At 40.6% G+C, this 57671-nt stretch carries 49 protein-coding genes and 2 pseudogenes (1 of these 51 cut by a window edge); 12 read left to right on the top strand and 39 right to left on the bottom strand.

Annotated elements, in window-relative coordinates:
• Positions 1-45: 45 nt before the first annotated feature.
• Positions 46-1521 (bottom strand): amidase, encoded by a 1476-nt coding sequence (locus tag JOC94_RS11545; protein ID WP_253191860.1) that lies wholly within the window; start codon positions 1519-1521, stop codon positions 46-48.
• 207 nt (positions 1522-1728) lie between these two features.
• On the opposite strand from JOC94_RS11545, the pseudogene JOC94_RS11540 reads away from it, so the two are divergent.
• Together JOC94_RS11540 and JOC94_RS11535 are read left to right on the top strand one after the other, a co-directional pair.
• A pseudogene (locus JOC94_RS11540) lies at positions 1729-2940 on the top strand (amidohydrolase).
• A 38-nt stretch (positions 2941-2978) separates the two neighbouring features.
• Positions 2979-3677 carry a DUF5058 family protein gene (locus tag JOC94_RS11535; RefSeq protein ID WP_083717367.1) on the top strand — a complete coding sequence of 233 codons (699 nt, stop codon included), beginning with the start codon at positions 2979-2981 and terminating at the stop codon, positions 3675-3677.
• A 261-nt stretch (positions 3678-3938) separates the two neighbouring features.
• On the opposite strand, the gene JOC94_RS11530 is transcribed toward JOC94_RS11535, so the two are convergent.
• The 4 genes from JOC94_RS11530 to JOC94_RS11515 form a co-directional block, all read right to left on the bottom strand.
• Positions 3939-5114: a S1C family serine protease gene (locus JOC94_RS11530; RefSeq protein ID WP_077110372.1), complete on the bottom strand. Its 1176-nt coding sequence runs from the start codon at positions 5112-5114 to the stop codon at positions 3939-3941.
• Positions 5115-5549: 435 nt separating this feature from the next.
• Entirely contained in the window at positions 5550-6983 is a 1434-nt protein-coding gene (locus JOC94_RS11525; RefSeq protein WP_077110370.1) for a HAMP domain-containing sensor histidine kinase, read from the bottom strand.
• Entirely contained in the window at positions 6967-7647 is a 681-nt protein-coding gene (locus JOC94_RS11520; protein ID WP_077110368.1) for a response regulator transcription factor, read from the bottom strand. The genes JOC94_RS11525 and JOC94_RS11520 overlap by 17 nt, the downstream gene beginning before the upstream one ends.
• A gap of 355 nt (positions 7648-8002) precedes the next feature.
• Positions 8003-9253 (bottom strand): DUF5068 domain-containing protein, encoded by a 1251-nt coding sequence (locus JOC94_RS11515; RefSeq protein WP_077110366.1) that lies wholly within the window; start codon positions 9251-9253, stop codon positions 8003-8005.
• Between the two features lie 1014 nt (positions 9254-10267).
• On the opposite strand from JOC94_RS11515, the gene JOC94_RS11510 reads away from it, so the two are divergent.
• The gene (locus tag JOC94_RS11510; protein ID WP_077110364.1) at positions 10268-10705 is read left to right on the top strand and encodes a DUF5392 family protein; all 438 of its coding nucleotides are present in this window, start codon (positions 10268-10270) and stop codon (positions 10703-10705) included.
• A gap of 445 nt (positions 10706-11150) precedes the next feature.
• Here the strand turns inward: JOC94_RS11510 and JOC94_RS11505 are convergent, their stop codons facing one another.
• Both JOC94_RS11505 and JOC94_RS11500 read right to left on the bottom strand, forming a co-directional pair.
• Positions 11151-12320, bottom strand: coding sequence for an MFS transporter (locus JOC94_RS11505; RefSeq protein ID WP_077110363.1), 1170 nt, complete (start codon positions 12318-12320; stop codon positions 11151-11153).
• A 710-nt stretch (positions 12321-13030) separates the two neighbouring features.
• Positions 13031-13802: pseudogene (locus tag JOC94_RS11500) on the bottom strand (class I SAM-dependent methyltransferase).
• A 119-nt stretch (positions 13803-13921) separates the two neighbouring features.
• Here JOC94_RS11500 and JOC94_RS11495 point away from each other — a divergent pair.
• Positions 13922-14812, top strand: coding sequence for a LysR family transcriptional regulator (locus tag JOC94_RS11495; protein ID WP_077110357.1), 891 nt, complete (start codon positions 13922-13924; stop codon positions 14810-14812).
• A 231-nt stretch (positions 14813-15043) separates the two neighbouring features.
• Here the strand turns inward: JOC94_RS11495 and JOC94_RS11490 are convergent, their stop codons facing one another.
• The 6 genes from JOC94_RS11490 to JOC94_RS11470 all read right to left on the bottom strand — a co-directional run bounded on the left by JOC94_RS11490 (position 15044) and on the right by JOC94_RS11470 (position 20011).
• On the bottom strand, positions 15044-15772 hold the full coding sequence (locus tag JOC94_RS11490) for a hypothetical protein (RefSeq protein WP_077110355.1): 729 nt from the start codon (positions 15770-15772) through the stop codon (positions 15044-15046).
• Positions 15769-16476, bottom strand: coding sequence for a fluoroquinolone export ABC transporter permease subunit (locus tag JOC94_RS11485; RefSeq protein ID WP_077110354.1), 708 nt, complete (start codon positions 16474-16476; stop codon positions 15769-15771). Before JOC94_RS11485 ends, JOC94_RS11490 begins: the two co-directional genes overlap by 4 nt.
• Entirely contained in the window at positions 16473-16808 is a 336-nt protein-coding gene (locus tag JOC94_RS23385; RefSeq protein ID WP_328799793.1) for an ATP-binding cassette domain-containing protein, read from the bottom strand. The genes JOC94_RS11485 and JOC94_RS23385 overlap by 4 nt, the downstream gene beginning before the upstream one ends.
• Positions 16809-16830: 22 nt before the next feature.
• Positions 16831-17328 carry an ABC transporter ATP-binding protein gene (locus JOC94_RS23380; RefSeq protein ID WP_321189658.1) on the bottom strand — a complete coding sequence of 166 codons (498 nt, stop codon included), beginning with the start codon at positions 17326-17328 and terminating at the stop codon, positions 16831-16833.
• Positions 17325-17936 (bottom strand): TetR/AcrR family transcriptional regulator, encoded by a 612-nt coding sequence (locus JOC94_RS11475; RefSeq protein ID WP_077110352.1) that lies wholly within the window; start codon positions 17934-17936, stop codon positions 17325-17327. The genes JOC94_RS23380 and JOC94_RS11475 overlap by 4 nt, the downstream gene beginning before the upstream one ends.
• Before the next feature lie 818 nt (positions 17937-18754).
• On the bottom strand, positions 18755-20011 hold the full coding sequence (locus tag JOC94_RS11470) for a C40 family peptidase (RefSeq protein WP_077110348.1): 1257 nt from the start codon (positions 20009-20011) through the stop codon (positions 18755-18757).
• A 391-nt stretch (positions 20012-20402) separates the two neighbouring features.
• Here JOC94_RS11470 and JOC94_RS11465 point away from each other — a divergent pair, with 391 nt between their 5' ends.
• Both JOC94_RS11465 and JOC94_RS11460 read left to right on the top strand, forming a co-directional pair.
• Positions 20403-20984: a TetR/AcrR family transcriptional regulator gene (locus JOC94_RS11465; RefSeq protein WP_083717363.1), complete on the top strand. Its 582-nt coding sequence runs from the start codon at positions 20403-20405 to the stop codon at positions 20982-20984.
• 54 nt (positions 20985-21038) lie between these two features.
• On the top strand, positions 21039-22247 hold the full coding sequence (locus JOC94_RS11460; protein ID WP_077110344.1) for a YhgE/Pip domain-containing protein: 1209 nt from the start codon (positions 21039-21041) through the stop codon (positions 22245-22247).
• Between the two features lie 71 nt (positions 22248-22318).
• Here JOC94_RS11460 and ltaE read toward each other — a convergent pair whose 3' ends face one another.
• The 20 genes from ltaE to JOC94_RS11360 all read right to left on the bottom strand — a co-directional run bounded on the left by ltaE (position 22319) and on the right by JOC94_RS11360 (position 42122).
• A complete protein-coding gene (gene ltaE, locus JOC94_RS11455; protein WP_077110343.1) occupies positions 22319-23362 on the bottom strand; it encodes a low-specificity L-threonine aldolase in 1044 nt (347 codons plus the stop codon).
• Positions 23363-23450: 88 nt separating this feature from the next.
• A complete protein-coding gene (locus tag JOC94_RS11450) occupies positions 23451-24200 on the bottom strand; it encodes an alpha/beta fold hydrolase (RefSeq protein WP_077110342.1) in 750 nt (249 codons plus the stop codon).
• A 58-nt stretch (positions 24201-24258) separates the two neighbouring features.
• On the bottom strand, positions 24259-24873 hold the full coding sequence (locus JOC94_RS11445) for an HAD family hydrolase (protein ID WP_077110341.1): 615 nt from the start codon (positions 24871-24873) through the stop codon (positions 24259-24261).
• 388 nt (positions 24874-25261) lie between these two features.
• Positions 25262-25663, bottom strand: a complete 402-nt coding sequence (locus JOC94_RS11440; protein WP_077110340.1) for a GyrI-like domain-containing protein — start codon at positions 25661-25663, stop codon at positions 25262-25264.
• 955 nt (positions 25664-26618) lie between these two features.
• Positions 26619-27197, bottom strand: a complete 579-nt coding sequence (locus JOC94_RS11435; RefSeq protein ID WP_077109748.1) for a bifunctional transcriptional activator/DNA repair enzyme AdaA — start codon at positions 27195-27197, stop codon at positions 26619-26621.
• A gap of 154 nt (positions 27198-27351) precedes the next feature.
• The gene (locus JOC94_RS11430) at positions 27352-28626 is read right to left on the bottom strand and encodes an APC family permease (RefSeq protein WP_077109754.1); all 1275 of its coding nucleotides are present in this window, start codon (positions 28624-28626) and stop codon (positions 27352-27354) included.
• A gap of 942 nt (positions 28627-29568) precedes the next feature.
• Positions 29569-30183, bottom strand: a complete 615-nt coding sequence (locus JOC94_RS11425; protein ID WP_077109750.1) for an ABC-2 transporter permease — start codon at positions 30181-30183, stop codon at positions 29569-29571.
• Positions 30184-31044, bottom strand: coding sequence for an ABC transporter ATP-binding protein (locus JOC94_RS11420; RefSeq protein ID WP_077109751.1), 861 nt, complete (start codon positions 31042-31044; stop codon positions 30184-30186). It lies immediately after the preceding gene.
• 2 nt (positions 31045-31046) lie between these two features.
• The gene (locus JOC94_RS11415) at positions 31047-31421 is read right to left on the bottom strand and encodes a GntR family transcriptional regulator (protein ID WP_077109752.1); all 375 of its coding nucleotides are present in this window, start codon (positions 31419-31421) and stop codon (positions 31047-31049) included.
• Between the two features lie 301 nt (positions 31422-31722).
• Positions 31723-33030 (bottom strand): serine hydrolase, encoded by a 1308-nt coding sequence (locus JOC94_RS11410; protein WP_139345545.1) that lies wholly within the window; start codon positions 33028-33030, stop codon positions 31723-31725.
• A gap of 583 nt (positions 33031-33613) precedes the next feature.
• Positions 33614-33916 carry a hypothetical protein gene (locus tag JOC94_RS11405; protein WP_077112808.1) on the bottom strand — a complete coding sequence of 101 codons (303 nt, stop codon included), beginning with the start codon at positions 33914-33916 and terminating at the stop codon, positions 33614-33616.
• Positions 33916-34143, bottom strand: coding sequence for a helix-turn-helix transcriptional regulator (locus tag JOC94_RS11400; protein ID WP_408021916.1), 228 nt, complete (start codon positions 34141-34143; stop codon positions 33916-33918). The genes JOC94_RS11405 and JOC94_RS11400 overlap by 1 nt, the downstream gene beginning before the upstream one ends.
• A 628-nt stretch (positions 34144-34771) precedes the next feature.
• A complete protein-coding gene (locus JOC94_RS11395) occupies positions 34772-35800 on the bottom strand; it encodes a phage baseplate protein (protein WP_077112807.1) in 1029 nt (342 codons plus the stop codon).
• Positions 35801-35860: 60 nt separating this feature from the next.
• Positions 35861-36001 carry a hypothetical protein gene (locus tag JOC94_RS11390; protein WP_171973947.1) on the bottom strand — a complete coding sequence of 47 codons (141 nt, stop codon included), beginning with the start codon at positions 35999-36001 and terminating at the stop codon, positions 35861-35863.
• A gap of 103 nt (positions 36002-36104) precedes the next feature.
• Positions 36105-36836 (bottom strand): glycerophosphodiester phosphodiesterase family protein, encoded by a 732-nt coding sequence (locus JOC94_RS11385; protein WP_077112805.1) that lies wholly within the window; start codon positions 36834-36836, stop codon positions 36105-36107.
• Positions 36837-36853: 17 nt separating this feature from the next.
• Positions 36854-38152, bottom strand: a complete 1299-nt coding sequence (locus tag JOC94_RS11380) for an ABC transporter substrate-binding protein (protein WP_077112803.1) — start codon at positions 38150-38152, stop codon at positions 36854-36856.
• Positions 38153-38185: 33 nt separating this feature from the next.
• The gene (locus JOC94_RS11375; protein WP_139345674.1) at positions 38186-38926 is read right to left on the bottom strand and encodes a carbohydrate ABC transporter permease; all 741 of its coding nucleotides are present in this window, start codon (positions 38924-38926) and stop codon (positions 38186-38188) included.
• Positions 38927-39050: 124 nt separating this feature from the next.
• Positions 39051-39929: a carbohydrate ABC transporter permease gene (locus JOC94_RS11370; RefSeq protein WP_077112799.1), complete on the bottom strand. Its 879-nt coding sequence runs from the start codon at positions 39927-39929 to the stop codon at positions 39051-39053.
• A 3-nt stretch (positions 39930-39932) separates the two neighbouring features.
• Positions 39933-40976 (bottom strand): ABC transporter ATP-binding protein, encoded by a 1044-nt coding sequence (locus tag JOC94_RS11365; RefSeq protein ID WP_077112797.1) that lies wholly within the window; start codon positions 40974-40976, stop codon positions 39933-39935.
• 54 nt (positions 40977-41030) lie between these two features.
• Positions 41031-42122: an alcohol dehydrogenase catalytic domain-containing protein gene (locus JOC94_RS11360; RefSeq protein WP_236017066.1), complete on the bottom strand. Its 1092-nt coding sequence runs from the start codon at positions 42120-42122 to the stop codon at positions 41031-41033.
• 398 nt (positions 42123-42520) lie between these two features.
• Here JOC94_RS11360 and JOC94_RS11355 point away from each other — a divergent pair, with 398 nt between their 5' ends.
• From JOC94_RS11355 to JOC94_RS11340, 4 genes are all read left to right on the top strand, one after another.
• Positions 42521-43282, top strand: coding sequence for a DeoR/GlpR family DNA-binding transcription regulator (locus JOC94_RS11355; RefSeq protein ID WP_077112793.1), 762 nt, complete (start codon positions 42521-42523; stop codon positions 43280-43282).
• Positions 43283-45056: 1774 nt separating this feature from the next.
• Positions 45057-46760: a molecular chaperone HscC gene (locus JOC94_RS11350; RefSeq protein WP_077112791.1), complete on the top strand. Its 1704-nt coding sequence runs from the start codon at positions 45057-45059 to the stop codon at positions 46758-46760.
• Positions 46757-48088: a tetratricopeptide repeat protein gene (locus tag JOC94_RS23375; RefSeq protein WP_077112790.1), complete on the top strand. Its 1332-nt coding sequence runs from the start codon at positions 46757-46759 to the stop codon at positions 48086-48088. The genes JOC94_RS11350 and JOC94_RS23375 overlap by 4 nt, the downstream gene beginning before the upstream one ends.
• Positions 48089-48101: 13 nt before the next feature.
• Positions 48102-48812: a DUF1266 domain-containing protein gene (locus tag JOC94_RS11340; RefSeq protein WP_077112788.1), complete on the top strand. Its 711-nt coding sequence runs from the start codon at positions 48102-48104 to the stop codon at positions 48810-48812.
• Positions 48813-48966: 154 nt separating this feature from the next.
• Here the strand turns inward: JOC94_RS11340 and JOC94_RS11335 are convergent, their stop codons facing one another.
• From JOC94_RS11335 to JOC94_RS11320, 4 genes are all read right to left on the bottom strand, one after another.
• Positions 48967-49731, bottom strand: coding sequence for a hypothetical protein (locus tag JOC94_RS11335; RefSeq protein WP_077112786.1), 765 nt, complete (start codon positions 49729-49731; stop codon positions 48967-48969).
• Between the two features lie 695 nt (positions 49732-50426).
• Positions 50427-50996, bottom strand: a complete 570-nt coding sequence (locus tag JOC94_RS11330) for a DUF6434 domain-containing protein (RefSeq protein WP_077112814.1) — start codon at positions 50994-50996, stop codon at positions 50427-50429.
• 442 nt (positions 50997-51438) lie between these two features.
• Positions 51439-52197, bottom strand: coding sequence for a class I SAM-dependent methyltransferase (locus tag JOC94_RS11325; protein ID WP_077112812.1), 759 nt, complete (start codon positions 52195-52197; stop codon positions 51439-51441).
• A gap of 420 nt (positions 52198-52617) precedes the next feature.
• Positions 52618-53232, bottom strand: a complete 615-nt coding sequence (locus JOC94_RS11320; RefSeq protein WP_077112784.1) for a PH domain-containing protein — start codon at positions 53230-53232, stop codon at positions 52618-52620.
• Positions 53233-53818: 586 nt separating this feature from the next.
• Between JOC94_RS11320 and JOC94_RS11315 the strand changes: the two genes are divergently transcribed.
• Complete coding sequence (locus JOC94_RS11315) at positions 53819-54358, top strand: PadR family transcriptional regulator (RefSeq protein ID WP_077112782.1); 540 nt, start codon at positions 53819-53821, stop codon at positions 54356-54358.
• A 1-nt stretch (position 54359) separates the two neighbouring features.
• The gene (locus JOC94_RS11310) at positions 54360-55514 is read left to right on the top strand and encodes an MFS transporter (protein WP_139345672.1); all 1155 of its coding nucleotides are present in this window, start codon (positions 54360-54362) and stop codon (positions 55512-55514) included.
• Positions 55515-56388: 874 nt separating this feature from the next.
• Here JOC94_RS11310 and JOC94_RS11305 read toward each other — a convergent pair.
• Both JOC94_RS11305 and JOC94_RS11300 read right to left on the bottom strand, forming a co-directional pair.
• The gene (locus JOC94_RS11305; RefSeq protein ID WP_077112778.1) at positions 56389-56613 is read right to left on the bottom strand and encodes a hypothetical protein; all 225 of its coding nucleotides are present in this window, start codon (positions 56611-56613) and stop codon (positions 56389-56391) included.
• A 201-nt stretch (positions 56614-56814) separates the two neighbouring features.
• Positions 56815-57671, bottom strand: the 3' portion of a protein-coding gene (locus JOC94_RS11300) for an LPXTG cell wall anchor domain-containing protein (protein ID WP_171973946.1). Its footprint extends 1795 nt past the window's final position; only the last 857 of its 2652 coding nucleotides appear in the window; its start codon lies off the right edge, out of view; the stop codon is at positions 56815-56817.

The following is a 57671-nucleotide window of genomic DNA, read 5'->3' as shown; positions in this document are numbered from 1 at the left end:
GTTGTTAGCAATGGATGATCAACACAATGTAGGGATTCATGCTTCTTATGAATGGGAACGTGCTTCCACCGCTATGTCGGGACGTTTATCTCCGTAGCGAGTAGCCTGTTCAAAGGCATAACCAATATGCAATACTTCGTAGTCTCCATGATATGGGCCGACGATTTGGAGCCCGATCGGAAGACCGTCGGAAGTAAACCCCGCAGGCACGGACAAAGCCGGATTGCCCAGCACGGAAATGTAACAGCAAGACCGCATCCAGTCTATGTAATGTTCCATCCGAACTCCGTTTATTTCCGTTGGATATTCGATCGTTACATCAAAAGGCGGAACTTGGCTGACTGGCAAAATCAACGCATCATAATTTTCAAAAAAGACTCTCATTCGGTGGTACAACTCATTGCGAAGCCTCTCGGCTCTCCCAATATCAATCCCGCGGAGTTTGCGGCCTTTGTTGAAATTCCAGACATAACTCGGCTTCATTAATTCGCTAAACCGTTCAAACAATTCATGATTGGACATTTCAAATTCCCAGGCTCGTAAAGTATGAAATACTTCATCCGCTTCTGCCAGGTCCGGATTCACTTCTTCTACATGGCATCCCAAATCAGTAAAGACCTTTATTTGCTCCTGAAGGTTGTTTCTGATCTCTGGATCAACAGGAATTTCCCCGCCAAAGTCGCAAGTCCATGCCACCCTTAGGCCGCTTACCTCTTCTTTAAACGGCTCTGAAAATTTCTCTCCTGATTCATGTATCGCAATTGGTGACCGGTTATCATAACCCGATATAACCGACATCATAAAAGCCGCATCTTCCACATTTCGGGCAATCGGCCCTTGTACGCCCAACGTCGAGTAAGGCGCCGCTTTTGGGTATGAAGGCACTCGTCCAGGCGATGGTCGCATTCCCACCACATTATTAAATGCAGCCGGAAAGCGGCATGACCCTCCCATATCACTGCCATCCGCAAAGGGAATCATTCCGGTCGCAACCGCTACAGCAGCCCCTCCACTGCTTCCTCCTGCAGTGCGCTGAAGGTGATACGGATTTCTTGTGGCACCGTATACCTCGTTAAATGTATGGGCACCCGCACCAAACTCAGGAACATTCGTTTTTCCTATGACGATGGCGCCGCTGTTTTTTAACCGCTCAACAATGAGATCATCCTCTCTCGAAACGTTGTCACGCAAAGTCCGCGAACCACATGTCATGGGAAAACCTTTGGCGTTATGAGTATCTTTAATCGCGATCGGGAGTCCATGAAAAGGGCCTGTTCTTTCTCCTGAAACAAGCATACAATCTGCTTTGTCCGCCTCTTTTAGTGCTCTCTCTTCATCCAGAGAAACGATTGCATTTACACTTGGATTCACCTTCTCAATTTGTTCCAAGTGCGCCTGCATTACTTCACGGGCAGACAACTCCCGATTTTGAATCGCTTTTGACAGCTTGCGCAAAGAATAAAAACAAATCTGATCCATACCGCCCTCACCCCATGCTTGATTGATAGTCCGTAACACCACTACAATCTCTCCAGTTTTTTTATATTGTATAAAAAGTCAGAGTTTACCGCAATATTCCTTCGTTAATATCCCTAACATCAAAGTAATCTATTTTATTTAATTTAATTTTTCGATTATTTACATATAAAATTCAATCAAGAAGGTTGAAAGGAGGCGGTTTTTTTAAGCACAAGGACACCAAACCAATATTGATAAGGGGGATGCCACTTGTTACAGGAACAGTATTTTACAAAACTGGAAGAGATATATCCTGAATTGATCAAGTTTAGAAGAGATTTACATATGTATCCGGAACTTTCCCATAAGGAAATACACACACCCGCAAAAATTGCAGACTATCTATCTTCTATCGGCTTAAAGGCAAAACAGGTGTGGGCGGCCGTGGGGTGGTTGGATTGCTGAAAGGAGGCAAACCCGGGAAGACAGTGGCACTGCGGGCTGATTTCGATGTATTGCCCATTCAAGATGAAAAAGATGTTGAATATAAATCACGCATCCCTGGTGTCATGCATGCCTGCGGACATGATCTGCACACAGCCGCTCTTTTGGGTGTCGCAAAAGTATAAAGTGAAAACCGGGAATCCCTAGAAGGAAATGTTGTTTTTATTCATCAATTCGCGGAAGAAGTGATTCCGGGTGGAGCCAAATCCATGATTGAGTATGGCTGTTTACAAAACGTTGATGTTGTATATGGAGTTCATGTCAGCTCGCTGGATTCGCTTGGGACGGTTGGCATAAGAGAAGGATATACGATAGCCAATGGAGATATATTTGAAATTGAAATTTGTGGAAAAGGCGGTCATGCGGCTACTCCCCACCTGACAGTCGATCCCCTTGTCGCAGGCAGCCAATTGCTTTTAAACTTGTAACAAATTGTCAGTAGGCAAGTTGATCCAATAGATTCTGCCGTGGTCACCGTAGCTTCATTCCACGGGGGCAAAGGCTATAACGTGATTCCTGGCAAGGCAATATTGACCGGTACGGTAAGAACGTTTAAGGAAAGTGTCCGCAACCATATTGAAAAAGCGATCGAACAGATTTCAATTTCAACTTGCGGCGGGCTTGGCGCAACGGTCAATTACAAATATGTGCGCGGCTATCCTGCTGTTGTAAACCATCCCGAAGAAACGGGTGGAAAAAGTGGCGATTTCATTATTTGGAGAGGAAAGAGTTCAACACAAACCGGCCCAAATGGGAATGGAAGACTTCGCCTATTATGTAAAAGAGGTGCCAGGTTCCTTTTTCTGGGTAGGCGGAGCTTTGGATGATCAAGAGAAAGTCCACCCCCATCATCACCCAAGATTTGATGTGGATGAAAAAGCAATCCTGTATATCGGCAAACTTTTTATCGGCTTAGTATTAAACTACCTATCCACAAAAGAACATGCTTCATCTACGGATAAAGAAACGATCCAATAACCGTTTTCCGATAAAACAGTTGACAGGAGAACAGGTTCATGACAAAAGAAGTAATGACAGCTTTCAGTACAGTTCCTCTATGGATGATTGCGTTTACTGTTATATGCATCGTGATCTTCCAAGCATTGATGTTTATAAGGTTGGCTAAAAAAGCGGCGATCGAAGTTGGGATGACATCCAAAGAAGTGAAAATCGCGATCAAAACCGGATTGATCGGTTCTATTGGTCCATCTTTTGGCATCGGGATTGTGATCATTTCTCTGATTGCATTAATCGGGTCGCCCTTAACCATGATGAGAATTGGCATTATAGGATCGGCATCAACTGAAGCTGCCGCAGCCGAAATAGGCGCAAACGCTTTTGGCAGCAGTCTGAGAACCGAATCTTTTACAGTTGAAGCTTTTTCAACCGTTGTTTGGACCATGTGTCTTGGTGGAATGGGCTGGCTCCTATTTACCTTTCTTTTTACAAAATCTCTCGGAAATGTTCAAAACAAACTGAAAGCCAAAAACCCAAAGTTAATGGGGATCGTTTCCGCGGCTGCCATGATGGGTGCTTTTGGTTACCTGGCTGTTGAAAAAATGGTCATAGACATCAGTTCGGCGGTTGCAGGATTTATGGCCATTTTTACATTATTCATTGCTAAAAAGACCGGTAAAACTTGGTTAAAAGAATGGTCATTGGCCATAGCAATGATGGTTGGCATGTATAGCGGCTACCTTATGTCTCTCATTTAACCGGGAAGCAATGTTTTTAGAAGTTCTTTTATGAGGAGGCCCTTGATCCACAAAACGTATTACAAACAAAATAGACCTTTTGTATTCACTCAAGATTTTGAAGTGGGAGGCTTTTTTACGGCACCTTACATGCGGGATAAAGTGAAACTTTATTCAGTAGGGCTCCTACTGAATGTTAGTTGAACCAATCGGGCATTTAGGTGCCGTTTCTCCCAGCCGCAAAATCACATACCGCCATAAATGCGAGCCTATTAAGCTTTTCTAAGAGTTGCTATCATTTTTCATTTCCAGTTGCTGATTGCTAGCAAGCTTCGCGTTGAACGTTTGTTTTTTCCCCAATCGGTAGACGTCCAATGATACTTCATCACCAATGTTCATCTCTGTATATAAAACTTTACGAAGGTCACTCTCGCTCTTAATCGCTTTTCCATTAACAGAAACAATGACATCTTGGGCTTTCAATCCCGCTTTCGCTATTTCACTGCCCTCATCTACTGAAACAACCAAGACTCCCTCTTTAACATTTTCGGGAAGATTCTCCAAATAGACGGATGGAACCTTGTCCAGGCTCATGACACTTACACCTAAATAAGGGCGGACAATCTGCCCGTTTTTAATCAATTCTTCCGTAATCCGGGAAACTTGGTTGCTCGGGATGGCAAACCCCAATCCTTCCACACCCTTTTCGGCAATTTTCAAGCTGTTAATGCCTACAAGTTCCCCTTTTGTATTAATAAGGGCGCCCCCGCTGTTTCCGGGGTTGATCGCGGCATCAGTTTGGATGACGTCAAAGTTCCAAGCACCCGCAGAGGTCGTCATTTCGATAGTACGATTCACCCCACTGACAATCCCCTGAGTAACCGTTCTAGACAAATCAAGCCCCAGCGGATTTCCGATCGCAACGACTTGATCGCCCGCCCGGAGCAAGCTGGAATCCCCGAAGCGTATTGGTGTGATGCCGTCACTTTTTTTCATTTTTAATACGGCAATATCTGTTAACGGATCGGTGCCAACGAGTTCCGCCGCGACTTCCTTGCCGTCTTGTAAAGAGATATTTATTTGATTTGCTCCTTCGATCACATGATTATTGGTCACTATATAGACGGCATCATCTGTCTTTTTAAAAATGACTCCGGAGCCGCTTCCAGACGTTTCACCAGCCGCTCGTTGAAACGGGTCGTTGCTGCGCCTCTCACTTACTACTCCCACAACAGCTTTGGAAGCTTGCTCAACGATATCAGCAAATGAAACAGATTGGGCCGAGACATTTTGCGTATTGACGTTGGATGGAGCCGTTTCATTCACTTTTTGAGAACTTGATTGAAAACCACCTATATACTGTAAAGAAGCCAGTGTAATGACTGCACCGATCATTCCCGCGGCGGCCGTTGATAAAAACCGTTTAACGACTGATCTTTTATTTACTTGCTTGTCCATCTTTTAACACCCTCCAATAAGTGCTTTTATATAAACTACTATAAAGAGACAGTGTGTCAAACAGATGTCCGGCTTGCGTTGTTTTAAAAGAAAAGCGCAAGGCGGGATAAAAGGCGTTTTTAGCCACTTCAGCATGTCTGCTGTCTTCTCCATATCATGATGAATATGCCTTAGTGCCGCAGCAGCACAGTTAATCTGACTGTTGGCGATCTCCAGTTAATGGCCACACCCACAATCTTCAGAGTTGGTGCTTTTCCTTCCGTGCGATGAGACGCTGGCAGGCCTTTCCTTCTCGTGACACTTGAACGTCCTGTTGGCGACACCCTGGCAAGATCGCCTGCACTTGGTCGTTCCTTTCCGCCCAACCAAACGATTCGGTCTTATTTTATGCATTTTTTATAAAAAAATAAAACTGCTGGATGTAAAAATAGCAGTTTATATAAATGATGAAGCGATCTTTGGTAAGCATATCCTGAAAATCGTGCCTGTTGGAGTGCTTTTAATCAGCTCCAAATCGCCATCCATGGCCTGGGCCACCATTTTGCTGAACGGGAGTCCTAGCCCCAATCCTCCCACTTTATATTTTTTCTCATGGCCGCGGTAAAATCGTTCAAAGATGAAAGGCTGTTCTTCTTGTGGAATTCCGCTTCCTGTATCTTTTATATCAACGTGCAGAGTATTGATCGATTTTTTGACGGTCACTTCTATTTTTCCTGGCGGGTCCATCGCCTGCTTGGCATTGTTTAGAAGGTTCGTCATAATTTGCTGAAATCTTACAGGATCTACTCGGACATTCTCTTCTTCCTGAAGCAACTCAACATCCACAACCAAATCTCCCAGTTCTTGTCCCACTTTCCATTGGTGGACAGCATCTTTGACAAGTTTATTAAGTGATTGAGTCTTTAAAGAAACAGGAACAGCGCTTGCCGCAAAAGAGTTGAAAGCCAGTAAGTCCTCCACCATTGTTCTCATTTTCGCCGTTTCTTTTAAGGAAATTTCCAGAAACTCTTTCGCTTCTTCTCCACTGACGACACCGTCATTCACAGCTTGCAATAGGCCGCTGATGGATGTTACCGGTGTTTTCAATTCATGTGTCACTCCCGCCAATAGCTCGGTGCGAAGAGCTTCCAGCTTTTGAAGCTGCTGCGACATTTCTTTAAAGGAATGGATTAGTTCATGTACTTCTTCCGCCTTGGCATCGTTTGGAAGACTGATTTGATAGTCCCCATTTCGAACTTGTCGGGCCGCTTTAGAAACCTCTTGAATGGGGTGGGATAACTTCCTGGATACAATATAAATAGCAGCCCAACCGAGCAAAGCAAGGCCGATAATCATAATGAAAAGCTGACGGTATTCCTGTTTCACTTTCGTCAAATTACTTTCCGTTTCAGCGATTACAACCCATCCGAATAAAACAGATTCCGATTCTATCGGCTTTTTCACGACATACAAGGGCTCGACTCCCCCATCTTCCGAAAGCTTTTGCACATCACTTTCCTCGTTGAGAATTGCAGCATCCAGCCGTCCTTGCCAAGGATGTTCCGGACGGTTGCTCGCCAGAATAATTCCTTGCGGGTCAGCAATGTAAATCAATGGATTTTTTTCCATATCCATCAAGTGCCCACGTTCAGGAAACAGACCGGACGAATTTTCACCAGGAAGCATTTCGCGATCCTGCTGATTGACCATTCGGCTCACCATTTCCTCAGCCATAAATTCCATCATATGTAATCTGTTTTTCAATGTCGTATGTCTGATCCACAAGGCTGATACCACTGCGATAATTGTTAAGCCAACCAAAATGGTAAGCAAATATCGCGTCGTCCAATAACGTTGCAGCGGCACCCTTTTTTTAGTCGTTTTTGACACTAAGCTGATACCCCAATCCCCTGAGTGTTCTGATTTCTCCTTCTTCTTTGGGCCAATCCTTAAGAGACTTCCTTAAACGTTTAATCGATAAGTCAACCGCGCGGTCACTGCCTTCATATTCCCAGCCCCATACGTGCTCGATCAACTGATCTCTTGTGAATGTTTGATTAGGATGTTCAGCCAGAAAAAGCAACAACGATAAATCCCGCGGTATTAAACTGATTTCTGTTCCATTTACTGTCACCCGATGAGCCTGAAGGTCTATTGCCAAATGTCCATATTGCTTCACTTGATGGTGATCCCGTTTCACTCTTCGCAAAACCGCCTTTACTCTTGCCACCACTTCATCTCCAATAAACGGTTTGGAAATGTAATCATCTGCCCCCTTGTTCAAACCATCCACCCGGTGATTTGCTTCCCCGAGCGCCGTCAACATAATAACTGGACAATCGCTTTTTCTTCTGATTTCTTTTAATATTTCCCAGCCATCGATTCCCGGAAGCATCACGTCCAGCAATACCAAAGCCGGTTTTACTTCATCAAACTTGATTAACGCTTCTTTTCCGTTTGAAACCAGCTCTGTTTGAAAATGGGCCTTTCTTAAGTACACCTTTAACACTTGGCTAATAGGATATTCATCTTCTACAATCAGTATGGTTTCCATCTTTCCATCTCCAATGTCTCTGACCGGTTGTACCAATCGGCCACTCTTTTGGTTTATTGACTATATCATGAAAAGATGTCAGCGACATGTCAAGTTTGATAAACATGAAACTTCGAAGAAGCATTCTCCACCAATACCCATTTTATATGGGATGTGCCCAGCAATTTTCTCCTTATACTGTGAAACCGCCTCTTCTGATGATGGTTCTTATTTTTTGTAAAAAAAATGAGTCCAGGCAAATTGGGCTTACGATGTCAAAAGTGATGAACTCATACCATCAATGATCATGTAAAACCCGCCAACGAAAAAAATCCGTTTCAAAATGAATCCATCATTTTGAAACGGATCGAACCCTCTATTGTTTCATAGGTATGTCAAATGTAACGGATTTTTCCTTGAACAGCTTTTTCGCATTTTCATCAGCAAGCGGTCCAACTTGAAGTTGGAACTTTTTAAAGATGTCAAATTCATCTTTTCTAAACAAGAAGACGGTCAAAATTTCTTCTTTGTCCCCAGGATTGAATAATCCGCTATAATTCGGCTCCAGCATGCCTTGGTTCAACATCGTTCCGCGGTTTTCATCAACGGTCAATTTTCTTTCAATGAAAAACTTATCAAAAGGAGTCTCACTGCCATTTTCAATGGTTGTTTTTACTGTCAATGCAACTAATTCACCGTCTCCGAAGTTTGTAAATCTTTCTGCGTGTGCTGCCGTCGGGGTCACATTCGCATACTGAACGCCGTCGAGCGTAATTTTAACGCCATCTATTTCTTTTGTTTCGTTAATATCCGTCTTTTCAAAAAAGACCTCTTTATCCGCAATATTGTCTGTCACCATTTTATCTTGGTACAACGTCGATGATGTTTCGGCTTTCTCGGTACCCTTTTCGTTAAAAGGCAATTTGAATACAGCCTCTTCCCCCAGTGTTTGAGCTACATCGTCATTCAAGAATAACTTATCAATTGTTAAAGTAGGAGCAGTCAATTTATCAAATTGTGCTTTCGTCATCGTATGGGCGATCATCCCTGTGAAGCTTTTCCCTTTTGAAAACTGGGAAACATTTTCCGTGCTTTCATCCTTCAGCCATTTATCTCTGTCAACCAAATGTTGTCTTTTACCAAGGTCATCCACGCCATCGTCTGATTGCAGTGTCACTCCTTGTGAGAAATAGACATCTTCATCTGATTGGTTATCTAATGTCATTTTATAGGTGAGTACATACCCTTCATCTTGATCGTCGAAATCCGCTTTCCGCGACTCATTCATATTCGATACACGGACAATTTGGTATTCATCAATCTCAATTGTTACATCATCCTTGTAAGCATGTTTCAGCCCGGGATTTTTGTTTGTATACACAACCTCGACATCTCCGCCGGTTTCCTCTTCGATATACGGATTCAAAACAGCGCCATCGTCTTCTTTGTCGGCGGAGTCTTTCTCGTCTGCTTTCTGTTCATCCTCTTTTTCTTTTGCTTTATCCGCTTTCTCTTCTGTCGCGGCAGGCTTTGACTCGCCTTTTTTGTCATCTTCCTTACTTCCGCATGCTCCCAACAAAAGGATCATTAAGGCAATTGCGTATAAGGTTAATTTTTTTACATTCATGCTATTGTCCCCTTTTACAATTAATTTTCTAACACATCATAGCATTATCCAAGTGATCTGAGGGGAATTTGAGGGAAAACGAAACAAATGACCCAAACGGACAAATTCAGGTAAATAGTTACTTTGATTCAGGTATTTCCTTTTTTATACAAAAAAAACATGCTATCGGCGTAACCTGAGTATTCCTATTGGAATTTTGAATATCCATTTCACAACTTACTACACACCATGTCACAAAAGAAATGCATTTCGTGGAACATACCATGAATTTAAAGAGGGCAATCGGATTTTCGTGTATATGGTTTGGAGTTGTTGGCTGGGCTATGGTAAAAGTAGGGAATGCCACGGCTCTCTGGATTGTTTCCTATCTATTTGAAGCGTTAAATCAACTTCTTAATAGATTGCATTAGCTTATATTCAATGCAATACTTGTCGTTAGTTTGACGATTTTTTAATACACTAATCTATCCTAATATGAGTGGAGCGCAGTCATATAATGTGTAATGAGGATGATGACAACTTCTCACTTTTTCATACAGTCCAAAGAAACGAATAAAGTAGGTTACCTAGCAAAACTTCAAAATATTGATAAAATGGAACTTGTAATAGGTGGAATCCTTATAAAAGTACTGTTAATATAATGATATTACATGCAAAAAGTTGTATACGATAAGTTCCACGTCGAACGTTAGCCGATGAAACGTTAGAACAGAGACAAACCAACCAGCAAACGCTGTCGCTCGTAACGTGCGATGACAAACTAAAAAGACCTAATTGACTTAAACCAAATGAAGATGCGAGTATCGAATGATTTTTCCGCTACTTGGGTACTTGGTTCCCGGGTCTTCAAAATAGGCAGACTTTTCCACACGAACCCAAGGCAATGGAATAGGAGTCCTTTTTCCCACAACTTTCCGATTGCTGTTTAAAGATAAATAGATGGAAACGCTTTTTTACCTTGCGGCAGATCATAGAACTGTCGCTGATTCAAAATGAATAAGAGGAGTGAATCTCATGTTTCCGATGACAAATATCCCTCCTTTTATCCAGAGGGAACTTGAACAGCTGAATGAGAAAATCGCCCCGCTCTTAAAAAAGGCATCGAAGTATGGATTTTGGTCAATCCCTTTAATCCTTATCTCCATTTTCAACCTGGTAACGGTTTTATTTCTCATTCCCGATAAGCAAAAAATGATCCTGGCGATCATCCTTTATGCCATAATAGGAGCACTTGGCATGGCGTTATTGAAAGAAGCAAAGCTACAACGCAAAGAAATTCAAAAAGTCAGTGCGGATTATGTAATTAACCGTATTGAAAAAAGCGATATCGCTTCCGCTTCCTTGAAAAGGAAATATACGTCATTGGTAAAAGAATCTCCCATTTTGGCCATCAACTATTTTGTTAAGTTTTTGGAAGCCGAAAACAAAGAAAACCATTATTTTCATCCATAAAGAAACAAACATTAATCCGGAGTTTTCAAGAGTTCCGTTGTTCGAGACTTCCATCTCCCATCATGAAACGCACGGAAGCTTTTTATCCATAAAGAAGATTCCATTGCTACTGGCTCACTGAACTGGCAGAGCAAGAAAGCGGCAATTTCCTATTCATAGAGGCGGCCTGCTAAACGGCCGTTGAAGATTGGAAACATTCATTCGTGGATTAACGCCAATCATCAAGACCGCGAAAACTCCAAAGCATCCTAAATCGACCGAAAGAGCTTGAACATTTCCAACGAAAAGATCTGTTCCATGTGCTGCAAATAACCAAATCGGTTTTTGGCCGAAGCCCTTAGATCATCTTAAAATGCGCGAATCTGCGCTTAAACAAAAAACGGCAGGCATTCAAGTCCCTGCCGTTTTTTTTATTCATGGTGCCAAAAATTGCCATCAAAACCCATCAATCAGGACTAGACGACTCTTGTTCCGGCTTTTTCCAAGCAAGTGACAGCGCGACACCGACCAATAAAAAGACGGATGAAAAATAGAAAGGGTAATCTAAATCTATATCAAATAAGATGCCGCCAATAATCGGACCCAACACATTTCCAATGCTTGTAAACATCGAGTTCATGCCGCCTACAAACCCTTGTTCATCGCCGGCGATTTTGGATAAATAAGATGTAATGGCCGGGCGAATCAGGTCGAAACCGACAAAAATGATAAATGTGACAAAAAGAATGTGGAAGTAAGAAGTGACAGTAGTCATCAGGAAAACAAGTATGACCGAAACGATCAGGCAATACCGCACTAAGCCGATTTCGCCCAAGTGTTTCGTCAAGCGGTCAAAAAAGACGACCTGCGCAACCGCCCCCACAATCGCACCACCGGTAATGACGATCGCAATATCTTTTGGCGTGAAGGAAAATTTATGGTCAACAAAGAGAGAAAATAATGATTCAAAGGCCGCCAAACTGAATGCCGTAATGAAAATAATGATAAAAGCGAAAAAATACATCGGGATAAACATCCGTTTGAGACCGGCTTTTTGATTAAGGGCCGCCTCATCCCGATTCCGCTCCGGCTCACGAAGAGTAAACATGGATAAAACCGCCGCAATCAACGCAAATACGGCCGCAGTAAAAAAAGGAATCCGCGGTCCAATTTCAGCTAAAAATCCCCCCAGCCCCGGGCCAATAATAAACCCCGTCGAAATGGCGGCCGACATGTAGCCCAGTGCTTTCGGGCGGGTCGCCATTGTTGTAATATCAGCAATAAACGCTGTAACCGCCGGCATGATAAACGCCGCGCTTATACCGCCAAGAAAGCGGGAAGCAAAGAGAACCTCGACTGTTTTACCAAGCCCAAACAACAATTCGGAAAGACTGAAAATGAACAAGCCGTAGACAATCATCTTTTTACGCCCGTACTTATCTGCCCAGCGCCCCGCGATCGGTGACATGATCAATTGCATAATGGCAAAGGCCGCCACCAGATTTCCCACAACCGAGCCCGATAACTTTAATTCATTCATAATGGTCGGAAGGACCGGAATGACCAGCCCAATCCCCAAAAAGGCAATAAAAAGATTTATAAGTAATATGGTTAACGTCATATTTTGGTTTTTCATCTGACTATCTCCTTCTGTTATTCCATTAAGGAATATCCAAGAAACAATATAATCCTTTCCAAGGAGGAGAGTCAATCGTTTTGAAACAAAATTCTGTATCTCTGCGAAAAAAAAAGAAGATCAGGATAAAAGCCCCAAAAAAATGCGGAGAAAAAAATAAGAATTTTCTCCACATATTGATTGAATCTCTTGTTAATCATCCGCAAAATAAGAGGGTCCAAAAAGTCTGGTTTTGTCATTCCATGATTTTCTTAGCCTACCAGCGCAAACCGGGGCATAGATGCTACGGTCAAATCATGATTTCCTCCGGAGGCTGAATTTAGCATTACTGACGAGCCCCGAAGACAGTATCCACCAGTGGTTTTCAAAGAGAAGAACCCCCAAATCAGGCAGAACAAACATCGATTTTTCTTCCCTCGCCCCCGATTGATTTTAGCATTCATTATATCCCATTCAGTGTTGGTTTGAAAAAGTTCAACCAACTTATAATGCAGACATCTTAAGACGTTGCAATGAATTTTAGCGGGTATGTCCATTAAAAACACAAATAGCAAGCAATGCAATGATGATATTTGTAAACTGTAGAACGTTGCACTTTTTCGCTTTTACACTCTCTATCCAAACGTCTTTCGATGATATAAAGCGGGCACGGTCCCATCAAATGAAGGTTTCTTTTAACCGTGCCCCATCTTGTTGGAAATGAAAGTTTGTCATGATGCCTTCACTGCGCTGATTTGGATTCTGCTATAATCCGCTTCCCATACCCCACCCTTCCATAAATATGGTTCAATCTTATCCTTTATTTTGCCATAGATCACGATTTTTTCTTCTTCGGAAAATTCGGGGAAGAAATCATCTGCAAAACCAGCCAGCCAATGATACAGTCCTTTTTCTCCATCCGGCAATACGGTCGGTCTTAGAAAATGATGGGCGTATGTTACATTCAGCCCACATTGCTCCAATAATGCGCTATATTCCCCCTATACTGGGGAAGTACCATGGATTTCTTTTTGCTGCATCCACTCCATACTCCTGGCCAAGCACCTCGGTTATACCCCAAATAACCGTTTGGACATTCCCTTTACCGCCGAATTCTGCCACGAAACGGCCGTCAGGCAGTAACGCCTGCTCAATGGATTCGACGACTTTTTCAGCATTTTTCATCCAATGAAGGGCGGCATTGGAAAAAACAGCATCGTACTTTTCATTTGTTCTAAACGTTTCACCATTGCCCATGAAGAACGGTATGGAAGGATATTTTTCACGAGCCCTGGCAATCATTTCATCTGATGAATCCATTCCTGTCACCAGCGCGCCTGATTTCGAGATTTCATATGACAAATCCCCTGTTCCACATCCCAAATCAAGGATTCTCTCTTCCTTTTGCGGATGAAGCAGCCCTACAATGGACTTCCCAAAATGAGATACATAATGCAATTTATCATCATATAAATCCGCGTTCCACACATTGCTAGCATTCATGCCATAACACCTCTTCACAATAAAAAATATTGATATTTTCATTATAAGGTATAAAATAAATATTCATCCAAGATATAAAATCTATTATATTAATAGCTGTAAGCTATGGAGGGAATGCGATGGACATGAGACTGTTTGAATATGTCTTAGAAATATATAGAACAAAGAGTTTTACAAAAGCCGCTAACCAGCTTCATATCGCCCAGCCATCCTTGAGTAAACAAGTTGCCAAATTGGAACAAGAACTGGGTGTATCTTTATTTTCCCGAAAGCCCGGCTCTCCAGTGCAAGCAACACCTGATGGTATTGTATTTGTGAAGAAGGCTGAAAAGATTTTACAAATGCGTCATGATCTAAAACGTGAGATGCTTGAACGAAAAGAAGGAATAAGGGGCGAATTAAAGATTGGATCTACCGCGATTACAGGAGGACTTATTTTGCCTCCCTTTTTGAAAGCGTATAAACAACAATATCCGAATGTCAAAGTGGAACTCATAGAAGAATCAACGGAAACATTAATAGACTTGACGGCAAGAGGGGTGGTGGATGTTTCCATTCTGTCACTTCCAATAGAAGACTCGCGTTTACATACGAAAACAATGCTTACGGAACCACTATATCTTGTTCTGCCACAAAACCTTTCCGTAAAAGAAAAACAGCCTCCCTTGTCTATTCAGGATTTTGCCCATTGTCCATTCATTTTATTGAAGCAAGGTTATGGCTTTCGGCGCACAGTATTGGAATTATGCGCGAGGGATGGGTTTGAACCACAGATTGCTTATGAAACTAGCAGTATTGAAACAGCACAATCGCTTGTAGGACATGGACTGGGAATTACCATCGTTCCAGAAATGGTGATTCAGCAAAGCGCTTGCCAAAGCTCCCTTGTCTATTTTCCATTACGTTCAAATCCTACTCGTACATTAGTATTTACCTACCAAAAAGATAGATATGTCAGTATGAATGCCAGAGCTTTTATCAACATATATGAAAAAAATAAAACGTTATAAAGAAAATGCAGATCACTGCACAGCGAAAACAACGCCCATTTGCCGGCAGTAAAATAAGTAGGGTAGAGAAGATAGCACCGTATGATCGTTCCAATCGAACTCCCTACTTAAAATTAAAGAAGTGTTCACAGCAAACGATTCGACTTGGATCGTAACGGTGCCGATGTTTTTGTTACCTGAAATACTTGCCATTTAAACTCCCGCCAAGATGTTCCAGAGGAAGATTTTTGTCTAATGGATATTTCTGACGCACTTTCTATAAAAATACCATAAGATCAGCAGATGAATGGACAAGGCACACATTCCATACAGACTGCTTTGCCCACTGTTGTTCCAAACACTTTCGATGAATTTCACGATCCAAAAAGTAGGGAGAACGCCGGCAAGCCATTGCATTCCTTTTGGAACAAAAAAGAGAATAAAAGGGGCGGTAATCAAAAAGCTTGCCATTTTACTCAAGGCAAATCCGTCAACCCTTGTTGTCGCATAAGCCACTAAAAACAACGAAAACAACGGGGCCAGCAAAGAGACGATACAGGCAATGATGACGCTCCAAAGAATGGACATCTCAACGACAGAAGCCAGCCGAATAAATAGAAAGACCGCAACAATCGTCATCACGAAAGGACTTATTAACCGATAAAACAAATATCCTTTTTTCCCAAGCGGGGTGATTGAATAATAAGAAATCAATTGCAAATCTCTCTCTTCCAGCATTAAGAAGCCCCCGACCATTCCCGTAAGCAACGGCAATAGCGATAAAAAGACTAAAAAAATGATTTTCGAATAAACAGCTATGTTGAAGTCAAATTTTTGCTGAAAGAAGGACAGGGCAATGGGGCCGCCCACTTGATATACTGTTATTAAAATAATGGGACCAATGAATGCCAGCAGAAGCATGGGATCATGACGAATATTTTTCACATCCGCGATCGCGATAGGTGCAACTTTTTTCATCAATTTCTTGTGGCCTCCTTTTGAACGATATAAGTGGAAAACCACCGCTCAGCCCAGACATAAAAAACGAGCACCCATCCTGCCAATAACAACACGGCCAAAAGAACATCTTTCCAACCTGTCTGTTCAAAGCCCGCATTCAATAGAAGTAAAGCCCCCTGCGCGGGAAGGAGTATGCTAAAAGGTATCGGGAACAATTGTAAATAATGAACGATTGGAAGCCCGACGAGCACGAGTCCGAAAGGAAGTGACAACAAGATAAAGCCATTGATGCTTTGACACCTTGTCGCCAGCGTCAGGCCGAGCAAACTAAAGAGGATGGACGCCAGAAAAATCCCCGCTATGAACTCCAGACGAATCATGTTCAACCCGAACGAAACGACAAACAAAATGGTTCCGCTAATAAGTGCTGGCGCCGCCAATGAAAGAATCTTTGCTTGTAAAAAAGAATGAATGTTTATAGGTGTTACGAAAAGCGTATCATATAGCCTTTGCTCCTTTTCCAACACAATGGTCGCCGCGACAAATGTAGAACCAAATGAACTAATTTCCGTTAATAAAAGGATCATCCCTGCCTGTTCTTTGGCGAGTCCAGAAAAAAGCGATAAGAGCATAAGCAGCATCAACGTTAACACAAAGTAAGCCCTATAAAAACCGTGGCGATATTGAAACTTGAGATCATTTTTGATTAACATCCATGTTTTCATGCCAGCGATTTCCCCGTCACTTTCACAAAAATGTTTCCCAAGGTTGTTTCTTGTGAATGAATCGTTTCTATTTCCTTTTCTTGAATTAGCTTGATAAAAGCCGTGTTTGATCCAATTCCGTCCAAGTCAAATTCTTGGCAATGTAAAGTAGAAGCAAGTTTATATTCAACGCTTAATTTTCGACGGCCATACTGAAGTTTCAAGTTTCTCGGTTTATCGATTAATGCTATTTTCCCATTCACAATAAAAGCGACACGATCGCAAAGATCATCGGCTATTTGCATATCATGCGTCGTGACTATCATTGTTTTTCCCTCTTCTTTCTTCTTCAAGATCATCTCTTTTAACAGTTCTTTATTTACTGGGTTCCAAACCAGAAGTCGGTTCATCCAAAAATATGAGCGCTGGATCGTGCAAAAGGGCCCGACAGAAGTTCAAGCGCATCTTCATCCCTTTGGACAAGTTGGAAAAACGTGTATTTGCATGCTGTTCCAAGCCAACCATTTTCAATAGTTTGTAAGGATCCTCTGTTTTCCGATTATAAAGACCGCCGAAAAAACGCAAATTCTCCAGCACTGTAAAACGGGAATAAAAATTTGGAAACTCAAAAGCAACGCCTATTTCTTCATAAAAATCTTCTTGAATCGCGCGAAGCTCTTGATTACCAATATAAACATTCCCGCGATACCCCTTAAGCATCCCCGTTAGAATGTTTTGCAGTGTGCTCTTTCCAGCGCCGGAAGGACCCAGAAAACCAAAAATTTCACCATCGGCAACATGAAAATTGACTCCTTTAATGGTTGGTACGGCCGCTTTTGGATAAGCATATTCCAAATTTTCAACTTGAATCATTGAGTATCCTCCTCAAGGACGAGACTGCCAGCCATCATCTGGATAAATTGCGCCATCGCTTCCTCATATACGTCTTCCCCAATTGCATTTTTTTGCAGCGCTAAAAGAACTAAGGCACGAATCATACCGATAATCACATTCGGTGGCAGTTTCTGCATTTGCCCCTCTGTTTGCCAGCGTTCAATCAATGGCAATAGAAAATCCGCGTCACGTTGATGATTCATGGCCAGTTTTTCTTCAGGTAATTTTCGCATCAGCAATGCCATCGTATGTTCATCATGAAGCTGATGTAAAATCGGGCTTTTTTCCAATGAGTATACAGCTTGCTGAAGAAAATGAACGAAGCTGTTTTTTGTTAATCGGGCTGTTGCAATTTGATCGACCAATTCTCTTTGTATTACCTGCTCTTCTTGTTCAATAATGTCAAAATACAATTCCTCCTTGGATGGAAAAAACTGATAAAAAGTCCCTTGGGCAATTCCTGCTTTTTTCGTCAGCTCTCCGATGCTCGTTTTTTGCAGGCCATGCACTTCAAATAAACGCTTCCCTTCAGTCAGTAATTTCTGTCGAATAAAGCGTTTTTCTTCTTCTGTAAACTTTTTTGCCATTATATCGTCTCCCGCCTTGGTGAATGTATGAATAATTTTATTTTATATTCATATAATATCATACCAACAGATCGTTTGAAAAGGTCCAAAGAAAAATAAAGTGAAACTTCATTCAGTAGGGCTCCTACTGAATGTTAGTTGAACCAATCGGGCATTTAGGTGCCGTTTTCTCACACTTAGACCTCTTGTATTCACTCAAGATTTTGAAGTGGGAGTCTTACGGCACCTTACATGCGGGATAAAGTGAAACTTCATTCAGTAGGAGTTTTCTTCCATTTCCTACTGAATGTTAGTTGAACGAATCGGGCATTTAGGTGCCGTTTTCTCACACTTAGACTTTTTGTATCAACTCACATCTTGAAGTGGGAATCTTACGGCACCTTACATGCGGGATAAAGTGAACTTTCCTTTCATACTTTTTACGTTTAAACAAACTTGCAACATTGGTTGCAAAGCATACTGCTCATACCTGTCCCCCTTTTGTGATTTAAAGAGCGAACATGCGTGAATATAATAGTCCGAATATTCAAAACATAACGAGTGGATAGCCATTCGTAATGGTTGTGGTTTCGGCAAATAAATCTGAGAGGGATCATATTAAATTGGAGGAGAATTTGTTCACCAAGAACGCCAGTGAAAAAATCAAAGAGGTGAGATGTACAAAAAAGCGGATGGACATTTGCGCTGAATGGTTTGCTTTTAGGCAAAAGACCTTCAACGAAAAGCCAATATCATGTTTCACCGTTGTGAAATGAGTAACACCCAAAAACACGCAAACGAAAAGCAGGAGGAAAACCCCCTGCTTTTGCTGTTCAATCTTATTCAACTACACGTCTGACGTGGCCTTTAAAAACACCGCTCCAATAACTTGAACCCATGCTATCAATAGCCGCACCATCAGTAGAGTTGCAGTTTAAGAAAGTTCCATTGCCAAGGTAAATGCCGACATGACCGTTTTTCTTGTAAGTATCAAAGAAAACAAGGTCTCCTCTCTTCATTTCCGAGGGACTGACGGCTCTTCCTTGAGAAGCAAGCGCGACCGTTGAAGACCCGACACTTACACCTGCAGACTTAAAGGACCAATGGATAAATGAAGAACAATCAAACAATCCGTTTGCGATATCACTATCAGACCTGCCTCCTCCAAACTTATAGCTAGAACGGCCGATCAGTGAAGAACCCGCATTAATGGCTGTTTCAATAGCCGATGATCCTTTTTTAAATGTAGGAGTGGATGGCGCAGAAGGCTTGCTGCTCTTGACCGCCTTACCACCGGATGTGTTTGTTGTCTGTGCAGCCGCTGTATTTCCGGATGCTGCTGCTGTTCCATTGCCAGATGATGATTCTGCTGTTGCATTGCCGGAAGCTGCTGCCTCTTCTTTCGCTTGTTGCGCTTCTGCGAGAATGGCAGCCTTTTGGATCTCTAAATCTTTCAATTCCTTATTTGCTTCATTTTTTTGCTCTTTCATGGCCGCAAGCAAACTATTCTTATCGTTCATTTGGTATGTAAGTTGTTCTTTCAACGCTTCTATTTCGGTCAAGTCGCTCTCGACTTGAGCCAACTTCTTTTGTAATTCCGCTTCAGAAGCTTCCAATGTTTGTTGGTCTTTCTTTTGCTCCTGGATAATCATTTTATCAGCGTCTAGAATTTTTGACATTGCCATCGTGCGGTCAACTAAATCTCCAAAGCTTTCCGCCTCTACAATCATATCCAGATAGTTGGAGGAACCTCCGTTTTGTTGGACGGCCCGAGCCCGATTTTGCAATACTTCTTTGCGCTTTTCAAGCCGCTCTTTCACCTCGGCGATTTTTGTTTCCAATTGCTTCGCTTCTTCTTTCGTTTTTGCAATGTCTTTTTCGGCCCCTGCTATTTTTTGATTTGTTTCATTAACTTTGGCCTCCAATGTTCCCAAGAGATCATTGATTTCCTTTTCTTTTGCTTGCAAAGATGAAAGCTCCTGCTTTTTCGCTGAAATCTCCTGATCCAAATTCTGATTCGCAAATGCGACACTATTTGGAAGTGAAGAAAGTAACAGACCTGTGCCCAATACGGATACGAGTAATCTTTTTTTCAATTTTACTTTTCCCCCTAAAAACTCTCTCTTTGTAATCTTAACTGCTAAAAAATGCTCTATTTCGTCAATAAAGCATATATCCGACATTCTGTATGTAATCCATAATGATTATAACATCAATTTTCGACAGAATGACTTTACAATCACCTTGCATTATTGTTTCAATCATGTTACAAATATTACCTCCGTATCCATACTGTGGTTCACGCATGTTTTGATTCAACGGGAGACAAGCCTTTACACACCTTGTTTTGCGTAATGCATGAACTCTATATTGCAGCAAGTTTCCGCGGATTCTTTTGTAACAATCGGAATGAAACACTGTTGCCTTTTTATTATATCCATGCTACCATGCAAGTAATCACTTGCATTTATCAAGGAGTTGACCTATTTGCCTTCACAGTCGACATCTGACCGCATTCTTGATGCCGCTATCCGGTTGATCAGCGAAAAAGGATATGCCGCTGCCACAACCCGCTCGATAGCTGAGCTTGCTGGTGTCAATGAAGTAACAATCTTCCGCCATTACGGAAATAAACGCGCCATTTTAAAAGCGATCATTGACAAACTCTCTTATGGCCCGGTTTTGCAAAAAACGATTGAAACGGATGTCATATATGAATTGGAACCAGATTTATTTCATTTTGCCAACAAATACTTTCAATCTATGTTACCCATTAAGGACTTAGTTCTGATCGCCATCAAAGAAGTGGGTACATTTCCAGAAATCGGTGAAGAACTTGCAAATGTTCCCCGCTTTTTGAAAGAGCAGTTAATGGGGTATTTCGAAGAAATGAAAAAAAGAGGGAAACTGTTGGATATCAATGTAGAAGAAGTATCCTTATCCTTCATTGCCATCAATTTTGGCCATTTCATCTCCTATATCCGGTTGGGCCCAAAGATCACCGACTTGGATATTCACCAACTGCTGAAAACGAGTGTGTTTATTTTTTCTAGGGGAATCACCCCCTAGAAAAAATTTTGACCTACATGCAAGCAAGCACTTACACACAAGGAGGTAATTTTCATGAAAGAATTAAAAGCATTTTTTAAGGTAAGGGCTACTTATATGGGCATCATGGCCGCCATCATGTTTCAGCTCATCTTTTTCTCTGTATGGTTGACCGCTTATAAAGGAGTGCAGGATCGGACAGATCATCTGTCAATCGGAGTTGTGAATGAAGACCAAACGAATGAAATGGACATAGCGAAGGAACTTGGGCAAACTCTCCCCTTCCAAGTAAAGCAATACAGTACTTTTAAAAAAGCTTCCCGTGAAATGGATGAGCGGAAAATAGAAATGATTATTCACATACCAGCAAATTTCACATCCTCTTTAAAATCGGAAGAACGCCCTTCCATTTATTACTGGATCAACCAGGCAAACGCAACATCCAGCAAAACGATGATGGAGCAAATTGCAAAGCAAGTGAATCATGAGCTTAACGAAAAAGTGTTTTTACTTCAGAAAGCTGCAGGGACGGCGATGTCTGAGCAGAAGTTGCAGGAGATGCCTTTGGAACAGCCGGTTGCACAAGCCATTGAGGAAGCGGTGCAATCTGCCATTGCATCCATTGATCCAGAACCGGTTGAGGGAGTCATCAAGAGAACGAATACCGCTGAAGAATTTTCAGCCAACCTTGTCCCACTCATGGTAATCATTTCTTCCTTTGCCGGTGCCATGGTTATGATTATGCAAATTCATGAAGCCGCCACAACAATTCGATCCGCCTATACAAAATGGAGACTGTTCTTTGCCAGACAATTGATCAATGTGGGTGTCGCCTTCCTGCTGCCGTTTTTGACCATCAGTCTCATGAAGTTATTTGCCGTTACAAGCCAGGAACCGTTTGGAATGATCTATCTTTTTCAAGCCATTATGTTCTTGTCCTTCCTAACGTTCGCTCAAGTATTTGTCTTTCTCTTCGGCAATCTCGGCATGGTGTTCAACATTTTGGCCCTCTCCCTTCAACTTGTCACGTCCGGTGTATTGGTTTCGAGGGAACTGTTGGCGAAAGGTTATCATGCCCTGGCGCCTTTCCTGCCGGCCACATATGGGGCAGACGGCTATTACGCGATTGTCTTTGGTGGAAACAGCAGCATACTTAAGGACAATATATGGTATTTATTGCTGATTACAGGCATTACTTTCCTATTAGCCATCGGGGCGGTTGCAGTTTGGCGAGATTCCAGCAAGGAAAAGGTCCGTCCGCAAGGTACATCGGTGGCAAAGTAATATTCATGTCTTGACGAAAAAGGCTGATCATCTACTCAGTTTCCACTGATTTGATGATCAGCCTCTCGTCATTAGCTTGAATGATTACTGCCGGCTATCTGCTTGACCACTTCAATAGTCCTGTCAATATCTTCACTCGTGATCCCTCTATGTGTCACAAATCTAATTCTGTATGGCCCCAAGCGGTTGGCTAAAACATCCAACTTGTTTAATCGCTTTATAAATTCTCCCGCACCCATCCCTAAACCAGCAACAGAAAACATCATTATATTACTTTCAACACCGTTCGCGTCAATGTCAATTCCGGCAATACGCGCCAATCCTTCAGCAAGCTTTTTCGCGTGACGATGATCGTCTTTTAGGCGGTCAATCATTTCTTCAAGCGCCACAATGCCGGCAGCCCCGACAATCCCTGCTTGGCGGGTTCCGCCGCCCAGCATTTTCCGCCACTTTCTCGCCCTTTCAATCAATTCTTTAGACCCTGCTAAAATGGAGCCCATTGGTGCGCTTAATCCCTTAGATAAGCAAAATTGAACACTATCTGTATATGTTGTTATTTCTTTAAGGTCAACACCAAGGCCAATGGCTGCGTTACATAATCTCGCGCCATCCAAATGGACAGGAATATCATGCTTTCTGGAAACTTGGTACACTTCTTCCATATAATGCAAGGGCAAAATTCGCCCGCCCGAATCAGCATGCGTGTTTTCCAGGCAAATCAAAGCGGTTCTCGGACAATGGACATCATCTTCCCGTATTGCCGCAACGATATCAGGAACGGGCATTTGTCCATTCACCCCTTTAATCGTCCTCGCCTGAACACCGGCAATTGTCGAAATCCCAGCTGTCTCATAATAGAAAATATGGGAGTTTTCCTCTAAAATGATCTCATCTCCACGTTGTGTATGTGATAAAACAGCCACCTGATTTCCTTGTGTTCCGCTCGTGACAAACAACGCAGCCTCTTTCCCCACCATCTCGGCAGCTAACCGCTCCAATTGCTGAATCGTCGGGTCCTCGCCATATACATCATCTCCCACTTCAGCATCCCGCATCGCATCGCGCATCTTCTGAGTGGGTAATGTGACTGTATCACTCCTTAAATCTATTGGCATTGGCAGAGCTCCTTTCAAATATGCCCCATTATTGATTCCAATACATTCCTATGTATACATGAACGGAAAAAGAAATGGTGAGATATGATTAATGCTCGTTCAACCAGTTTTCTACCAATTGATGAAACCCTTCTGGATCGGCTAAAGAGAAACCATGGCCCATTCCGGGAATGACCATGCCTTCGCAGTTCGGATGACTGTCCACAATCGCACTCATAGACTGTTTCATGATTTTTTTCTCTTTCTCGCCAACCGTTGCCAAAATGTGGCCGGTCGCGATTTCAAAGTTATTGGGGATCGTAAAAGACATGTTCTCTTCCATGACTCTCATGAAAGTATCTTTACTCATTTGACAACTTTCTTCATAGTAAATATCGAAATAGGATTCAGGTATGTACATAGATTTGGCTTGAATGTTGGAAAACGTCTTATTTTTTATTAACGGATGGGTGAAAGCCAACATTTTTGCTATTACTCTCGAAAAGGGGATCGGTTTCACTAAAGCGCTGTTGATCATTGCGTAATCAGCCACATCCGGCTTCATCCCAAGCATAGCAATGAGCACTTGGGCCCCTAAAGAAAAACCGATTGCAATCACCGGTTTTCCTTTGCCTTTTTCCTCAATCAAATCTATGATTCTTTCCGCACTCGAATGTATCGTGAATAAGGAATTGCCCTTATTTTGTCCATGCTCAGGCAAATCGGGAACGAGACAATGAAAATTAGTAGAGAAGTGGTTCACTTGCTTGTCCCACATCCAGCCGCTGACCCCGCCGCCGTGAATAAAAACCATTAAGGGAGACTTGTCCATTCCATATTCCTTGTAGTACAACGCCACTTCTTCACCTCCTGTTTCAACAAAATCATGATGGCCATATCACCGTAACAGTCCACTCTCAAAGCTGAAGCAAATCTTCGAACCGCTCAATCCTAGCATCATATTGTTCTACTGTTCCAAACCCGTATGCAGCGTAAACAAAAGGAATGCCTGCATACGCTGCGGCGTCACGGTCTCCCTGGGTATCACCAACATAAATGGGAGAAGACAAATGATTTCGCTCCATAATAAGCTCGATATTTTGCCCTTTCGTCAGTCCGGTTCTCCCCGGGTTCTCAAAGTCTACAAAATATTTTTCAAGACGATGAAATGCAAAAAATGATTCAATGTACCCTTCCTGACAATTGCTCACAATAAACAATGGATATTTTTGGGAGAGCTCTTGTAATACCTCTTCCAACCTCGGATATAACGTTCCGCCGTTTTCCAACAAGTATTGATTTTCAACTTGGGAGCACTCCTGGATTAAGGCCAATTGACGTTCTTCATCCAAATAATCAAATAGCACCTTTGCAATATCTTGGATTTGCAAGCCCATCGTCTTCTTTAAATCATCTTTTGTAATCGTTCCTCTTGCATCGGAATATTGTTTAAGAACTTGATTCCAAACTTTAGCGACATTTTCCCGCGAATCCCATAACGTCCCGTCCAGATCAAATATAATACTGTCCACCCTTCTTCCTCCTTTAAAACAAGCTCTATTTTAAAGATACCATAGGGCCTGCCACCCGTGGCGTAAACATAAACATTCATCCTGGAGAGAAAATGTTATAGCCACTCAAGACAAAATCGGACATCGTGTTGACCTTATTACTTTAAAAAGGCAAAGCCGCTGAAAAAAAGATCGATCAAATGAAACAATAAAAAAACAAAAAAAGGTTTTTGAGAATGGATTTCTGTTTCACCTGTTGGAATAAAACGACGGAAGTATCCAAGAGTATTGAAGAGTTTTTGCAGCAGTCGATCCGAGGCAAGACGATCATCATTGAATGAAACGAAAACAGGCCGCTGGGCCTGTTTTATTGTGAAGGGAGAACATTCAAAATGAGTTTTTTTATCCTTTATGATTGAACCGCGATATGAATTTCAATGTCTCCATTTGGTAAGTATTTTTCAAAATCATAGGAGTAAGCTCTCGCCAATAATCCCGCTTCTTCTTGTTCCCATATCTTTCCCCAAGTCTTTACGACACCTTGCTCATCACTGGCATCCACTTTAAAAATTTTATAATTTTCGCTTTTCGGTATTTCAATACATGTCTCACCAAAACGATCTTCAATGGCAACGCTTAATGAATAATCGCCTTTGTAATCTGATTCATAATCATAATAAACCCCAAATATGTCATCTTGATGTTGTCCCAGATGGCGATAAGCTTCCTCCCACATCGTTGTGATTTTTCCAATGAATTGGCCGTCATGAAAATTATTCGTCCTAATTCTGTCGACTACATATAATTTCATTTTGATCCTCCCTATCATTCGTTCTTTCACTTCAAGTATAGACTATAGTAGTTACGTCCTGACTTCGAAATAAGTTTCATCTATTTAGAGATTCTCGGGCATTTTTATGCCGTTTTAGATGGGATTTTGGATAAAACCAAGGGGGAGTTCAAAATAAAGTGAAACTTCATTCAAGGAATGCTTTTCTCCTTGAATGTTAGTTGAACTAATCGGGCATTTAGGTGCCGTTTTCTCACACTTAGACCTTTTGTATTCACTTAAGATTTTGAAGTGGGAGCCTTACGGCACCTTACATGCGGGATAAAGTGAAACTTCATTCAGTAGGCGTTTTCTTCCATCTCCTACTGAATGTTAGTTGAACCAATCGGGCATTTAGGTGCCGTTTTCTCACACTTAGACCTTTTGTATTCACTCAAGATTTTGAAAGTGGGAGCCTTACGGCACCTTACATGCGGGATAAAGTGAAACTTCATTCAGTAGGAGTTTCCATCTCCTACTGAATGTTAGTTGAACCAATCGGGCATTTAGGTGCGTTTTACACCTTTTGTATCAACTCAGGTCTTGAAATGGTTATATGGCACCTTACATGCGGGATAAAAGAGAAGACAATCATAGGAACGTTAGTGGTCACCTCAAGTGTTTTAGTCACTTTTTTCTCAAAACCCTTACTATGGTGATATCTTTAGTGCGACTTGTCATTGACGAGCATTCATCTGGGTTTTCTCGTGACTTCAATCCACGCACAATTATAGAGTGCGCTCGTTTGGTCATATAAGAATCTATTACAGTGATCTATTTCAATCCACGAAACTTCATTAGTTTGGATACATATAGAAAGCCTTCTGGTTGAAACTACTCTTTTATATCCTCCCATTTTCAGCGTTCTATTTGAGGATCTCGGGAGCCGCATATCCGTAGAAAAAGAAACGTGACAAGGATAGCCCACTTAGCAAAGTCACAACTTCCATCCCTTTTCCGTTCTAAATTGTTTTGGTGAACAGCCGGATATTTTTTTGAACTGCCTGTAAAAGCTGGAAAAACTTTGGTACCCTACTTGAAAGCAAATTTCAGTGCTGCTGTAAGCCGTAGACAAGAGTAAATTCCGCGCCTTTTCAATTCTCATATGTTCCAGGTACATATGAGGAGTAAAACCCGTTTTCTCTTTGAAAATCCGATTTAAATGGTACGGGCTTACTCCAATTTCTCCTGCTAAAGTGCGTAGTAAAATTTTTTCATGGTAGTGATCTTCCAAATAGTTTTTTGCTTGTTCCACCACTTCTAATTGAGGATCATACATGTCAACGTGCAATTCGGGCTTGCATCGTTTACACGGCCGAAACCCTTGTTGCAAGGCATCTTTGGCCGTTTTGAAAAAACAAATATTTTTGTAATTCGGGGTCTTGGATTTACAAGAAGGCCGACAAAATATGCCTGTTGTTTTCACGGCATAAAAAAACTTGCCATCATATTGTTGATTACACGTAACAACCGCTTCCCACATGAATGCCGTTGAAAATGCAGTTTCCGCTGCCATCAGCAACCTCCCCTTTTATCAAGTGAAACTCAATACTCCACTGATTGTTTGTTGAGCCCCATCAAGCTTTTACCGGGTGTTGAACACCAACTACACTTCACCTTTTACCTCGGTTTCTTAATCATCAGGCTTACTGCTAGTGAATGCTTCATTTCTAATCATGGAAATGCTCGCCAGTTGAAGGCCAAACCTTTTTCTGTAGTGCCATATAGCCCGCATACAACACAATGACGATGAATGGGGCTGTCAAATACAATTGAAAAAACGGCAGTACTAATATACACAGAATAAGTGATAGGAGCGAGCACCACCAAGGAAATGTGCGATTAGCGAACAGCTTAACACCTGCCGCCATTGAAAGAATATATACAAATACACCCAAGGAGGTCGGTATAAACAGAATATCATTGAAAGACATTGAATAGAACTCTGTCGTAACAACTCCCACTATTGCAAAGGCAACGACAAATATCACCATGCGTCTGGGAATTTGTTTTGTTCCATGTAAAACGGCGAGCTTTTTGGGAAAAGCCCCATATCTTCCCAACGAATATCCGAGTTGGGCCAAACTGGCTACAAATGCATTAGACGTTCCAATACATATAATGAGGGCTAAAATGGCCGTCACTATTTGAGCTCCTACTCCAATTGTTTCTCCCATCAGCACGCCAATTGGCGATAAATTGCTGTCTATATTTCCGTATGTTCCGGTGCCGATTGTAACAAAGCTTAATGCCAGGAACAATATGCTTATGATTACGGCGCTGACAATCGTGCTTTGAACAATATTTTTTTCCGGCTTTTTAAAATGATGAGCGAGGTTGCAAATAGCTTCCCATCCAAAAAATGACCAAAAAATAACGGTTACTGCTTTTCCAATAGAATACCAGCCATTAGAAACGAAGGGCGTGAAATTTCCCCATTCGATATGGACTAATGAGACAAGCACTGTAAAAAGTAATAAAAAAAGCAGACAGGCGCTGATCACCAACGCAACTTTACCGCTTACCACAACACCATGATAATTGGCTATCCCCGCAATCAGCAAGATGATGATCGCCATCCCTGCCCTTTCAAAATCGTCCAGCCCAAAAGCAAGGCTGATGTAAAAAGCACCAGACATCGAGACAACCGTTTGGCCAACCGCGGCAGTGACAAAATATAACCAGCCAACCACATTGCCTAAGTGATCACCAAAGGAACGCCGAACAAAGGTGGCTGCTCCTCCAGCGTCGGGATATTCACGAGCCAGACAGGCAAATGAATAAGCAAGCGGAAAGCTGATCATCACCACGATGGACCAAGACAGTATAGATGCCGGTCCTGCTATCGAAGCCGTTACACCGGATAAAAAAAGGACACCCGAACCAAGAATCGCGGCAATATACAATGCGACACCTTCATATAACCCAATCGATCGTTTTTCCACTGGCCACACCTCTTTCATAAAGTGAAACTTCATTCAGTAGGGCTCCTACTGAATGTTAGTTGAACCAATCGGGCTTTTAGGTGCCGTTTTCTCACACTTAGATCTTTTGTATTCACTCAAGATTTTGATGTGGGAGGCTTACGGCACCTTATATGGTGGATAAAACTACCTTACCAGCCTTACACTTCATGTTCTTCTCTTTTCTTGCATTCTAATTCTGCTTTTTAGCCCAGGTTAAGAAAACCCGAACAGAAGTGAAAATCCGAGGCAGAGCATGAAAAAAAAGAGGTTCCTTGCCATGGAAAAACCTCTTCAGAAAAACGGTATTCAAATGTCGCTAGATTTTATACTGATAGGACGTTTTGCTATCTCATATGGGAAAACCCGGAAGTAGCATGTCCCAACTTCTCGCTTTGCGTTTAGCTAAAACTGAGATCGGCAACAGCACGTCCTGCTTTTCATTCTGATGGCGTAATGCAAGGTATCCGATTGACATAATGGCTATAAGGAGCGCCAAGACTTTCTTTAAAAAGCCGAATTCAGAAAAAATATGTGTAAAAGCTTCTGCTACCACAAGTAGAATGATTCTTACTATCATGAACCTTGACATACTCCCTATTTCCTCTTCGTTCACTCATTCTTCACCAAATAAAGTGAAGTTTCATCCAGTAGGCGTTTCCTTCCACCTCCTACTGAATATTAGTTGAACGAATCGGGCATTTTGCCGTTTTCTCCCACTTCGACCTTTTGTATCTACTCAAGTCTTGATGTGGTGTATATGGCACCTTACATGCGGGATAAAATTCGGCAATCGGCAAAAATAATCTCTTTTTTCCCATTTGTTACTCGTTCCGCAATCGAGAAATACTTTCATGCTATTCAACCATCGAAAAAGAAACAGAAGAGCGAAAGCTGTTTCTTCCACTCTTCGGTTTCAGTCACCTAAAAGGCTTTTCTTTCATAAATTCCAATGGAAAGTAACCAAGATAACCCGAACAAGATAAGAACGAAGATGCCGCCCATCAAATAAAGCTGTACATCAGGAGTTTTCATCAACCAGTTGATAAAAGTCCGAAATGACTCCTGAAAAAATTCAGAAATTAATTTAAAGGTAAGTAAATAAATAGCCATTAAAATCATGCCGCCCATCAGTACATGCTGCGGTTTAAATATATAAGAGCACGGTATGCTAAATGACGTAATCAACATCACCAATCCAAAGCCAACCAAGATATTTTCCAATGAAAATGCGGAGATATTTCCATTAATGAGTAAATGTCCCATATAAACCAACAGCACTACGCCTGTTGTATAAAGAACTGTACCGACATACTTTGAGCTGACAATTTCTTTTCGCGTGTAAGGCAAAGAGTTTAATAAAATATTCACCTGATCCTTCATGTCATAATACAAGGTATTCATTATAAAAGCTAAACTCATCGCAACAACAATCGTGGCATTTGGGATATTTTCCCATACAAAAAAACCAATAAGGGCTAAATAAAAAATAAAATAGTTCTTCTGAATTCGAACATCTTTTTTAATCAAATCCAACATCTAGACCTCTCCTTTATTTGTATAATACATGATGTCTTCTAACGTTGGTTTTTCTATTATGGCTTCTTCCCCAAATATGTTCATCACCCGTTCTTTATGTTCTGTCAATGCCTCAAAGCCGCTTTCGGTTTTTCTGATTGAAATAAATTCTTTCTCAGTATCGGCATCCAGCAAATCAAGGCTGCCTTTTACGATGGCATACTGTTCTTCAATTTGATACATTTCCTTTGTGAAAATATGCCTTCCGCCATGTATAAAGGTAATATAATCCGCAATCCGATCTAAATCTGTTGTAATATGCGTTGAAAACAAAATCGTTTTGTCTCCTGTAAGCATTAACTCGCGAAGAATTTCTAACAATTCCCTTCTAAATACAGGATCAAGTCCAGATGTTGGTTCATCCATGATTAACAATTCTGGATGATGGGATAGAGCCATGGCCAGCGAAGCTTTCATCTTCATTCCTTTAGAAAAAGTCTTTACTTTTTTCTTTAGCGGAAGTTCGAATAATTCAACATAGTAGTTAAACTGACTCTCATCCCATTGTGTATATGCAGGACGTATAATATTTTTCATCGCTTTTAAAGTTGAATCTTCATAAAACACATTTTCATCACAGACAAAGCCAATTTTTTCTTTGATATTTTTTGCATTTTTTTCATAATCCATGCCAAAGACCTTGATCGTCCCGCGGTCTGCTTTTATTAAATTCATGATCAATTTAATCGTAGTTGATTTCCCCGCCCCATTAGGGCCTATCATTCCAGTAACATAACCTTTTTTTACATCCAAGGAAAAATTTTGCAATTGAAAACCCTTGAACGTTTTTTCTACATTTCGCAGTTCGATGACGTTTTCCATTCTCAATCCACCTCATATAATAGCGTCAGCATTTCTTTAAGCTCTGATAGGCTTATGCCCATTTCTTTGGCATTCTGAATCGCATCCACCAGCTTTTCTTCCATGACCTTCAGCTTCTTTTCATGAATGATTTCTACGTTTTGTTCTGCCACATACGAGCCTTTTCCTACAATCGAGTAAATAAAGCCATTTTTCTCCAATTCCTCATAAGCCCTTTTCGTCGTAATGACACTTATTTGTAAATCCTTTGCCAGCTGCCTCATGGAAGGCAGAGGCTCACCCTCCTTTAATTGGGAGGTTAAAATAAGCTTTTTTATTTGGTTGGCAATTTGCTCATAAATGGGTGCCTTAGAACTATTGGATATGATAATTTGCATATTGGGTACCCTCTAATCAAATATTGTATATACACTATATATACAATATACACAAGATGAACACTCATGACAATGGAAAGATTTTTATTCGTAATTATTTTAATAACCAGATAATAAATGCGACTAGGAACCTAAAGGCCGCTCACTCTTCTTCCGGAAGATTTTCAAACGAAAAAAGCTTGTGGAAAACAATTGCTTTTTCCACAAGCCGAGTAAAGAATTAAATTGAATCCTGCTCCATGACGATGGATACCAAAATCGCCAAGCTGACAAGAATTAGCACAGTTAAATTGCTCAACGCTTATTTTGCGTAAGCTTGCAGTGTGGATTGGACTTTTTTTCGAAACTGTTTATTATTCACCATTTCTACAATAAAAGAATTAGAATGAAATTGCAGCATCATTGACTCCCATAATGATAAGTCATCCATGAACAGCACAAATTCCATTTGATTGCCAGAAAGATCCTCAAAATACATCGCTTGATTATAAATAAAGGCAGTCGAGCCTCCTTTTGCTCCAATGTAGCGATAATGTTCTTTATTTTCCGGGATCATTTCCATTGGCCATTCCATCAGGTCTCGTAATGTATGGGATATTTCTGAAGGGAAGCCTTCTCTGGAGATCATATGAAGCAGTCTTCCGTATGTGGCTGGAGAGGCTTTTGGCATGCGGTCAGACCAAACACGCTGTTCTTTTACAGAAAGGTCTACCCCTGCAACTGTTATCTTTTTATGCTTCATTTTTTCGCTTTGTATAAGGGCCTCTTTTTTATAGTTCTCATCAGACATTTCTCTTAATTCTTTTTGCCAGTCAGTATCTTTTTTTTCCTTTTTATATTCATTTAATGCTAACAATGCTCCTACAAGAGGATACACATCGTCATGGTCTTTTAACGCTAATTGGTCGATGCGATTGTTGATGCTTTCAACGCCCAGTACATCAATCAGATAATCAGTGTTTGCATTGGAGCTAAAGGCAATCATTCCTTTTGCGATATCGCGCAGCTTCACTTTATCATTCTCAATTTGACCTGCTTCCTCCATTTGTTCCAGCCATTTTTGATGGCCGCCGCCATCGGTATTCTCTATATAATAACGATTGACTGTTTCTAGTGGAACGGTTGCGTCTTTATGCAAATCGCCATTTTCAATTTGATAGGCGTATTCGATGGCGACGATGATTTTTACAACACTTGCCAGCGGCCGCGGTATATCAGATTGATACGTAATCATTTCTTCATCATTCATCGCAACAAATAAAGAAGAGCTTTCTGGATGTTTCATCAGGTGGTTTAATGTGTACTCGGGATTATGTTTCAATAAAAAATACAAGACTGTTATAATGATGAGTGTCAAAGAGGCGTAAATCATCATTCTTTTTTTCGTGTATGTTTTTTTATCCAATAAAATCAAAAGAATACAGCCTGCGATAATCGCCAGTATAAAAGAAACACCCATTACTTCAACAAAAAAGATGACACCCAATACAATCACCGTTGTGACGGCAAATCGCAGGATATTCCCCTTTGATCGTTGTGACTTTTTGAACAGCGGAACACTGGAGAGTAAAAGAATTCCCATCAGTCCTATCCACGCATAAATATTCAACAAAATAGCCTCCTTATAAATTGAAACTTCATTCAAGGAATGCTTTTCTCCTTGAATGTTAGTTGAACCAATCGGGCATTTAGGTGCCGTTTTCTCACACTTAGACCTTTGGTATCATCCTCACGTTTTGAAGTGGGAGGCTTACGGCACCTTACATGCGGGATAAAGTGAAACTTCATTCAAGGAATGCTTTTCTCCTTGAATGTTAGTTGAACCAATCGGGCATGTAGGTGCCGTTTTATCACACTTGGACCTTTGGTATCACCCTCACGTTTTGAAGTGGGAGGCTTACGGCACCTTACATGCGGGATAAAGTGAAACTTCATTCAAGGAATGCTTTTCTCCTTGAATGTTAGTTGAACCAATCGGGCTTGTAGGTGCCGTTTTATCACACTTAGACCTTTGGTATCACCCTCACGTTTTGAAGTGGGAGTCTTACGGCACCTTACATGCGGGATAAAAGTGGTGAGGAGCGCTCCTACAAAATCTTCAAATCATGTCAAAATATACCATCATGCAGCACTACTTGTTAAAGGCGAATAGTGCTCACAATGGCGCACTCCGATGAGTCTCAAGTTTCTATTTAATATTTCCTTTTTAGTATCATGATGTTGAAAGCATGTATGATGGTGAGCCCCGTCATTAAGAACCAAATAAGCAGCTTGTAAGTTTCATAGTTTAAAGGCTGTATAAATTGATCGACCATTTCAATGGTGAGCCATCCAAGCGGCAACATCGGAAAAAGAATACTGTATGATTGATTAGCGATTGTTTTTCCCCTCTCGTCGCTTCCTTCAGATCCCCATTCAAAACGCAATGATATCAATAATGCTGCAAAGAAAATGATGACATATAGTAACCTTAAACTAGTGTAAAATATTTCCATTAATGATCCTCCTCCAATTCATACTGAAAAACGTCATGCACATCTACACCAAAAAAAAGGGCAAGATCAAATGCCAATTTTAATGAAGGATTGTATCTATTTTTTTCTAAGGAAATAATTGTTTGGCGACTGACTCCTACGCCGTCCGCCACATCCTTTTGTGATAAGTTGCGTTCAGCACGAAGAATGACTATACGATTTTTTATTTTTCTATTCATCAAAGGCATCGACACCATCTCCTTCACCTAGATAGTAATATATTTTTTACAATAAGTAAAGTATTTCATACATAAAGTAATATATTTCTTACACAACCGATTGCACCATTGAAAACAAATGAGAGGGTTGAATCAGAGATTGATTGTGCGAACTATTAAAGAATCATTTTTTATTGAAAAAATAGTCATACATACATTTGCTGCCGCATTTTTTCACTCGTTCATCCTACCGTGTGAAAGCCGCCATATCTTTCACGGATAGCCAAGTTGATGGAAAATGAATTGATAAAAACGACGAAGGCGCTAAATGGAAAAGGGGCTGGGGCTGTCCGAAAAATAATATGGGAGCTTGAAAAGCAAAAAAAATAAAACCTAAGAATGCTGTAAAATCAACATTCTTGGGTTTTAAGTTTTAGCGCCTTTACTCTAAGTTGGACTTTTTAGACAGCCCCAACCTTCCGTTTGGGAAAGCAATGGGTAGGTGCTCGATATTAGAAAACTTTGGCCGGTAACTTATATCGCAGCTGTCAACAATGATTCATTTCAGTCAAAACAGGAATCCATGAAAACCCATCCTTAGCTTTAGTACCGAACCGCACTCCTACCCAACCTAGATTATACGATCATTTCTTCTACATTAATGATTTTCCTTTAATAATGAACACCGGTGGTGGTTACTATTTATTGGCATGAGTTGATCAAAATAATATATATTAGCCAACCTATTTGGCGCGGCGTTTGATGCAAAACCAATATGTAATTGAGCTTTATGAGGCTGTTTTGGATCAGGGATTCTAATAGCCATACCTTCAGGTTCCCTAAATGTCATTGCATTGCCCGCCGAAATCAATTGTCTGGCTACCGCCTTTCCAGAATTTAAATCGACCGCTGTTACATACGTATTACCGTAAGGCGCAACCGATCCGTTGACCCCATAGGCGTTACCTTCTAATAAATACAAATATGTTCCGTATGAGGCAAAACCTTGGAATGTTCCAACGGGAGGTTGCGGAACATCCGCAATAGGATGGTAGTTTCCTTTCTTCACTTGCTCTAAATCAAACACACCATATCGAAAACTTCCATCCAATCTGTATCGCATTGTCAGTAAACCGTGAGTTTTATCAATGTTGACAGTTGTACGGTCAGCTCCTTCGATAAGTTTATGTTTTTCAAGGACTGGAGAATCTGGTGTTCGTATAGTACCGTTCTCAAATGGAAATCTAGCAATCTGTGTTCCCCAACCGTCATTTCCTTCTGTAACTGCATCCGTTTCAGTCCATAAATACGTCACCCCGTTTTCAACCTCTACACCAATTTGGACTCCGTGGCCGAATCCTTTTAGGTACATATGACCTAACTTATTGCCCTCTTGATCTAATTTCGTCAGTGTTACATCACCATTTTTAGCCCTGATTGCCCCACTGACTGGTTCATTTTCATCCGGGAGCTGTTGACCACCAGCCATTAATTGCACAACATAGATATGCTTATTTTCATCATCAAAAGCAAAAGATTGCAGTACCGTGCCATTGTGCAATGGCTTGTCTTGAATGAATGGAAGCCCTTCGTTTGATAAAACAAACATGTTTGTATTAGGTACTGGCTGTTTTGCCTTTGTCGTAAGAGGAATTGTAGAAATCAGAATGACGATGATTAGCATCATTGGTATTTTCCTACATAACTGAAACAGTCGATTCATTTTGTATGTCACACATCCTGCCTCTTAAAATATTGTTCTATCAACGGTTAAAGTCGCAGTGGAGGTGTCGAATTTTTTAAACATGACAGAAATAGCCCTGTCGCTGCATAGTCGTCTCTTTACGCTATCCATTCCGATGCCAAGTGTTTTCTCGACTCTGCTCATTTTGGGAATCCTCCCTGGTGCTAAAATGGGGTGTCAATTCTCGCGATTTGACACCCCGCTTTTTTGTTCTATTCCACGAAAAAAGCTTCTCCTATTTCCGCCTCTACTTTTTAATATACTTTAATGCAGGTAATAGATCATTACATGTTAATAACGTTACTCCACAATCCAACGCGTATTTGACTTGCTCCATATCGTCCGGACAATAGCACCATGCCAGTTTTCCTTTAGCTTTGTAACTTTGTACAAGTTCAGGGTTCAATAACTTCATGCTCATTCCGATTGCCCATATTTTAGAAATGGTCCCGTCTTCACCGGGAATATAATGAAGCATTTTCTCCCCGGGAAAACCTTGTGTTTTTACATTGTATTTGTCATGAAGATGCGTAATCACTTCTGCATCAAAGCTCGTAAATACACATCTATCAAGGAAATCATATTTTTTAAGCAATTCGACCGTACGGTCGGCGACTTCAATCGCTTGATCACATGGCTTGATTTCAACATTGAAAAGTAATTCAGCATACGGTTGAAGTGATTCGCAAAATTCTTCCAGCGTGGGAATCTTTTCCCCTTCACCAGCATCCAACTCTTTTAATTCTTTTAATGTAAGATCATTTACCATACCTGTCCCATTCGTCGTTCTATCGACAGTATCGTCATGAATAATGACGACTACATTGTCTTTAGATAGTCGTAAATCAAACTCAATCATATCAACTCCAAGATCAACTGCTTTTTGAAACGCCAACAGAGTGTTTTCCGGATATTCAGCACTATATCCGCGGTGGGCCGCAACGTTTATACCGGTTTTTGATTGAAGTTGTTCTATCATAATATGGATCTACTTCCTTACTTATTTAAAATTCTTTCTGTTTCTTCTTTGAACTTTTTCAATGTAGGCTTAATTTCTTCGTCATTATACATAATCGCTTCTATTGCGGAGAAGAACTCATGCATGATGACTGGCCATTCAACATCCTTGTTCGTGTCAACAGCATGTTCAAGCTGTTCATAAGCTACTTGTCGATTTGGTTCTTTTACCCACAGTTCTTTCATCTCTTGCGATTCAACCATCGTGTTAGTAAATGGAAGATAGCCCGAATCTATGACAAACTGTAATAATCCTTCCGGCTCTTTCAACATCCACTCGATAAATTTCCATGCTGCTTCTTTATTTTCCGAACCGGCAAGCATAGCAATATTCCCGCCTCCGGTAGGTGCTGCGTATTCATCATTTTTAGGCAGGAACGTTGTGACATAATCGAACTCAACATTTTCCATTAAAGTACCGATTGTACCAGTTGATTGATACATGATTCCGATATTTTCACTCATGAACATTTGGTTAACGATATTACCCGAGTCCTGGGCAGGAGGATAATACATAGCGCCAGTACTTTGTACGTCTTTTAAAAATGAAAATACTTCTTCACCTACACCATTATCAAAAAATCCAACCGATGTATTATCTTCATTAAAAAATGTTCCACCTGATTGAGTAATCATGGCAATTGGATACCAAGTATCGTAAGGCATACTAAATCCATAACGTTTGTATTCATCGCCTTCTTTAATCACTAAGGCGTTCGCCACTTCTTTCAATTCCTCCCAAGTAGTTGGAACCTCTAAGCCGTTTTCATCCAGCATTGACTTGTTTACATGTAAAATGGGAGTCGAACGGTTAAATGGAAGAGAGAGAAGCTGATCATTAAAATACGAATGACCCATTAATCCCTCTGTAAAATCGTCAACATTTAGATCACTTGATTCAAAATAAGGTGTCAAGTCTTCTAGCACCTCTGAATCAGCAAACATCTCTACATATGCCCGTTCTATCATCGCAATATCGGGAGAAGTGTCGGCCGAGATGGATTGTTGTAATTTCGTGACCGCTTCATCGTATCCACCCTGAAAAGAACCAACAACTTCAATTTCATCTTGTGAATCATTGAAACGTTTTAACATTTCATCAATTAGTTCACCATTTTTACCGCCTAATGCGTGCCAGAACTGAATCGTCGTTTTCTCACCATTTTTCTTCTTCCCGGCATCATCATTTCCTCCTGAGGACGAACTATCAGAACTACAGGCAATAAGCAACATTGAGATGATTGCCACTATCAAAATCATCAAAATATGTTTTCTCATTTCTTCCCCTCCGAAAATTTTTATTATTAGGAATTATTTAATCCCTGAATAAACAAATGCTTTCACAATATGCCTTGCGCAAAATACATAAATAATCAATATCGGCAGTACTAAGACCACATTTCCGGCCATAATTATATGCCAATTACTAATTCCTTCCGTTTGTCTTAACATCGCAATTCCTAATGTTAGCGGGCGGACCTCGGCAGAATCCGTCATGACAAGCGGCCAGAAATAATCATTCCAATGACTGACGAAACTAAATAATGCAATGGTTGCAAGCGCCGGTTTTGACATGGGCGTCATGATTTTCCACATAATTTTAAACTCACTTGCGTTATCAAGCCGTGCCGCTTCAATAATTTCATCAGGTATTTGCATAAAATACTGTCGTAATAAAAAGATCCCGAAGGCATTGGTCATAAATGGAAGTATTTGGGGAAGCAGGGTTTTTATAAGTCCCCACTCGGCCATCATCAAATACACTGGAATGAAGGTAATCTGCCCGGGTATCATAAATGCAAGTATTACCAGGGCAAACAATACTTTTTTTCCAAAAAAGTCATATCTGGCAAATGCATACGCAGCTGGTATCATAATCAACAGCTGAATGACAATAATGGATGTTGTCACGATCACTGAATTTTTGGCGTAAGTTACAAATGGTCCTGCTTGCATCGCATCTACAAAGTTAATCCATTGCGGTACTTCAGGAATCAACGTAGGTGGAAATGCCATTGTTTCTTGAAACGTTTGTAAGGATGTAGAGATCATCCATAAAAACGGAAATATAAAGATTAATAATACAAGTATCTTTAATAGAATGTTTACTGTTCCTTTAAAACGCGGAAAAAATCCTGAACTCAATCATGCTCCCCCTTCCTGGTGCCACCTCATTCTATTGATAAAATATCTTTTTAGACAGCAACCGGAAATATATGATTGTTAACAGACCAATAATGAACATTAAAATCACACCAGTGGCTGAAGCATACCCTATATTCGTTGTTCGGTATTCGTAAATATAGTAGACTAGCGTATTGGTCGCATTATTCGGTCCCCCGCCCGTCATTATTCTGACAGTGTCAAATACTTTAAAGGAACCAATCGTCATAATGACCAAAATGAAAAAGAGTTGTGGCGAAATTAATGGTAATGTGAGCTTATAAAATACTTTTGATTTTTTCGCATTATCCAGCGCGGCTGCCTCATAAATACTAGGCGATACACCTTGTAATGCCGCAACGATGATAATGATGTAATATCCGATCGCCTGCCATACGGAGACAATAATGATGGAAATTAAAGCTGTTTTGGAACTCTGTAACCATTGGGAAGTCGGCAATCCCAAAGTTTTCAAAATATAATTGAGAAATCCTATACCCGGCTCCATCATCCACAACCATATCAACGCGATTGATACGATGGAGACGATATGGGGCGTAAACAATCCAGCTTGAATGACAAAATTTAGTTTCGTTTGTTTACTTAGCCATAGGGCAATCAATATAGAGATGGTCATTGTTAGTACAACGACACCCAATGTGTATAAAGACGTATTGCTTAGCGATTTATAAAAATCACTTCGCGAAAGAATCTGTACATAATTGTCGAACCCTACAAACTTACTTTTTGCTTTGTTCATTAAGTTATAGTCAAAGAAACTTAAGTAGATCAAATTCAATATTGGATAAATGACAAAAATAAATATCCCCATCATAGCAGGACCAATCATTACATATGGACGCAACTTCTCCCATACTTTCTGTTTGTTCATATCCTAATACTCCCTTAACTTTTCCAAATAGCTTTGGAAATTTGGATGATCTGGCCGAATCCGTTCTTCGTTTTCTCCAAAGAAGAATATATCTTCCGCCTGAACCCCTACGTTAATATCCTGATCAACTTGGTATTTGTCTTCGGTACTTTTTGCCATAAAAGAAATATCATTATATCTGATCTGATAGATCGTCTCCGATCCTAACATTTCACGCGTAACGATCCTTCCTTTTATTGAAAAATAGGATTTGATCGGTGAAGTAGATAATATAAGTTTCTCTGGTCGAAAACCAAACTTAACATGATCTACGCCCAAGTTTGAGATATTCATGGGAGGAACCCCGATAAATTGCGCAACAAATAAGTTGTTAGGATCACGGTACATTTCTTCAGGCGGCGCTTCTTGTTGAATCACTCCCTTATTCATTAATACGATTGTGTCTGCCATAGACATCGCTTCTACTTGGTCATGAGTTACATAAACAAAAGTAGTCCCCAGTTTTCTATGTAGTTCAATCAAGTCAATTCTCATTTGCGCCCTTAATTTTGCATCTAAATTTGATAATGGTTCATCCATTAAAAAGACGGATGGATTTTTTACCATGGCGCGCGCTAACGCGACCCGTTGTCGTTGTCCTCCTGATAAAGTGGATGGCATTCGATCAAGATATTCGAAGAGCCCGACACTTTTACTGATACTGCCTACCAGTTGCTTTCTCTCATGTTTTTTCACTTTATGATTGACTAATCCAAATTCTATGTTTCCCCTGACAGTCATTGTCGGATAAAGCGCATAGTTTTGAAATACCATTGAGACCCCACGTTTACCCGGCGGAATATTTGTCACATCTTTTTCGCCAATCATTACTTGTCCAGATGTTTGAGGACCAATCCCGGCTATCATTCGAAGAAGAGTTGTCTTCCCACAACCAGAAGGTCCTACCAATACTGTAAAAGAGCCGTCTTTAATTTTTAAATTTAAATCTTCGATCACTACATTTTGCTGAAATGTTTTTGTAACTTGCTTAAATTCTATGGACGCCAATCAACGTACCCCCTCGCATCAATTTGTTATTGTTGAAAAGCACAATTTTGCAAATCACCAATGGAACTCTAATAAACATTTTTCCCATCCACGGTTTTGAAGCGCGTCATCCATTACATTTTTCAAATCTTCTACAGATGTAATCTCTGTCCTTTTTCTCGGAAGCAACGCTCTTAACGCCTCTTGGTAAGAAGGGTTTTTCATGGCTTTTAAAACAGGCGGGTAATCGGAGAATGAACTTCTACTGCTTCCTCTCAACGAGATGCCTTTTTCCAAAACATCTCTTGTATTAATCCAAACTTTTTCCTCGGAAACACCAAGCAAAATGATTTCACCCAGCGGGTTTAAGAGATCAATCGCCTGATTGATGGCATTTTCGGAAAATTTGCCTCCTGTACAGTCAATGGCAATATCATATTGATTGCCTTCTGAGAAATGATCATTCAACACATTGAAACATTTCGCGAAATCAAAATGTTTCAACTTATCAGCATCCGCTCCAAAAACTGTAAGTCTATCTTCTTTTATGCCAAATATGTGTGTAAGCATCGTGGCTGTAATATAACCTACTGGTCCGTCTCCAAAAACGGCGACGGTTGAGTTTTGCAGCTTTTCCTTAATCGAACGAAGCGCTTGATATGATACTGTGCACAATTCTGATAAAACAGCTATTTCATCTGGAACTTCATTTGGTATGGGAATCACACAAGAAGAAGGCATGACTATCTTGCTTTGGGTTAACCCATCATAGCCACTTCCCAAAAATCTCTTATGCTCACAATAATTATCCCCCATTTCTTTTTGACATATCGGACAGCAATCATTTGCTTGCTTTCCTTCTAAAATGTAGCCGGGAATGTTGGGAACGATGACTACCCGAGTCCCTTCGGGCAGCGAGTCCAAGTTACTTTTTACTATTTTTCCAATCCCCTCATGAATCAATGCCATTGGCAGTTTTTCTTTTAGCGCTTCAGGCCTTCTTTGACCAGAAAAATAACGGAGATCTGCATGACAGATGCTTCCCAAAGTAGGCTCAACGACTACTTCCCCGTTTTGTAAGGGGTGAGATATGTTTACTTCTTTAAAAACACCAGGTTTTATCAATTGATAAACATTGGATTGAATTTGTTCTTTTGTTTCTAACAAAATGTCGAGCTCCTTTCTGCTATCCATTACATCTAAACGTTCAAATAAACAGGTGATTTTTGAACTGTTCGATTAATAGGATACTAAGAAACAAAATGCTTGTAAACACTTACTTAAACAAAAATGAACATATTTGAGTGAAACAAACCGGTATAACCATAGGTAAACTATTCGTTTTTATTCATTTATGTTAAAAACGAACAACAAATTAGATTTAGTTAGCATTTTACTATTGTATTATCAATAATGATTATGTTTTTTGTTAATATATTGTAAAGAACCTGTTAAAATTGAATTTAAATGAGCTTATTTAAGCACAAAGAGAAAAAAAAGAGCATAATAGAATAGGATGAGTTCCTCTCTCGAACATCCAAATATTGATTCAAGAGGTGCATTCAATGTTGCCATTGGAAAGACAACAACAAATATTAAAGTATGTTAGAAACAATACCGCCACTACCATTTCAGATCTCGCTAAGCATTTTAACGTTCATGAGGCAACCGTTAGGCGTGATATTCGTTCATTAGTAAAAAAGAGATTGCTCATTAGAACACATGGAGGCGTCATGATAGATGAGGAAGTACATTCTGAGCCCCCTTTCCAAGAACGTACCACCGTCCAATACGAGGAAAAATCACGTATTGGCAAACAGGCAGCAGAGCTAATAAAAGACGGAGAAAATATCATTCTTGATTCGGGTACAACAACCCTTCATATCGCGAATGCCATCATTCATAGAAAAAATATAACTGTCATAACAAACGATATAAACATTGCGGCGATTCTGCGGTCCGCGAAATCAATCAAAGTGATCGTTACAGGAGGAACTTTATTTCCTGATAGCTTTATGTTAAATGGAATGATTACGGATGAAGTTTTAGGGACACTCCATGTTCATAAGGCCTTTTTGGGGACACCTGCCCTCCATCACAAAAAAGGATTAACACATTTTGATGAGTATCTCGTTTCCGCTAAGCGGGGAATGATTCGCGCCGCCAAACAAGTGATCGTCGTTGCTGATCATACAAAGATTGGCAGTGTCTCCTTACACAAGGTAGCCGGCATTAAGCAAATAGACGATATCGTTACTGGAAAAGAAGCTGAAGGTTTAGATTTACATCTGTGGGAAGAGCAAGGGGTTCGTATCCATCTGGCATAACAGCCATTGGATACAAAAGGCAGTTATTGTACAAGGGTAAATGAAACTTCGAATTTGCAAATGATTAACGGCAAGCAATGAAGGCCTAATAATTGAGAAACATCAGATAATCTATGGTTCGCGAACAAAAAAGGGGCCGGGACATACCCCTGTAAAAATGAATAAACCGCGTGAAATCAAGTGGTACTTACCCCCGAAAATGAGACTTTCTACTCTAACTTTTAGGGGTAACCACCAGTTTGAAAACCTTAACGGTTTTATTCTCAGATTCTTACGAATAACAATCAGCTTTTACCTTATGTCCACTCCCCTATTTGAGTAAAAAAATCCCTATCATCGCTACGTCAACATATTTCGCTTTCCGCGTGCCCGGCTTCAGCTTCCTCGGAAAGCAAAGGTCGCTTTCCTGCGGGATCTTCAGCTCGAGCTATTCCCGCAGGAGTCTACATAAGTTGACTACGCTAAAAGCTTGCGTATGATACACTGGGACCATTTATTCCGCATGTAAGGTGCCCGATTGGTTCTAACAGTCAGTAGGAGATGGAAGAAAACTCATACTGAATGAAGTTTCACTTTATCCCGCATGTAATGTGCCGTAAGACTCCCACTTCAAAAGCTTGAGTGAATATAAAAGGTTTAAGTGGGAGATAACGGCACCTAAATGCCCGATTGGTTCAACTAACATTCAGTAGGAGCCCTACTGAATGAAGTTTCACTTTATGGTTCGTTTTTTCATCAGCTGATTTAGTTGTGTCACAGACTCTTTCTTTTATGATCGTTACGGAGCTTTTCTTATGTTTTTCACGTATACTTCGGGCTGCTTCAATCCCGTAAATTAAGAATGACTTAATTAATCATTCCATCGCCATCACATTATCGTACTGATCATCTTATTACTTTCTGAGGTCATGCACACCATTCCTTTTTTTCGGCCTTCAATGCCCGTCTCAACAAGCGAACCGGATTTTCCACCTTATAGGGCTGTTAATTTCTGTTGCGTTACGATTTATTCCAAGTGTCATCGCAACATCGTTGGATGGCCTTCATAAATGAGACGAAGGGACAAAGCAGTGGAAAAATGGAATGTCGGATCTCAAGCTCAGAATGAAGTTTTGAGGCTGTTTTTTCATGCCGATAAGCAGAGCTTACTGCTAGGGTGATCTTGCTGAAAACATGTAAACACATTAATCAAATGTTCTTGCTTTTTCCCAGTAATAACCTCCCCATCGTTCATGTTTTCCGGGATATAGCGGTCAGCCACAATCGTTATGGAATGCGAGGTACATTAAGGTATATTTTTTAGACAATAAGGATTTTACACATAAAATGTTTTTGTCTGACATATCCCATTTCATTGAAGACAAATGAAAGGATTATGTATACCCGTCAAGACAATGAATAAAAAACTTTGAAGTCTCCTATTCTAGAAACTTCCCAAAACTATTTTGGGTGCTAAGGGGATAAAAATCCTTTTTCATACGCATCGCAACCTCATCATCCGTTGCACAAAATAAAGAGTCATTTTAATTCGTTAAAGGAATGTTCAAGTCGATCGATGCATTGGCTCATGACCAAAATTTCCATCGACTTTCCCTCAGAAGAAACAAATACACCTTTACTGAATTGTTCAAGTCCAAGAAAATTTCAGCCTGCCGGGAATTTTTCAGCGGCATTGATTGCGATAAAAAACATTTTAAAATAGGATAGAAATAGAGGATGATCCAATAAGTGGAATTTTATGTAATAAAGTCACAGATAGAAAGAGGGATATTCTTTGACAACGATAGGAATTGATTTAGGGACAACCAATAGTCTAGTAACCTATTGGACGGAGGATAAACCCGTCATTATCCCTAATGTACTCGGTGAGCGAATGACTCCATCCATTGTCAGTGTAGATGAAAATGGGAGTATTTTGGTCGGGCGTATTGCCCAAGAGAGACTCATGACTCACCCGCATCTGACCGCATCCGCTTTTAAACGATATATGGGCTCGGAAAAAGAGTATGATCTTGGAGAACACTCCTTCTCTTCGGAGGAGCTTTCCTCTTTCGTGCTGAAAACACTAAAAGAGGATGCAGAGAATTATCTTGGCAGACAGGTTACGGAAGCGGTTATCAGCGTACCGGCTTATTTCAACGATGCGCAGCGGAAATCAACAAAGCTCGCGGCAGAGATTGCCGGATTGAAGGTAGAGAGACTTATTAGCGAACCGACCGCCGCGGCCATTGCTTACGGATTGCATCAGGAAAAACCGGAAACGAAATTTCTCGTGTTTGACCTGGGGGGCGGAACGTTCGATGTGTCCATTTTGGAGCTGTTCGAGGGCGTTATGGATGTAAAATCAATTGCGGGGGATAACTTTCTCGGTGGGGAAGATTTTACAGAGCTGTTGATTTCCCATTTCATGAAGACGCACAAACTTGAAAGTGAAGCGCTCGACTCGAAGACGAAAGCGGCTATTTACAAGCAGGCCGAAAGGTGCAAGCTATCCATTGGCCAGGAAGCAACTGTGGACATGAGCATGACCTTAAACGGTGAAGTTTATGACTGTCAGCTAAGCCGTTCAGAGTTCGAGAAGCTGGCTCAGCCTCTCATTCTTCGTCTGCGCCAGCCGATTGAACGGGCGCTTCGGGATGCTTCCCTGTCCCCTTCAGACTTGGATGCAGTCATTATGATCGGCGGAGCAACCCGAATGCCGCTCATTAAAAATGTCATTGGCCGTATGTTCGGGAGAATGCCGTACACAAATATCAATCCTGATGAAACGGTCGCCTTGGGTGCGGCCATCCAAACCGCTTTAAAACAACGGAATCAAGCGTTGGAAGAGATCATTTTAACGGATGTATGCCCGTATACGCTCGGCACGAGCGTCGTTCGGGAATTAGGCAGCGGGCAATATTCCGACGGAAACTTCTTGCCGATCATTGAACGGAACACACCGATTCCCGTCAGCAGGGTAGAACGGCTTTGTACGATAAGGGATGATCAAACCAGGATAACGGTAGATGTTTATCAAGGGGAAAGCCGGCGAGTCGAAAATAATATCAAACTTGGAGAGCTGAACATTAAAGTGCCTCCGGCCCCAGCCGGTGAGCAAATGATTGATGTAAGATACACCTATGATATAAATGGCATTCTTGAAGTCGAGGTGATTAGTGTCTCGACGGGCGAGAAGAAGCGGACGATCATTGAGCAAAATGCCGGGAGTATGACAAAGGAACAGATCGAAGCGCGGCTGTTGGAATTGAAGGATATTAAAATCCATCCGCGGGACCGCACCGAAAACAGGTTGTTGATCGCCAAGGGAGAACGTCTGTATGAGGAGACGCTCGGCGAAGTCCGTGATGCCATCGCGCTGTTCATACAACAATTTGAAAGTGTACTACAAACGCAGGATGATCAAAAAATCAAAATGGCGGCCGAACAGTTTAAGGAACGGTTGGAAGAAGTAGAAAGGCGGTTGAATTTCTTGTGAGCATCTGGGATATTTTGGAGATTGATCCGACCTCTGAAGAATCGGCCATCAAAAAAGCTTATGCCAAAAAGCTGAAACTTCACCATCCTGAAGATGATCCTAAAGGGTATCAGCGGCTTAGGGAGGCTTACGACGCCGCCATGAAACAGGCTAAGAGCCAAGCTGCCTCCTTGCCTGTTTTTCAGGATGAAGAGGATGAGAGTCAATATGAAGATAGTGAGGAATCTTTTGATTCGGAGCAACACTTTTTCAACTCAAATGATTTTTTCCCTGTGCCGCTGGAGGAGCCAAGAACCGAACGCCATCCGGTATACGCGTTTCTTCAACAGGTGAAAGAACTATATGACGATTTTTACGCCCGCATCACCCCCGAGTCTTGGCAAACCCTTATGGACGAAGATATTGTATGGGAGATGGAATACAGCCAGGAGCTGCGGGATGGGCTCATTTCCTTCCTTGAAGATGATCATCATCTTCCCCGTATCGTTTGGGAAGTGCTGGACAACACATTCGGTTTTCGCGAGGACAAAGAAGAGCTGCTGAAGCATTATGATGAAGAATTTGTAGAGTATATGATCAGGCAAATTGAAGGAACGATGGAGCTCAGATATGATTGTTTTGTTAATCAAGAAATCGCCTTCGATATCGAACAATATTTGGATCTGAGAGAATCAGCCCAATATATGCTGATGAATGGGGAAGTAGAGAGAGCAGGCGATTTGCTGGAAGAAGCCCATGGGCTGTTCACGGACGACCCCGATCTGGAATTAATGAGAGGGAAATATTATCTGGAAATAAGGAAGCCCGATGAGGCGTTGGAATGCTTCACCCGCGTCATCGCTCTTCAACCCGATGATCCTGATGGATATTGGCAGCGTGCCCTGCTTTACTATGATCAGCAGGAGTATGAGGCCGCCCTTGCCGACTGCATGCATCTTCTGAACAAAGACGAAGGGAACAAGGACCAAAATGTGCTGGTCTTGGCTGGTCGTTGCCATTTAGCGCTGGGTAATACGGCAGATGGCCGAGAGTTGATAAAGGAGACATTAGCAATAAACAAGCTCCATTTTCGATCATATATCCACTGGTGTATTGCGGAGAATGCGTACGGCAAGACCCTCGATCCTGCAGAACGGAAGCAACCGCTCCGAGACGATTTCTTGTTTCACTCATTCCTGTTTTTAAGATTAACCTGGTTTTATATTTGTCTTTACTTGATTGTTTCGCTGCTTTTTGATCTACATCCGTATTCTACAGGCCTGTTGCTCATCCTTTTACTGTGGAATGCCTGGAAAATATGGAAGGTTAGACGAGTTTTATCAACTTAGAAAGGAGTTACTCATGTTACATCAATACAGCCGCAAAAAAAGGAAGCAGTTGGAGTTATATTTCCGCTGCCTCTCTACCATATGTACGGACAGTGTTCTCGGCCACTACTATTATGTCTATGAATTTCATAAGGCAGAACGCTGGCTGCGAAAACAGGTTATGAAAAATGCTCTTCTCGCTTGGAACATTACCGATGCGGCATCATTCAAAAGCACCATTCGCTGGTTGCTGGATGACGGTTATCGTGATGAATATAGACAAATACATGCTCATCTGTCGGCTTTGACGGATGCCTCACGCAAAAGATATATGGAAACATCAACGAACCACCCCGACTATGCCAGAAGGGCGGTTGTTGATAAATTCCTTCCGCAACTGCCTTCGGGAGACATTGCTGCGTTTGGAGGAGGATGGGCCATTTTTTTAAGCCGAATCGGCCCTGTTTATGGGTATGTAACAAGCGAAACAGCTTGGAAAACCAAAATAGAAATAGCCAGGCGTCTACAGAGCCATTACAACAATTGGGAGGATTATATGACAGCTTTTGCCGCAGGATACGCTTTTAGCCAATCCGATCCGGAAATGAAGAAAGCCAGGCATATTTTTAACGGGGCTATGAGCTTGTTTGCTAGCAATACATTAGTCGATAAAGCGGTATGGCACCAGAACCTGCTCCCTGATAAAGGGGAATCCCTTCACAAGCAAGGGAAATTGTCTATCTGATGAGCCTTCGTCGATCATACACTGTTGCGCGCAATGAATGGTGTGCCTGAAGTGCAAAAAATAACCCTTAGAAACCGGACTTGTTACAACCATATTCGTCTGCCGAAACGTAAAAACCCTTGAATTTTTTCAAATAATTTAAGGGTTTTTATCTTTAATAATGGTTAACGATTAACCATCCATCTTTTAACTCAATATGGTACCCTGTTGATCCCCAATTCACCTGCACCGTTTCCCCTGTTTGTATGGCTAGGTCGACATTCTCCTTAAACCCCTCATATCTATTTGTTAACATATCTTTTACCAATTCCGCATAGTCCGGAAGAGCCTCTAAAACTCCGGCACTCATATAAGCAATAGGATTCTGATCCTTTATGATGATAAATACATCACTATCAGGAATAGCGTATAGTTTTGCACCATGATTTCGTACGGCAATGATGATATCACTTAAATTGGGATGTTTATTCTCATCCATAACCAGAACATATTTAGTACCGTCAATAATGATCTCATCTTCGGCAGATGTATCTTTTCCTTCATTTACTTGTTCTGGATTGGTGTTATGTTCATTTTTTGCTGTTTGTTTATTTGTCTCTTCTTTAACCGCTGGAGTTGTTTCTTCTTTTTTTACGGCATCCACTGTCTTTTCTTCAGGTTTTGCCTTTTCTTCAGGTTCTACTTTTTCTGCTTGTTTATTCGTTTCCTCTGTAGCCGTTGATATTTTTGCAGTTATGGCTGTTGTATCAAGTACTTTTTCTTCTGGTTTCGTATTTTCCGCCGGTTTTTGGAGGTCCCTAACTTCCATTTCTTCTGCTACTTGAGTAGCTTTTACATCACTTTTTGTCCCCGAGTAATGGAATGCACTAGCAGCTAACAAAAATACAGACATCAATACAATAGCATAAAACTTTTTCATCGGTCTCCTCCTTTTTACATTTCCCATGTTTATATATTATCACAAATATTTCATTTAGGTTACAAATGTTACATTTATATTTCTGCATTTTTCTAAACTAGGTTTTCTCTTCTGTTCTTGCTTTTCATTTACCCCTGAAACTTTCTGGCAAACACTATTTTAGCAGCCGTCTTTTATCCGAACCATTTGTCAGGCTATCTGACGTTTCATCTAAAATTGGAACGAAATAAAAGTGGATATATGAGCGTTTAGGAGGCGTTCAAGGATGCGGAAAGAGGATATTGAAGAATTAAGCGGACTCAGCAAATCATATCTATGAAACAAGATTTGTTTCCAAATGAACAAGTATTCGTGAAACCGATTTATTAGGTTTCGGATATGTTCATAACGGCAATACAAGTATCGTTCAAGACACAATCATCGCCAAAAGCCCCTCAATGATATGGCTTATACACTACCATGAAAATATATTCAATGAATGGGCGCGGCTTAAAGCCGCATATTTATTAAAAGAGCATGAGGCCGTCTTTGTTTTATCGTTAGTGACGGAACCTTCTGACACTTCAAGGGTCGAGCAACTAACTGCTCGGTATTAGGACAAACAAATAGCATTTGTTGAACGAGTCAACCAAATGCTTGTTTTTTGCCTGGCAAAAGTCAAATCACGTCAATAAAATATGCTGAAAAATGCTCAACTAATGATTAGACATATATTTATTGCTTCCGGGAAATTGCTTGATTACATTCCAGGCTGCAATCGCTTCTTTACGGCTTTTTCCTTTATTTTTCGGATCAGCAAAAAAGTCGCGTATAAATTGATTATATTCAAATTGAGGTGCAATGTTTTTCTTGTACGAAGGGTCTTTCTTTCGTTCCTCTTCCTCATACCAAGCGTCTACTACATCACGATATGTTTTTCCGACATTGTTCTTAAAATAGTTTTGGATATAAGTGGAAAAATGAAAGTTGGGGATTACCGATTTAAAAAATGCTCTTACATGCTGGCTGCAGCGATGGTTTTCCATAATGACTGTATCAAGACTTAGATCTGCTTGAGGTTGCACCTTCTTATTCGTTTTTGATTTTCTCGCAGTTTTTTTTATCTCCCCTGTCCGAAGAAATGTTTCAATCCTATTGGAAATTTCTATCTTAGAACCAGAGGCACTTATTCCATTTTCCCTACAAAAAGATTGTAATTCTTCCTTTAACCAATAGAAAGCTTTAAAACTTTCCACGCTTGCATTTTTCGTTAGACTAGGTCTCATACATTTTCCCTCCACATTTACTTCATACACATTATAGAACATAAGTTCCCACTTTGCAAAAAACGTTACAAATCCGTTTCTCAAAAAACGCTGGGACATAAGCTGAAAACTAACGAATATTCGCAAAAAACATGAAAACCGTGTGAAATGAAAGGTTTTTACATTTGCCTTCATGTTGTTTATAGGGCTTTAACGCAGCCTCTTGTCAACGATGGTGGACTCCACTACTTACTTGCCGAACAATGAAAACCCTAGTCTGAGCCGAAATGCCACTTATCGTAAAATGAAAGGTTTAAACTGATTTTGAGCTAAGCCATATCATTCCATTCAAAAAAAGAACTCATGATCAGTGCCCACCAACGGTAAAAACCCTTGAATTTTGTACTGCTCGTACCCAAAAATCCAAAGGTTTTTGCTTTCCAAAACAACTTGATGTTCTCAACTATTTACGTACAGCTTCAAATGTAATCAATTGCGTTTCTTTCGTTGGCTCCTTCATGTAATCATAATCAGCGGAGCAAGTGATTTCAGAGAAACCAACATTTTTCAAAATCAGTTTGAACTCCTCTATTCCATACCACCGGATGGCAAATCTTTGTAATTCAGTGTCCACTAACTTGCCTTTTTTCCATTTTTCATATTTTAAGTGCGTTAAAGTATATTGATCTACCCAATTTATTTCAATCGATTTGCTTTCTAATAAAATACCTTCTTCATCGGAAAAAGGAAAAGTGGAAGTGGATGTTTCTCCTGTACGCCACTGAACAGGGAAGAGCAGATCAATGATGACACGCCCTCCAGGTATAAGATGGTTATAAAAACATGTAAGGGCATTTTTGGCATCCTCTAATTTCTCAATCAAACAAAATGAACCCGTAGGTATGACAATCGCTTCGTATTTTGAAGGCAATTGAAAACTGCGTAAGTTCCCTTCATACAGATTCGAATGTAACCCTCTTTCTGTACAGCGCTTCCTGCAAGAATCTAACATGGCAGGCGAATAGTCAATGCCGTCAACAGTATATCCTTTCTCCAGCAAAGGTATTAAAAACCGCCCTGAACCCACTGCTGCTTCCAGTATCTTCCCATTCGTACCTGTTAATCTTTCAAGGTAATATTCAATATCACCATCTACTGAATAGCCAATAGGCTTTGTAACATTATAAAGCTCTGTACTGAGTTCACCATAATAACTAAACAATGCAATTCCTCCGATTTTATATGCGGAAAAGCTCATTGAATGACTTTTCGCACCTTATTCTTGTTACCTGAATATAAAGACCCGACGATTATCATGAACCCCTCTCTTTTTTTGAATATACACAATTTTTGATATAGTTTAATGATAAAGCTATTGAAAAACCATGAAGCTGAAGGGTACATATTAAAAGAGTGACCCACAAAAGAATCACTCTTTCATCTAAAATCCACTACCTATCCGCGCCGATATATAAACAATCCAGTTCTAGGTAGTTGTGGTATTTTGTGAACATTTTGATGTGAATTTTTTATGTATTCAAAGCATAGTTTGAAAAGCCATCATCATATCGGACACCGCAACAGCATATTATGCTTCATCAAAAAGTTTCGCCAAACACGGACTAGATAAAACAATGTATCATTAATTTTGAATATATTTTTCAAAAACGTCCCCAAAGTCTTTTTGTGTGTTTTCTTCATACGTCGTTTTATACCAATCAAAGGCAAATGTTGCCGCTTGTTCAAATTCTTTTGAGATAAGCCCTTCATGGAAACGATTATTCTCAAAGAGGGACTTCGATACTTGCAAACTATCTTTTGCAAATTTCTTCATTCGCTTATTTGTATCTTGGATTTGTGAAATAGCTACCAATGATTTATACAAATCTGCAATCGCTTTTCCTTCTTTTTTGTTAATATCAACAGAAATAGATTGCTCCCCAATCGTGAACTTTATTTCCAAATCTAAATCAATTGTTCCAGCAGTCTCTATTGTGACATTTTTTATCGGATGTTTATAATAATCGTACCGATAAATATTACGCTTGCTACTTGTCGCTTTTTCACCATCAAGATGAATTAGTGCACGATTCGTAAAGCAGTATTCATCAGATTTCGATTTGATTAAAAAGTGGATCTTTTCTCCCTCTTCATATAGTACATAATCATCAGACTCTGTCTTGTCAAAATCTTGCGGAGAGATAATTTTTCCAATGTCACTTAATCCCAAAGCATCACTTGCGATTTTTTTAAACATCCTTACAACCTACCTCCTCAGTGTTCATTTCTCTTTTATCATATCTTATAAATAGCCACACAAAAAGCTATTTGGTTAATTTTGTCACATTTTATTTAAAAATAGCAGAAAAAAATTGCAAGCGTTTGTTTAGTAACATACAAATATATAATATTTCCATGTGACATAACCTCCTCTTCATCACTGCCAAAAAAGGTGGCTTTAAAAATTCTTTCAACACTGAGGTCCATTATTCATTTTTCCTTATTTTTTTCTTATACATATATTTGGCCATGCTTTTTAATCAAGTCTTCCATTACTTTGTCAGCTCTCCTAATAAATGACAGTGAATCTGGTAAAGTCATCTCCATAATCACTTTATCACCCGACTTTATACTCTTACCTGGTTTGCTACATGTAATCTTCGGAACATTTAGTGTAAAAATTACTCAAAAAAAAAGACATAGCAAAACTAATTAAAATGGGAGTATTTAGTGGGATCAGTAATTTTGGCTACTATATTTTTCTTTTTTTTGTTACAATATCTTTATTCCAATACTAAACGTTTAGTATTTAACGTTTAGTATGATGATGGAGGGGTTAATATATGACACGCACTATAGTTCTTGGACTTCTAAAAGCAAATGGCCCGATGTCGGGATATGAAATTCAACAAATGATGGAATCATCACAAACAGATATGTGGGCTTACGTAAAACCAGCATCTATTTATCACGCTTTAAAGAAAATGCAAGAAGAAGGAAAAGTCATCTTGGAAAAAGTTGAAAAGACTGGGTTAAGAACCAAGTCAATATTTAAAATAACAGAAGATGGAGAGTATGAACTTAACCAGCTACTTATAGATTCTTTTACTGATTCATCTGTAGTATTCCCAGCGCCTCTTTATACAGCATTGACATTTATGGAAAACTTACATGATGAACAAGTATTAAGTAGCTTAGAGAAACAAAAACACGAGATTACAAGAGTTTATAAAAATATGAAAGCTGGTTACGAGGCAAAACAGAAAGTTTTAGGGCAATTACCTGCTAATATAAATTTTATTTTTAATAATATGTATGAGCAATGCGAACTACAACTTAAAACCATTGAAGAAATCATTAAGTTTATTAAGGAAGGGAAATAAAATGAAAGGAAACATTCAATATTCTGTTTTAATTGTAGTGATTCTAGCAATTTTTGCAGATATGCTTATGTATGGATTAGTAGTCCCTTTCTTACCAGTTCATGCTGAATCATTAGGAGCCTCACAATCAGAAATAGGTTTATTATTTTCCAGTTATGCCCTTTCCTTGTTTGTTGCTACCCCATTTTTTGGAGCTTTAGCGGATAAAATGGGGAGAAAAAAACTTTTGGTATTAGGCCTTATGGCATTAGCAGTAACAACTTTAATATATGCTTTTGCTACAAGTTTCTGGGTTCTAGTTTTGGCACGTTTACTACAGGGATTTGCTGCGGCAATACCCTGGACAGCTGGATTAGCATTATTAGCAGAAGTGTTTCAAAAAGAAGAAAGAGGAAAAGCGCTGGGATTGGCCATGTCTGGTCAAGCAGGAGGAGTACTATTGGGCCCTCCAATTGGAGGTTGGCTTTATGAATTTGGTGGATACCACTTTCCTTTTTTCGTTGCTACAGGGATTGCACTTATTATCGCGATTCTAAGTTTAATATTGCTTCGGAAAATCCCTGAAACGAAGGCAGAGAGTTTTACATCGCCTTTTAAAATCTTACAAAACAGAAATGTTTTCATAATTGCTGGGGTTGCAGTAATTGGTGCAACTGTTTTTGCAAGTATTGAACCAACATTGCCAATTCACTTCAATGAAAGCTTAAAAATCTCCCCGGGGGCAATAGGAATTTTGTTTGCTGTAGTAACTCTTGGTTATGGATTAACTTCCCCTCTTATTGGGTCTATTTCTACTAAGATTGGTCATGTTAAGACAATAAGGATTGGTATTGTAATGGCAGCAATTGTACTACCACTAAACGCTTTACCAACTCTTATTTGGTTGCAAGTTGGTACACTTGTACTGTTAGGAATCACCCTTGGAATGATTCTAACTCCTGCACTCCCTAAGTTAGCAGATATTTCTCAAGAATCAGGTGCTACTTCTCAAGGCCTAACTTATGCGGTTTACAATACAGCCTATTCATTTGGCATGATGGCCGGGCCGGTGGTCGCGGGTACACTTACAGATGGATTTGGACTAAAAATAGCGTATTCAGCATTGGGCGTTCTTTTCATTTTATACTTATTTCCTCTAGCAAAATTAAAATCTTAAAAATGGTTGTTACCAAGAGGATAAAATGTAAAGATTCTATATTGGTCTATCTGAATTTAAACTACCAGAAGATATTCAAGAAAATGAAAATGACATTTTAATTAGGTTGAAGCGAATTCCAACCCACCCCATTGCAGTCTTCCAGCTAAGCTTTACAAACATGGGAGCAGAAAACAAGTTATTTTACATTTGCCCATTTTTTTAAAGCGCGAGTAGGCTTACAAGTATACCGCAAACGTTATAAGTGTCTTGAATGTGGTTCTACCTCTTTTGGGAACGTCTTATATGTATTGGTGAAAACCGTATTATGACTAAAGGTTGTTAGCGTCCATTGAAAAGCAGACCATGTCTAAGGTAGAAGTAGCAGAAAGCGTTATTTATCATTGGTGAATTACATCCAAATGTTGGGCAGGTTCTAAATCATATAAATCTTGCAGGTTATCACTTTTCATAAGAACTTCCTTCTGCCTTAGAATTAGTGTCGTTCTTACTTATTTCGACATTTGGGAAGATACTCCTTTTTTTGTTCCTCAAAATTTTTAAATCTTTTAGGGTTCAAATTTTAAAATTCATTAATAAGTATGTTTAAAAAAGGCTTGTTTGGACAATTCACCAATCAACGAAATATCATGAGACAAGAAATGATTATGGTAAAAAATATCGCTCTGTAGACAAACTAAATCTCGCCGTAACAAACGTGTATCATTATCATTTGATCTCATGTTTTTTCAAACTTGATCAATAGTGGCATGTAATTGTTTTGAAGTACTTTTTAGATCTTTTTTAATGCCATCCTTCCGAACGCTTTCAAAATGATTATGTATTAAAAAGCGAGTTTTACATATGCCCTACATACCCATTAAAATGACAAGGGTCAATTGAACAATTTATAAATAATAAGGGCAATATTAATCACAACAACTAATACAAGAGCGGTTGTCATCACAAATTGGAATATCGTTTGAATTGAAGAATGATAGACTTCCTGTTCCTCTTGAGGTGGTTTTCCACTCTCTAAGTAGTGTAATAACTCTTCCTCAATTTCCTGATTCAACTTTTCTAAGTCTGGCTTTTGTTGATGGTGTATATTTTTTTTCATTAAGCAGTCCACCTATTACTATTGGTTTATTTCCAATTGACGTTTTTTCGAACCAATTGCCACTCACCTTTTAAAAGGGCCGTTCAAATGGTTTCATAGCACCCAAGTTTGACTTGTTCAAAGTTAACTTTATTGATAAATAATCAGCCTATATTTCTAATGAAACATAGGCTGATTATATTGAAAAGGTGCTATCTTATTTTAATTTGCTGTTTTACCTTTTTTTCTTCTTCCAGTAAGTAATCCAGCAATTCCAGCTAGCAATGCCATTAACCCTGCTAGTCCTGTGCTAAAGATGGATGTTGCAGTATTCGGTAGTTTGTCACCGTCTCCTTTAGTGTCATGGCTACCGACTTTGCCGTTTGTATCATTGTCTGTTTGACTTCCTGGCGTTTCATCTTTATCGGCGTCGGCATCAGCATCGGCATCAGCGTCGGCATCAGCATCGGCGTCAGCATCGGCATCGGCGTCGGCATCAGCATCGGCGTCAGCATCGGCGTCAGCGTCGGCATCAGCGTCGGCATCAGCATCGGCGTCAGCATCGGCGTCGGCGTCAGCATCAGCGTCAGCATCGGCATCGGCGTCAGCATCGGCGTCGGCATCAGCGTCAGCGTCGGCATCGGCGTCGGCATCAGCATCAGCGTCGGCATCGGCATCAGCGTCGGCATCGGCGTCAGCATCGGCATCGGCGTCAGCATCGGCATCGGCGTCAGCATCGGCGTCAGCATCGGCATCGGCGTCAGCATCGGCGTCGGCATCAGCATCGGCGTCGGCATCAGCGTCAGCATCGGCGTCGGCATCGGCATCGGCGTCAGCATCAGCGTCGGCATCTGCGTCAGCATCGGCATCGGCGTCGGCGTCGGCGTCGGCATCAGCGTCAGCGTCGGCATCGGCGTCAGCATCAGCGTCGGCGTCGGCATCAGCATCGGCGTCAGCATCAGCATCGGCATCAGCGTCAGCATCAGCATCGGCGTCAGCATCAGCGTCGGCATCAGCATCGGCGTCAGCATCAGCATCAGCATCGGCATCAGCGTCAGCATCAGCGTCAGCATCGGCAT

This window comes from Siminovitchia thermophila, assembly GCF_016909185.1.
GTDB lineage: Bacteria > Bacillota > Bacilli > Bacillales > Bacillaceae_C > Siminovitchia > Siminovitchia thermophila.
This window is presented reverse-complemented; position numbering and strand designations above follow the sequence as displayed.

Coding starts and splice junctions, on each gene's coding strand:
- JOC94_RS11535 (WP_083717367.1), top strand. CDS start 2,979: ATGACAAAAGAAGTAATGACAGCTTTCAGTACAGTTCCTCTATGGATG.
- JOC94_RS11530 (WP_077110372.1), bottom strand. CDS start 5,114: ATGGACAAGCAAGTAAATAAAAGATCAGTCGTTAAACGGTTTTTATCA.
- JOC94_RS11520 (WP_077110368.1), bottom strand. CDS start 7,647: ATGGAAACCATACTGATTGTAGAAGATGAATATCCTATTAGCCAAGTG.
- JOC94_RS11515 (WP_077110366.1), bottom strand. CDS start 9,253: ATGAATGTAAAAAAATTAACCTTATACGCAATTGCCTTAATGATCCTT.
- JOC94_RS11510 (WP_077110364.1), top strand. CDS start 10,268: ATGTTTCCGATGACAAATATCCCTCCTTTTATCCAGAGGGAACTTGAA.
- JOC94_RS11505 (WP_077110363.1), bottom strand. CDS start 12,320: ATGAAAAACCAAAATATGACGTTAACCATATTACTTATAAATCTTTTT.
- JOC94_RS11495 (WP_077110357.1), top strand. CDS start 13,922: ATGGACATGAGACTGTTTGAATATGTCTTAGAAATATATAGAACAAAG.
- JOC94_RS11485 (WP_077110354.1), bottom strand. CDS start 16,476: ATGAAAACATGGATGTTAATCAAAAATGATCTCAAGTTTCAATATCGC.
- JOC94_RS23380 (WP_321189658.1), bottom strand. CDS start 17,328: ATGATTCAAGTTGAAAATTTGGAATATGCTTATCCAAAAGCGGCCGTA.
- JOC94_RS11475 (WP_077110352.1), bottom strand. CDS start 17,936: ATGGCAAAAAAGTTTACAGAAGAAGAAAAACGCTTTATTCGACAGAAA.
- JOC94_RS11460 (WP_077110344.1), top strand. CDS start 21,039: ATGAAAGAATTAAAAGCATTTTTTAAGGTAAGGGCTACTTATATGGGC.
- ltaE (WP_077110343.1), bottom strand. CDS start 23,362: ATGCCAATAGATTTAAGGAGTGATACAGTCACATTACCCACTCAGAAG.
- JOC94_RS11440 (WP_077110340.1), bottom strand. CDS start 25,663: ATGAAATTATATGTAGTCGACAGAATTAGGACGAATAATTTTCATGAC.
- JOC94_RS11435 (WP_077109748.1), bottom strand. CDS start 27,197: ATGGCAGCGGAAACTGCATTTTCAACGGCATTCATGTGGGAAGCGGTT.
- JOC94_RS11425 (WP_077109750.1), bottom strand. CDS start 30,183: ATGTTGGATTTGATTAAAAAAGATGTTCGAATTCAGAAGAACTATTTT.
- JOC94_RS11420 (WP_077109751.1), bottom strand. CDS start 31,044: ATGGAAAACGTCATCGAACTGCGAAATGTAGAAAAAACGTTCAAGGGT.
- JOC94_RS11415 (WP_077109752.1), bottom strand. CDS start 31,421: ATGCAAATTATCATATCCAATAGTTCTAAGGCACCCATTTATGAGCAA.
- JOC94_RS11405 (WP_077112808.1), bottom strand. CDS start 33,916: ATGGAAATATTTTACACTAGTTTAAGGTTACTATATGTCATCATTTTC.
- JOC94_RS11400 (WP_408021916.1), bottom strand. CDS start 34,143: ATGCCTTTGATGAATAGAAAAATAAAAAATCGTATAGTCATTCTTCGT.
- JOC94_RS11395 (WP_077112807.1), bottom strand. CDS start 35,800: ATGATGCTAATCATCGTCATTCTGATTTCTACAATTCCTCTTACGACA.
- JOC94_RS11390 (WP_171973947.1), bottom strand. CDS start 36,001: ATGAGCAGAGTCGAGAAAACACTTGGCATCGGAATGGATAGCGTAAAG.
- JOC94_RS11385 (WP_077112805.1), bottom strand. CDS start 36,836: ATGATAGAACAACTTCAATCAAAAACCGGTATAAACGTTGCGGCCCAC.
- JOC94_RS11380 (WP_077112803.1), bottom strand. CDS start 38,152: ATGAGAAAACATATTTTGATGATTTTGATAGTGGCAATCATCTCAATG.
- JOC94_RS11375 (WP_139345674.1), bottom strand. CDS start 38,926: ATGATCTCTACATCCTTACAAACGTTTCAAGAAACAATGGCATTTCCA.
- JOC94_RS11370 (WP_077112799.1), bottom strand. CDS start 39,929: ATGAACAAACAGAAAGTATGGGAGAAGTTGCGTCCATATGTAATGATT.
- JOC94_RS11355 (WP_077112793.1), top strand. CDS start 42,521: ATGTTGCCATTGGAAAGACAACAACAAATATTAAAGTATGTTAGAAAC.
- JOC94_RS11340 (WP_077112788.1), top strand. CDS start 48,102: ATGTTACATCAATACAGCCGCAAAAAAAGGAAGCAGTTGGAGTTATAT.
- JOC94_RS11335 (WP_077112786.1), bottom strand. CDS start 49,731: ATGAAAAAGTTTTATGCTATTGTATTGATGTCTGTATTTTTGTTAGCT.
- JOC94_RS11330 (WP_077112814.1), bottom strand. CDS start 50,996: ATGAGACCTAGTCTAACGAAAAATGCAAGCGTGGAAAGTTTTAAAGCT.
- JOC94_RS11320 (WP_077112784.1), bottom strand. CDS start 53,232: ATGTTTAAAAAAATCGCAAGTGATGCTTTGGGATTAAGTGACATTGGA.
- JOC94_RS11315 (WP_077112782.1), top strand. CDS start 53,819: ATGACACGCACTATAGTTCTTGGACTTCTAAAAGCAAATGGCCCGATG.
- JOC94_RS11310 (WP_139345672.1), top strand. CDS start 54,360: ATGAAAGGAAACATTCAATATTCTGTTTTAATTGTAGTGATTCTAGCA.
- JOC94_RS11305 (WP_077112778.1), bottom strand. CDS start 56,613: ATGAAAAAAAATATACACCATCAACAAAAGCCAGACTTAGAAAAGTTG.